The 55,375-nt window shown below is 73.5% G+C and carries 49 protein-coding genes, 1 tRNA gene, 3 pseudogenes and 1 riboswitch (1 of these 54 only partly in view); of the genes and pseudogenes, 25 read left to right on the forward strand and 28 right to left on the reverse strand.

The features are described 5' to 3' along the window. Positions 1-106: 106 nt before the first annotated feature. The 4 genes from ACLQ2W_RS19055 to ACLQ2W_RS19070 form a co-directional block, all read right to left on the reverse strand. Positions 107-1,192, reverse strand: coding sequence for a coiled-coil domain-containing protein (locus ACLQ2W_RS19055; RefSeq protein WP_425787591.1), 1,086 nt, complete (start codon positions 1,190-1,192; stop codon positions 107-109). A 5-nt stretch (positions 1,193-1,197) separates the two neighbouring features. Continuing rightward, positions 1,198-1,327, reverse strand: a riboswitch (cyclic di-AMP (ydaO/yuaA leader). 142 nt (positions 1,328-1,469) lie between these two features. Continuing rightward, on the reverse strand, positions 1,470-2,384 hold the full coding sequence (locus tag ACLQ2W_RS19060) for a cation diffusion facilitator family transporter (RefSeq protein WP_425787592.1): 915 nt from the start codon (positions 2,382-2,384) through the stop codon (positions 1,470-1,472). A gap of 77 nt (positions 2,385-2,461) precedes the next feature. Next, on the reverse strand, positions 2,462-4,579 hold the full coding sequence (locus ACLQ2W_RS19065) for a HelD family protein (protein WP_425787873.1): 2,118 nt from the start codon (positions 4,577-4,579) through the stop codon (positions 2,462-2,464). A gap of 115 nt (positions 4,580-4,694) precedes the next feature. Beyond that, positions 4,695-5,621, reverse strand: a complete 927-nt coding sequence (locus ACLQ2W_RS19070; RefSeq protein WP_425787593.1) for an alpha/beta fold hydrolase — start codon at positions 5,619-5,621, stop codon at positions 4,695-4,697. 152 nt (positions 5,622-5,773) lie between these two features. Here ACLQ2W_RS19070 and ACLQ2W_RS19075 point away from each other — a divergent pair, with 152 nt between their 5' ends. Continuing rightward, complete coding sequence (locus tag ACLQ2W_RS19075) at positions 5,774-6,409, forward strand: carbonic anhydrase (RefSeq protein WP_425787594.1); 636 nt, start codon at positions 5,774-5,776, stop codon at positions 6,407-6,409. Between the two features lie 39 nt (positions 6,410-6,448). On the opposite strand, the gene ACLQ2W_RS19080 is transcribed toward ACLQ2W_RS19075, so the two are convergent. Continuing rightward, complete coding sequence (locus ACLQ2W_RS19080; protein WP_281936990.1) at positions 6,449-6,778, reverse strand: hypothetical protein; 330 nt, start codon at positions 6,776-6,778, stop codon at positions 6,449-6,451. 328 nt (positions 6,779-7,106) lie between these two features. Between ACLQ2W_RS19080 and ACLQ2W_RS19085 the strand changes: the two genes are divergently transcribed. Continuing rightward, on the forward strand, positions 7,107-7,598 hold the full coding sequence (locus ACLQ2W_RS19085; RefSeq protein ID WP_425787595.1) for a DUF3145 domain-containing protein: 492 nt from the start codon (positions 7,107-7,109) through the stop codon (positions 7,596-7,598). A 33-nt stretch (positions 7,599-7,631) separates the two neighbouring features. Further along, the gene (locus ACLQ2W_RS19090) at positions 7,632-9,362 is read left to right on the forward strand and encodes a glycoside hydrolase family 3 protein (RefSeq protein WP_425787596.1); all 1,731 of its coding nucleotides are present in this window, start codon (positions 7,632-7,634) and stop codon (positions 9,360-9,362) included. Between the two features lie 90 nt (positions 9,363-9,452). Here ACLQ2W_RS19090 and fabF read toward each other — a convergent pair whose 3' ends face one another. The 5 genes from fabF to ACLQ2W_RS19115 all read right to left on the reverse strand — a co-directional run bounded on the left by fabF (position 9,453) and on the right by ACLQ2W_RS19115 (position 14,508). After that, positions 9,453-10,679, reverse strand: coding sequence for a beta-ketoacyl-ACP synthase II (gene fabF, locus ACLQ2W_RS19095; RefSeq protein ID WP_405090707.1), 1,227 nt, complete (start codon positions 10,677-10,679; stop codon positions 9,453-9,455). A 2-nt stretch (positions 10,680-10,681) separates the two neighbouring features. Beyond that, positions 10,682-10,921: an acyl carrier protein gene (locus ACLQ2W_RS19100; protein WP_013735281.1), complete on the reverse strand. Its 240-nt coding sequence runs from the start codon at positions 10,919-10,921 to the stop codon at positions 10,682-10,684. Between the two features lie 86 nt (positions 10,922-11,007). Next, complete coding sequence (locus ACLQ2W_RS19105) at positions 11,008-11,952, reverse strand: beta-ketoacyl-ACP synthase III (RefSeq protein ID WP_281936983.1); 945 nt, start codon at positions 11,950-11,952, stop codon at positions 11,008-11,010. Next, positions 11,953-13,125 carry an acyltransferase domain-containing protein gene (locus ACLQ2W_RS19110; RefSeq protein WP_425787597.1) on the reverse strand — a complete coding sequence of 391 codons (1,173 nt, stop codon included), beginning with the start codon at positions 13,123-13,125 and terminating at the stop codon, positions 11,953-11,955. A 78-nt stretch (positions 13,126-13,203) separates the two neighbouring features. Further along, positions 13,204-14,508, reverse strand: a complete 1,305-nt coding sequence (locus ACLQ2W_RS19115; protein ID WP_405090704.1) for a PucR family transcriptional regulator — start codon at positions 14,506-14,508, stop codon at positions 13,204-13,206. Positions 14,509-14,648: 140 nt separating this feature from the next. On the opposite strand from ACLQ2W_RS19115, the gene ACLQ2W_RS19120 reads away from it, so the two are divergent. After that, complete coding sequence (locus tag ACLQ2W_RS19120) at positions 14,649-14,960, forward strand: hypothetical protein (RefSeq protein ID WP_425787598.1); 312 nt, start codon at positions 14,649-14,651, stop codon at positions 14,958-14,960. A gap of 45 nt (positions 14,961-15,005) precedes the next feature. Beyond that, positions 15,006-15,923, forward strand: a complete 918-nt coding sequence (locus tag ACLQ2W_RS19125; RefSeq protein ID WP_425787599.1) for an NADP-dependent oxidoreductase — start codon at positions 15,006-15,008, stop codon at positions 15,921-15,923. A 7-nt stretch (positions 15,924-15,930) separates the two neighbouring features. Here ACLQ2W_RS19125 and ACLQ2W_RS19130 read toward each other — a convergent pair whose 3' ends face one another. Further along, positions 15,931-16,590 (reverse strand): hypothetical protein, encoded by a 660-nt coding sequence (locus ACLQ2W_RS19130; protein WP_425787600.1) that lies wholly within the window; start codon positions 16,588-16,590, stop codon positions 15,931-15,933. Positions 16,591-16,780: 190 nt separating this feature from the next. On the opposite strand from ACLQ2W_RS19130, the gene ACLQ2W_RS19135 reads away from it, so the two are divergent. Then, complete coding sequence (locus ACLQ2W_RS19135; protein WP_425787601.1) at positions 16,781-17,395, forward strand: copper resistance CopC family protein; 615 nt, start codon at positions 16,781-16,783, stop codon at positions 17,393-17,395. Positions 17,396-17,647: 252 nt separating this feature from the next. Here the strand turns inward: ACLQ2W_RS19135 and gltX are convergent, their stop codons facing one another. The 3 genes from gltX to ACLQ2W_RS19150 are packed head-to-tail and all read right to left on the reverse strand — an operon-like array spanning position 17,648 to position 21,694. Then, positions 17,648-19,057, reverse strand: coding sequence for a glutamate--tRNA ligase (gene gltX, locus ACLQ2W_RS19140; protein WP_425787602.1), 1,410 nt, complete (start codon positions 19,055-19,057; stop codon positions 17,648-17,650). A 49-nt stretch (positions 19,058-19,106) separates the two neighbouring features. Further along, a complete protein-coding gene (locus ACLQ2W_RS19145) occupies positions 19,107-20,384 on the reverse strand; it encodes an MFS transporter (RefSeq protein WP_405090698.1) in 1,278 nt (425 codons plus the stop codon). Next, complete coding sequence (locus ACLQ2W_RS19150) at positions 20,381-21,694, reverse strand: GH1 family beta-glucosidase (protein WP_425787874.1); 1,314 nt, start codon at positions 21,692-21,694, stop codon at positions 20,381-20,383. The genes ACLQ2W_RS19145 and ACLQ2W_RS19150 overlap by 4 nt, the downstream gene beginning before the upstream one ends. Positions 21,695-21,897: 203 nt before the next feature. Between ACLQ2W_RS19150 and ACLQ2W_RS19155 the strand changes: the two genes are divergently transcribed. Further along, positions 21,898-22,344, forward strand: a complete 447-nt coding sequence (locus ACLQ2W_RS19155; protein ID WP_425787603.1) for an SRPBCC family protein — start codon at positions 21,898-21,900, stop codon at positions 22,342-22,344. 142 nt (positions 22,345-22,486) lie between these two features. Here ACLQ2W_RS19155 and aceE read toward each other — a convergent pair whose 3' ends face one another. Next, positions 22,487-25,231 carry a pyruvate dehydrogenase (acetyl-transferring), homodimeric type gene (aceE, locus tag ACLQ2W_RS19160; protein WP_425787604.1) on the reverse strand — a complete coding sequence of 915 codons (2,745 nt, stop codon included), beginning with the start codon at positions 25,229-25,231 and terminating at the stop codon, positions 22,487-22,489. 186 nt (positions 25,232-25,417) lie between these two features. On the opposite strand from aceE, the gene ACLQ2W_RS19165 reads away from it, so the two are divergent. Continuing rightward, positions 25,418-25,822 (forward strand): YjbQ family protein, encoded by a 405-nt coding sequence (locus ACLQ2W_RS19165; RefSeq protein WP_425787605.1) that lies wholly within the window; start codon positions 25,418-25,420, stop codon positions 25,820-25,822. Between the two features lie 126 nt (positions 25,823-25,948). On the opposite strand, the gene ACLQ2W_RS19170 is transcribed toward ACLQ2W_RS19165, so the two are convergent. Both ACLQ2W_RS19170 and ACLQ2W_RS19175 read right to left on the reverse strand, forming a co-directional pair. Further along, on the reverse strand, positions 25,949-27,136 hold the full coding sequence (locus tag ACLQ2W_RS19170; RefSeq protein ID WP_425787606.1) for an alkaline phosphatase D family protein: 1,188 nt from the start codon (positions 27,134-27,136) through the stop codon (positions 25,949-25,951). A 160-nt stretch (positions 27,137-27,296) separates the two neighbouring features. Continuing rightward, a pseudogene (locus tag ACLQ2W_RS19175) lies at positions 27,297-27,494 on the reverse strand (hypothetical protein); the annotation flags it as partial. Here ACLQ2W_RS19175 and ACLQ2W_RS19180 point away from each other — a divergent pair. The 5 genes from ACLQ2W_RS19180 (at position 27,493) to ACLQ2W_RS19200 (ending at position 31,829) form a co-directional block, all read left to right on the forward strand. After that, positions 27,493-27,975, forward strand: a complete 483-nt coding sequence (locus ACLQ2W_RS19180; protein WP_425787607.1) for a MarR family winged helix-turn-helix transcriptional regulator — start codon at positions 27,493-27,495, stop codon at positions 27,973-27,975. The pseudogene ACLQ2W_RS19175 and the gene ACLQ2W_RS19180 overlap by 2 nt on opposite strands. Before the next feature lie 51 nt (positions 27,976-28,026). Next, positions 28,027-30,651, forward strand: coding sequence for a thiamine pyrophosphate-dependent enzyme (locus ACLQ2W_RS19185; RefSeq protein ID WP_425787608.1), 2,625 nt, complete (start codon positions 28,027-28,029; stop codon positions 30,649-30,651). Between the two features lie 111 nt (positions 30,652-30,762). After that, positions 30,763-31,200 carry a DUF3052 domain-containing protein gene (locus tag ACLQ2W_RS19190; RefSeq protein WP_425787609.1) on the forward strand — a complete coding sequence of 146 codons (438 nt, stop codon included), beginning with the start codon at positions 30,763-30,765 and terminating at the stop codon, positions 31,198-31,200. 8 nt (positions 31,201-31,208) lie between these two features. Continuing rightward, positions 31,209-31,676: a peroxiredoxin gene (locus ACLQ2W_RS19195; RefSeq protein ID WP_425787610.1), complete on the forward strand. Its 468-nt coding sequence runs from the start codon at positions 31,209-31,211 to the stop codon at positions 31,674-31,676. 78 nt (positions 31,677-31,754) lie between these two features. Beyond that, a tRNA-Val gene (locus tag ACLQ2W_RS19200) sits at positions 31,755-31,829 on the forward strand. Here the strand turns inward: ACLQ2W_RS19200 and ACLQ2W_RS19205 are convergent. Together ACLQ2W_RS19205 and ACLQ2W_RS19210 are read right to left on the reverse strand one after the other, a co-directional pair. Then, the gene (locus ACLQ2W_RS19205) at positions 31,786-32,268 is read right to left on the reverse strand and encodes an NUDIX domain-containing protein (RefSeq protein WP_425787875.1); all 483 of its coding nucleotides are present in this window, start codon (positions 32,266-32,268) and stop codon (positions 31,786-31,788) included. The two genes, ACLQ2W_RS19200 and ACLQ2W_RS19205, sit on opposite strands and share 44 nt — an antisense overlap. Before the next feature lie 93 nt (positions 32,269-32,361). Then, positions 32,362-32,772: a hypothetical protein gene (locus ACLQ2W_RS19210; RefSeq protein WP_405090691.1), complete on the reverse strand. Its 411-nt coding sequence runs from the start codon at positions 32,770-32,772 to the stop codon at positions 32,362-32,364. Positions 32,773-32,904: 132 nt separating this feature from the next. Between ACLQ2W_RS19210 and ACLQ2W_RS19215 the strand changes: the two genes are divergently transcribed. Continuing rightward, positions 32,905-33,240 (forward strand): glyoxalase superfamily protein, encoded by a 336-nt coding sequence (locus ACLQ2W_RS19215; RefSeq protein WP_425787611.1) that lies wholly within the window; start codon positions 32,905-32,907, stop codon positions 33,238-33,240. 6 nt (positions 33,241-33,246) lie between these two features. On the opposite strand, the gene ACLQ2W_RS19220 is transcribed toward ACLQ2W_RS19215, so the two are convergent. Beyond that, entirely contained in the window at positions 33,247-35,094 is a 1,848-nt protein-coding gene (locus ACLQ2W_RS19220) for a glycoside hydrolase family 15 protein (protein WP_425787612.1), read from the reverse strand. 54 nt (positions 35,095-35,148) lie between these two features. Next, entirely contained in the window at positions 35,149-36,129 is a 981-nt protein-coding gene (locus ACLQ2W_RS19225) for an NAD(P)/FAD-dependent oxidoreductase (RefSeq protein WP_425787613.1), read from the reverse strand. A 79-nt stretch (positions 36,130-36,208) separates the two neighbouring features. Between ACLQ2W_RS19225 and ACLQ2W_RS19230 the strand changes: the two genes are divergently transcribed. Together ACLQ2W_RS19230 and ACLQ2W_RS19235 are read left to right on the forward strand one after the other, a co-directional pair. Next, entirely contained in the window at positions 36,209-36,793 is a 585-nt protein-coding gene (locus ACLQ2W_RS19230) for a helix-turn-helix domain-containing protein (protein ID WP_405090687.1), read from the forward strand. Between the two features lie 63 nt (positions 36,794-36,856). After that, complete coding sequence (locus tag ACLQ2W_RS19235) at positions 36,857-37,654, forward strand: alpha/beta fold hydrolase (RefSeq protein ID WP_425787614.1); 798 nt, start codon at positions 36,857-36,859, stop codon at positions 37,652-37,654. Positions 37,655-37,712: 58 nt separating this feature from the next. On the opposite strand, the gene ACLQ2W_RS19240 is transcribed toward ACLQ2W_RS19235, so the two are convergent. Then, positions 37,713-38,921, reverse strand: a complete 1,209-nt coding sequence (locus ACLQ2W_RS19240; protein ID WP_425787615.1) for a DUF7507 domain-containing protein — start codon at positions 38,919-38,921, stop codon at positions 37,713-37,715. A gap of 255 nt (positions 38,922-39,176) precedes the next feature. On the opposite strand from ACLQ2W_RS19240, the gene ACLQ2W_RS19245 reads away from it, so the two are divergent. Then, complete coding sequence (locus ACLQ2W_RS19245) at positions 39,177-40,388, forward strand: ROK family transcriptional regulator (protein ID WP_425787616.1); 1,212 nt, start codon at positions 39,177-39,179, stop codon at positions 40,386-40,388. A gap of 125 nt (positions 40,389-40,513) precedes the next feature. On the opposite strand, the gene ACLQ2W_RS19250 is transcribed toward ACLQ2W_RS19245, so the two are convergent. Then, positions 40,514-41,452, reverse strand: coding sequence for an aminoglycoside phosphotransferase family protein (locus ACLQ2W_RS19250; RefSeq protein WP_425787617.1), 939 nt, complete (start codon positions 41,450-41,452; stop codon positions 40,514-40,516). Between the two features lie 119 nt (positions 41,453-41,571). Next, positions 41,572-42,168, reverse strand: coding sequence for a dihydrofolate reductase family protein (locus ACLQ2W_RS19255; protein WP_425787618.1), 597 nt, complete (start codon positions 42,166-42,168; stop codon positions 41,572-41,574). 65 nt (positions 42,169-42,233) lie between these two features. Here ACLQ2W_RS19255 and ACLQ2W_RS19260 point away from each other — a divergent pair, with 65 nt between their 5' ends. Beyond that, positions 42,234-42,818 (forward strand): TetR/AcrR family transcriptional regulator, encoded by a 585-nt coding sequence (locus tag ACLQ2W_RS19260; protein WP_425787619.1) that lies wholly within the window; start codon positions 42,234-42,236, stop codon positions 42,816-42,818. Here the strand turns inward: ACLQ2W_RS19260 and ACLQ2W_RS19265 are convergent. Then, positions 42,815-44,050 (reverse strand): hypothetical protein, encoded by a 1,236-nt coding sequence (locus tag ACLQ2W_RS19265; RefSeq protein ID WP_425787620.1) that lies wholly within the window; start codon positions 44,048-44,050, stop codon positions 42,815-42,817. The two genes, ACLQ2W_RS19260 and ACLQ2W_RS19265, sit on opposite strands and share 4 nt — an antisense overlap. A 198-nt stretch (positions 44,051-44,248) precedes the next feature. Here ACLQ2W_RS19265 and ACLQ2W_RS19270 point away from each other — a divergent pair, with 198 nt between their 5' ends. Then, a complete protein-coding gene (locus ACLQ2W_RS19270) occupies positions 44,249-45,394 on the forward strand; it encodes a polysaccharide pyruvyl transferase family protein (protein ID WP_425787621.1) in 1,146 nt (381 codons plus the stop codon). A gap of 10 nt (positions 45,395-45,404) precedes the next feature. Here ACLQ2W_RS19270 and ACLQ2W_RS19275 read toward each other — a convergent pair whose 3' ends face one another. After that, positions 45,405-45,611 carry a hypothetical protein gene (locus tag ACLQ2W_RS19275; RefSeq protein ID WP_107155856.1) on the reverse strand — a complete coding sequence of 69 codons (207 nt, stop codon included), beginning with the start codon at positions 45,609-45,611 and terminating at the stop codon, positions 45,405-45,407. An 83-nt stretch (positions 45,612-45,694) separates the two neighbouring features. On the opposite strand from ACLQ2W_RS19275, the gene ACLQ2W_RS19280 reads away from it, so the two are divergent. Continuing rightward, entirely contained in the window at positions 45,695-46,216 is a 522-nt protein-coding gene (locus ACLQ2W_RS19280) for a DinB family protein (RefSeq protein WP_425787622.1), read from the forward strand. A 104-nt stretch (positions 46,217-46,320) separates the two neighbouring features. On the opposite strand, the gene ACLQ2W_RS19285 is transcribed toward ACLQ2W_RS19280, so the two are convergent. Beyond that, entirely contained in the window at positions 46,321-47,184 is an 864-nt protein-coding gene (locus ACLQ2W_RS19285) for a carbohydrate kinase family protein (protein ID WP_425787623.1), read from the reverse strand. A 62-nt stretch (positions 47,185-47,246) separates the two neighbouring features. Between ACLQ2W_RS19285 and ACLQ2W_RS19290 the strand changes: the two are divergent. The 3 genes and pseudogenes from ACLQ2W_RS19290 to ACLQ2W_RS19300 form a co-directional block, all read left to right on the forward strand. Then, a pseudogene (locus ACLQ2W_RS19290) lies at positions 47,247-47,696 on the forward strand (ATP-dependent helicase); the annotation flags it as partial. Positions 47,697-47,807: 111 nt separating this feature from the next. Further along, a pseudogene (locus tag ACLQ2W_RS19295) lies at positions 47,808-50,357 on the forward strand (DEAD/DEAH box helicase); the annotation flags it as partial. Beyond that, complete coding sequence (locus ACLQ2W_RS19300) at positions 50,354-51,385, forward strand: SWIM zinc finger family protein (RefSeq protein ID WP_425787624.1); 1,032 nt, start codon at positions 50,354-50,356, stop codon at positions 51,383-51,385. The pseudogene ACLQ2W_RS19295 and the gene ACLQ2W_RS19300, both read left to right, overlap by 4 nt. 51 nt (positions 51,386-51,436) lie before the next feature. On the opposite strand, the gene ACLQ2W_RS19305 is transcribed toward ACLQ2W_RS19300, so the two are convergent. Further along, positions 51,437-51,694, reverse strand: a complete 258-nt coding sequence (locus ACLQ2W_RS19305; protein WP_425787625.1) for a DUF3040 domain-containing protein — start codon at positions 51,692-51,694, stop codon at positions 51,437-51,439. Between the two features lie 557 nt (positions 51,695-52,251). Here ACLQ2W_RS19305 and ACLQ2W_RS19310 point away from each other — a divergent pair. Beyond that, positions 52,252-54,330 carry a DUF1800 domain-containing protein gene (locus tag ACLQ2W_RS19310; RefSeq protein WP_425787626.1) on the forward strand — a complete coding sequence of 693 codons (2,079 nt, stop codon included), beginning with the start codon at positions 52,252-52,254 and terminating at the stop codon, positions 54,328-54,330. Positions 54,331-54,344: 14 nt separating this feature from the next. Further along, positions 54,345-55,375 carry the 5' portion of a DUF1501 domain-containing protein gene (locus ACLQ2W_RS19315; RefSeq protein ID WP_425787876.1) on the forward strand. It continues 343 nt past the right edge of the window, so only the first 1,031 of its 1,374 coding nucleotides appear in the window; it begins with the start codon at positions 54,345-54,347; the stop codon falls past the right edge of the window.

The raw sequence follows: 55,375 nt of genomic DNA on the forward strand, positions 1-55,375 counted from the left end.
GGATCTTGGTGGTTGGCTTCTTCTCGGTGCGGCTGACGCCGGCGTCGGGGACTGGGGCCGCCGGGGGCGCCCCCCGACACCCGGTGTACGTCGTGGGGCGTAGGGCTCAGTAGACCGACAGGTGCACGTGGTTGGTGTGGTCGCTGGACGGGTCGCCGTTGCCCCCGCTGTACGACTTCCAACCGCTGCTGGGCAGCCAGATCTGCTTGAACCAGATCACGTAGAGCACGGCGAGCGGGTCGGCGTTGCGCACGAAGTACGCGGCCAGGTTGTTGCCGTACGTCCGGTCGCCGCCGCTGGCCACGCCGCCGAAGCCGCTCTTCTGGGCCGCGAAGTCGCAGGCCCGGCCCTTCGGGTGCTCGCCGGAGCCGCTGGGTCGGTGGCAGGAGACGTACCGGGTGAAGCCGGCGGCCTTCGCCTGTTGCAGCGCGTGCAGCGTACGCGGGGTGATGCAGCCGCTGGCCGGCGTCGGATCGTTGACGCTGCACGACTCGGCCGGCCAGGAGCCGTCGGAGTTGCGCTTGGCCGGCTTCGCGTTCGCGGTGGAGGTGCCCCGGATCCCGCTGCCGCTGCTGCCGCCGCCGCTGCTGGCGGAGGGCCGGTTGTTGGCCTCCTCCAGCGCCTGCTCGGCCTGCTCCTTGCGCTTGGCCATCACCGTGACCTGCTTGCGTTGTTCCCGGACCTCGCCGTCGAGCGCGGTACGGGTGCGGATCGCCTCGTCGCGGGTGGTGATCAGCTCGCGCAGCGTCCGGTCCTCGTGCGCGGCGACCGTCTCCAGGGCGGCGGCCCGGTCCATGAAGCCTTCCGGGCTGGTGCTGCCGAGCAGCGCCGCGGCGGTGCCCATCCGGCCGGTGCGGTACGCCACCTCGGCGATCTCACCGACCTTGGCGTTGCGCTCGGTCAGTTCCGCGTCGATTGTCACGAGTCGTTCGTTGAGCTGCTTCTGCCGGGTCACCGACCGGTTCAGCGCGGCCTTGGCCTCCAGCCAGCCCTTGCTGGCGGCGTCGAGCTTGGCGCGCAGCGCCGGCGTGCCGCCCTCGTCGTCGTCGCCGGGCGCGGCGGCGAGCCGGCCGGTCGGGGGCGCCGCCGAGGCGGGGGAGACCGGTGCCGTCACGAGGCCGAGGGTCAGCATCGCGACGAGCAGGGCCGCCATCCGGGCGGCCGTCCGTCGTACAGGTGCCACTGGGGGCATTCACGTGTCCTTCCGTCAACCGCCGACCGGGTTAGCTGACGGGTTCGGGACGGAAGATCCCTACCGCTGACGCGGATGCACCCCACGTACGTGGTTCCCCGGCTCGCCCTGCGGGCGATTAGGCGACGGCCGCTCCGTCGGCGCCGGATGACGCCTGCGGGTCGGCCGCGACCGAGCCTACCGGCGTTGCCCGGAGCCGGCTCCGCCACCCGGAACCGGATACCGGGCATAACCGGCATAAGTTAACAATAACCACGTGGATTTAAGTCTGTCCTAATTACCAGCCGGACGGGCCGCAGGCGCCGGTGGACGCTCCGGGTTCGATCTGCAACGTCGCGTGATCGATCGAGAAGTCCTCGTGCAGCGCGGCCCGGGCGGCGGCCAGCACGGTGGCGACCTCGGCGCCCGGATCGGTGGTCAGGTGCGCCGAGGCCACCTCCATGCCGGAGGTGAGCGTCCAGACGTGCAGGTCGTGCACCTCGGCCACGCCGGGCACGGCGGTCAGCCGGTCGTGCACCGCGGTCACCTGGAGGTGTTCCGGCGCGGCCTGCACCAGGATGCGTACCGCGGCCCGGCCGAGCCGCCAGGTGCGCGGCAGGATGAACAGGCCGATCGCCACCGCGACCAGCGGGTCGGCCCACCACCAGTCGGTGACCGCGATGACCAGCGCGGCGCCGATCACGCCGAGCGAGCCGAGCAGGTCGCCCAGCACCTCCAGGTACGCGCCGCGCAGGTTGATGCTCTCCTGGGCGCCGGAGCGCAGCAGCGCGAACGCGGCGATGTTGGCGAGCAGGCCGAGCACGGCCACCACCAGCATCGGTCCGGCGAGCACCTCCGGCGGCTCGCCGAACCGGCGTACCGCCTCGATCAGGACGTAGACCGCGACGGCGCCGAGCAGCACCGCGTTGGCCAGCGCGGCGAGCACCTCCAGCCGGTAGAGCCCGAACGTGCGTTGCGGGTCGGTCCGGGCGCGCCGGGTGGCGGTGATCGCCGCGAGCGCCATGCCGATGCCGAGCACGTCGGTGAACATGTGGCCGGCGTCGGAGAGCAGCGCGAGCGAACCGGTCGTGACGGCGGCCACCGCCTCGACCACCATCAGCACGGCGAGCAGCACGAACGCCGCCCAGAGCCGGCCGGAGTGCCGGTGCGCCGCGTTGGCCACCGCGCCGCTGTGGTCATGACCTGCGCCCACGCACACACCCTCCCGCCCCGGGTCCCGGACGAGCCCAATCTATGCTCACATCGCTATGTGTGCAAGTGACTGTGGCGTCAGCCCACCGGATCGAGCGTGGTCAGGCGCTGGGTGGCCCGGGACAGCGCGACGTAGAGCGTGCGGACACCCGAACCCGGGTCGGCCCGGATCTCGCTCGGCGCGACCAACACCACCCCGTCGTACTCCATGCCCTTGGCCTGGAGGCTGGTGACCACCTGGAGCCGGCCGTCGCCGAGCCCGCCCAGCCAACCGGCCACCTCGTCCCGGCGCGGCACCGGCGTGATCACGCCGACCGTGCCCTCCACCTCGGCCAGCAGCGCCCGGACCGCCTCGACCGTGGCCGCCGGCAGCTCGGCCGCGGCCACCGTCCGCTCCACCGGCGGCACGCCGGTGGAGCGCACCGCGACGGGCAGCGCCAGATCCGGATAGCGCCGGCGGATCTCCGCCGCCGCCACCGCGAAGATCTCCGCCGAGTTGCGGTAGTTGGTGGTCAGCTCGAAGAAACGCCGGGGCCGCCGCCCCAGCGCCTGGTCACGCGCCCGGTCCAGTTCCTGCGGATCGCCGGTCCAGGCGGTCTGCGCCGGATCGCCGACCACGGTCCAGGACGCCAGCCGGCCGCGCCGCCCGACCATCCGCCACTGCATCGGCGAGACGTCCTGCGACTCGTCCACCACCACGTGGGCGAAGTCGCGGTAGTCCTCCGGGCGCTCCCGGGCGGCGGCCCGGGCCGCGCGCTGCCGATCGGCGTACGTGCTCAGCTCGCGCACGCCGCCGGCCAACTGGTACGGGTCCCGCTTCGGCTTCGCCCGCCGCACCGGCGTGCCGAGCAGCGCGTCCAGCTCGTCCAGCAGCGCGATGTCGGCGACGGTCAACCCGTCGGTGTCAAGCGTCCGGTACGCGTCGGTGAGCAGCCGGATCTCGGCCGTGGAGAGGACCCCGCCGGCGTACCGGCGCAGCCGCTCGGGCCGGGCCAGCCAGCCCAGCACGTGACGCGGATGCAGCCGGGGCCACCAGGCCCTGAGGAACTCGCGGAACTCCGGCCGCTCGATGATCTCGTCCTCGAACGCGGGCTGCTCCGGCAGCCGGCCCACCCGCAGCGTCCGGGCCTGCGCGTAGAGCGCGGCGAGCACGGCGTCGAACGCGGCCCGACGCACCTCGTTCCGGCGCGCGCCCCGGGTCAGCGTGCGGTCCCGCACCGCGTCCAGCGCCGGCCGGTCCAGCCGCAGCAGCTCACCGCGGTAGAGCAGGCGCAGCTCGGCCGGGGAGTCCGGCACCGCGTCCCGCGCGGCGCGCTCCAGCACCCGGCGCATCCGCAGCGAACCCTTCACGGCCGCCACCTCCGGCGGGTCGGTCCGGGTCGCCGACAGGCCCGGGAACAGCGAACCGAGCGAGTGCAGCGTGGCGGTCTCCTCGCCGAGCGAGGGCAGCACCGAGGCGATGTACTCGACGAACACGCCGGACGGGCCGACCACCAGGATGCCGCCGCCGGCGTACCGGGCCCGGTCGGAATAGAGCAGGTACGCGGCCCGGTGCAGCGCCACCGCCGTCTTGCCGGTGCCCGGGCCGCCGGAGACGATCGTGACGCCGCTGCCGGGGGACCGGATCGCCTCGTCCTGCTCCCGCTGGATGGTGGCGACGATGTCCCGCATCCCGCGACCGGTGGCCCGGGACAACGTGGCCAGCAGCGCGCCGTCGCCGACCACCGCCATGTCCGCCGGCGCGGCCTCCGGGTCCAGCAGGTCGTCCTCGATCCGGGTGACCCGCTCGGCGGCGGACTGGATCGTGCGCCGGCGCACCACGCCGCGCGGCTCGGCGGGCGTGGCCTGGTAGAACGCGGCGGCGGCGGGCGCCCGCCAGTCCACCACCAGCGTCTCCGCGTCGTCGGCGCGCACCCCGAGCCGGCCCACGTGCAGCACCTGCCCGGTGCGCAGGTCCAGCCGCCCGAAGACCAGCCCCTCGTGCTCGGCGTCCAGCACGTGCCGGCGTTGCGCGGCGTGGAAGACCATCGCGTCCCGCTCGACCAGCGCGCCGAACGTGCCGACCCGGGCCAGCCGGTAGCCCTCCCGCTCGGCGTCGGCCGCCGACCGGCGCAGTACGGCCAGCCGGGCGTACACCCGGTCGAGATGCCGCTGCTCGGCGGCGATCTCCCGGTCCAGCGTGGTCTGGTCGGTCAACGCGGTGCTCCTGTGGTCGGACGGCACGACGGGCTGAATGAGGGTACGGGCCGCCGGCAAGCCGCACGTCGGGGCCCGCCTCCGCGCCGGCCCGGACCGGCGCCGGGACCGTCCGTCAGGCCGCGGCCGGGCCCGGGACCGCGATGCCGGCCAGCACCCGGCGCAGCACCCCGGCCACGGCGGCGTTCACCACGTCGGGCCGTTCCATCATCAGCATGTGACCCGCGCCGGGGCAGACGGTCAGCTCCGTGGTGGGCAGCGCCGCCGCGATCGACTCGGCGCAGGGCGGCGGCGTGAGCCGGTCCCGGTCACCGACCAGCGCGGCGGCCGGCAACCCGCCCAACGCGGCCAACGTCTCCAGCCGGTGCTGGGCGCCGATCGAGGCGCGGAACCCACCGATCGAGCGCAGCGTGGCACGCGCCACCGCGGAGGTGACCAGCCGGATGTCCGCCGGGTCGCAGCGGTCGCCGAACAACATCCAGCGGATGCTCGGCCGCAGCGCGCGCAGCAACGCGTACGGCGGACGCCAGCCGCCGCAGCGGGCCAGCACCCCGGCGCCGGTGGTCTCGGCCAGCCGGATCAGCCGGGCGATCCGGGGCGAGAGCCCGTAGACGGTGTGCGTGTGCCCCTCGGCGGTGGTCGAGACGAAGACCAGACCGGCGGTGCGCTCGGCGAACCGGTCGGGGTGGCGGTGCGCGTACTCCATCACCGTCATGCCGCCCATCGAGTGCCCGACCAGCACCACCGGACCGGACGCGGCGAACTCGTCGACCACCGCGGCCAGGTCGTCCCCGAGCTGGGCCAGCGTCGCGTCGCGCAGCGTCAGGCAGCTCGACCGGCCGTGACCGCGCGCGTCGTAGGCGACCACCCGGACCCGGTCGCCGAAGCGGTCCCGCAGGTCGGCGAGTTGCCGGTGCCAGCTCCGCCCGTCCAGCGTCCAGCCGTGCAGCATGACCACGGTGACGTCGGCGTCGACCGGCCCCGTCACCGTGACGTGCAGGCGTACGTCGTCGGAAAGCCGCAGCTCCTGGTGCTCCGACATGGTCCACCTCCCCGGGCCGCCCGGTGTCCGGCCACCGGGGCGTTACCCGGTGGTGACACCGGCGTTACCCGTCATGACACCACGGCAACCGGGCCGGTGAGAAGATTCGCCGTCCGCTCCCGTGCGGTCCGATCGGTGACCAGGCTGGAGGCATGCCGTCCCCGCCCGCCGCCCGGAGCCCCCGGGCCGCCCTGGCCGAGCTGCTCACCGGCAACCGCCGCTTCGTCAGCGGCCAACCGCTGCACGGGCACGACGTGACCGCCGCCGCGGCGGTGGCCTCCGGCGACCAGCAGCCGTACGCGGTGGTGCTGGGCTGCATCGACTCCCGGGTGCCGCTGGAGGCGATCTTCGACCAGACGTTCGGCTCGATCTGCGTGATCCGCACCGGCGCGCACGTGCTCGACCGCGCGGTCTGCGGCTCGATCGAGTACGTGGTGGGCCAGCTCGGCGTACGCCTGGTGATGGTGCTCGGCCACGAGCGCTGCGGCGCGGTGGGCTCGACCGTCGACGCGGTGCGCACCGGGCGGCGGCCCGGCGGCGCGCTGGGATACGTGGTGGACCGGATCACCCCGGCGGTGCGGGAGGTCGGCGTGGCGGACCCGGCCGTCCACCCGCTGGCGATCCGCCGGCACGTGCGGCGCACGGTGGCCGTGCTGCGCGCCGACGACCTGCTCGCCGACCGGGTCGCCACCGGCGAACTGGCCGTGGTGGGCGCGCTCTACGACCTGGCCACCGGTGAGGTCACGTTGCTGCCGGCGGAGGAGACACGGAACCGCCCGCCGGGGTGATCCCCGACGGGCGGTCGCGGTGGTGCGGGTGAGGGCGGCTCAGCCCTCGAAGACACCGGCCTCGACGAGACGCTTCTCGGTCGCGTCCCAGCCGTGGTCCGGGTAGGACGCGGCCAGGCCGTTGATCTCGGCGCGGATCTTGGCGGCGTGGCCGGCGGCGGCCAGCGTCCGGATCTCCTCGACGAAGGCGTCGGAGTCGGTGCGCAGGTGCGCGGTCTTGCCGTTGGTCAGGTTGCGCACGTAGGCGTGCTTGCCGCCGTTGAGCGGGATCAGGTACTTGAACTCGCCCAGCACGCTGAGGGCGCCACCCTGGCCAGCCTGGCCGGCCCGGACTGACGCGCGCGCGGTCTTAGAGGTGTTGCTCGCCACGGAGGTACTCCTTGCAGACGTACGGTGGGGACGGGAACCGTCCGGGGGCTGTGCGAGTGACGCCCGGGTTTGAGCGCCGGCCCGCGAAGACGTGCGGCGGCACAGAACCGCCCAGAGAACTGTACACGAACGCGACGCCTGGCTGGTGGTCGCGCCGTCACCGGGACACAACCGGGTCGCCCACCCGGGTATTTCCGGCCGACCGACCGCGGCGAATTTTCCGATTCGCTGGCGCACCACCTGTCACAGCGGTCATCATGTGTGCCAGAGGCCACTCGGGTGACGAGGTCGTAGGGGAAGACGCACCTCGGCTCACCGGGAGGTCACCGTGCCAACGCGTGGCGTCGTATACGTCCACTCGACCCCGCTCGCCGTGTGCTCGCACGTCGAGTGGGCGATCGCGCGCGTCCTCGCCGCGCCGGTCAACCTGCAATGGACGGGGCAGCCCGTCGACCCCGGCGCGCGGCGCGCCGAGTGCGGCTGGACCGGCAGCCCGGGGACGGGCGCCGAGCTGGCCGCTGCCCTCCGGCAGTGGCCCATGATCCGTTTCGAGGTGACCGAGGAGCCCAGTCCCGGCGCCGACGGCGAGCGCTTCATGTACGTCCCCGGGCGGGGCCTGTTCCGGGCCACCGTCGGCGCGGCCGGCGACATCCAGCTCGGCGAGGACCGGCTGCGTACCCTGATGGCCGCCGCCCGCGCCCCGGAGGCGCTCGCACACGCCCTCGACAAGGCGCTCGGCACCGCCTGGGACGCCGAGCTGGAGCCCTACCGGTACGCCGGCGACGGCGCGCCGGTGACGCTGCTCACCCGGGTGGGGTGACGCCGGGCGAGTTGCCCCGATACGGTGGGTCCCGTGTCGATTCCCTCGCGGCGTTCCGCCGTCGCGCTCGCCGCACTGACCGCGCTGGTCCTCACCGGCTGCTCGGACGGGCCGGACCGGCCCCGGCCGACGCCGTCGACAGCGACGCCGTCGGCGGGCGCGAGCGCGTCGGGGTCCACCGACCCGGCCGCCGCCGATCCCGCCGCCCGGGCCGCCGCGCTCGTCGCCACGCTCTCCGACGAGGACCTGGTCGGCCAGGTGCTGATGCCGTACGCGTACGGCAGCTCGGCCACCCAGGTCTCCGCCGGCTCGGCCGCCGGCAACCGGGCGCTGGCCGGTGTCGACACCCCCGCCGAGATGGTGGCGAAGTACCGCCTCGGTGGCGTGATCCTGGTCGGCTTCAGCGCCGACGACCCGACCTCGGGCAACCAGGAGACCACAAACGTCGACAACCCGAAGCAGGTCCGCGCGCTGACCGACGGGCTGCGCGCCGCCGCCGGCAAGCTGCCCGCCGGCGCCGCGCCGTTCCTGGTCGGCACCGACCAGGAGTACGGCGTGGTCACCCGGATCACCGACGGGGTGACCCAACTGCCCAGCCCGCTCGCCGCCGGCGCGGCCGGCAACCCGGCGCTGACCGAGGCCGCCTGGCGGGCCGCCGGGGCCGAACTGGCCGCGATGGGGATCAACCTGGACTTCGCCCCGGTCGCCGACGTGCTGGCCACCCGCAGCACGGTGATCGGCTCCCGGTCCTTCGGCGCCACCCCGGCCACCGCGTCGCCCCAGGTGGCCGGCGCGGTCCGCGGCCTCCAGGCCGAGGGGGTCGGCGCGGCGGTCAAGCACTTCCCCGGGCACGGCCTGAGCGCCGCCGACTCGCACACCGAACTGCCGGTGGTCGGGCAGTCGCGGGCCGTGCTGGACCGCACCGCGTTCCCGCCGTTCCGCGCCGGGATCGACGCCGGCGCCATGGCGGTGATGTCCGCCCACCTGAACGTCACGGCGGTCGACCCGGGCACCCCGGCCACGTTCTCCCGCAAGCTGCTCACCGACGTGCTCCGCGGCCAGCTCGGCTTCCAGGGGGTGGTGATCACCGACGGGATGAACATGGCGCCGGTGAAGAAGTGGTCGCCCGGCGAGGCGGCGGTCCGCGCGCTCAACGCGGGCAACGACCTGATCCTGATGACGCCGAACGTCGGGCAGGCGTACGACGGGCTGCGCGCCGCGCTGACGGACGGCTCGCTGCCCCGCACCCGCCTGGTCGAGGCGGTCACCCGGGTGCTCACCATGAAGTTCCGGCTGGCCGGGCACCCGCAGCCGGCGCTGTCGACGCTGGACGGCCCCGAGCACCGCAAGGCCGCCGCCGACCTGGCCGCCGCCGCGGTGACCGTGCTGCGCGGCACGTGCGGCGGCGCGGTGACCGGACCGGTCCGGGTCACCTCCTCCGGTGGGCGGGACCGCACCCGGGCCCTGCTGACCGAGGCGCTCACCGCCGCCGGTGTCAAGGTGGTGTCCTCCGGCGGCACCGTCGTGCACCTCGTCGGGTACGGCGACGGCACGAAGGACCTGAACGCCGACGCGGCCGTGACGGTGGCGATGGACACGCCGTACGTGCTGGCCGGGGCGAAGTCGCCGACGGTGCTGGCGACCTACTCGTCCACCCGGGCCTCGATGACCGCGTTGGCCGCGGTGCTCGCCGGCAAGGCCCGCCCCACCGGCCGCGCCCCCGTCCCGGTCCCCGGCCTGCCCGCCACCACCTGCAAGGTGTAAGGAAGGGCCCCCGCTTAACGCCTCCGGTAGAGGAAGGGCCCCTCCTTAACACGTGAGTGTTAAGGAGGGGCCCTTCCTTGCAGACCTGGTTCAGGGGCGGGTGAAGACCAGCGCCACGTTGTGCCCGCCGAAGCCGAACGCGTTGTTCAGCGCGGCCGGGATCTCCAGGTGCCGGGCCTTGTGCGCGGCCACCTCCAGGCTGAGGCCGTCGTCCGGGTCGTCCAGGTTGACCGTGGGCGGCACGACCCCGTCCCGGATGGCCAGGATGGTGGCGATCGACTCCAACGCGCCGGCCGCGCCGAGCAGGTGCCCGGTCATCGACTTGGTGGCGGTGAGCAGCGGGTGGTCACCGATCGCCTCGCGCAGCGCGCCGATCTCCAGCATGTCGCCGACCGGCGTGGAGGTGGCGTGCGCGTTGACGTGCACGATGTCCCGTCCGGCCATGTCCGCGTCGGCGAGCGCCCGGGTGATGGCCCGGATCGCGCCCTCGCCCTCCGGGTGCGGCTGCACCATGTCGTACGCGTCGGAGGTGACCCCGGCGCCGGCCAGGCGCGCGTAGACGCGGGCGCCGCGGGCGGCGGCGTGGTCGGCGCGCTCCAGCACCAGCACGCCCGCGCCCTCGCCGAGCACGAAGCCGTCCCGGGCCTTGTCCCACGGTCGGGACGCCTTCTCCGGCTCGTCGTTGCGGGTCGACATGGCCCGCATCGAGGCGAAGCCGGCGATCGGCAGCGGGTGGATGACCGCCTCGGTGCCGCCGACCACCACCACGTCGGCGCGGCCGGCGCGGATGATGTCCAGCCCCAGCGAGATCGCCTCCGCGCCGGTCGCGCAGGCGCTGGCCACCGAGTGCACCCCGGCCTTGGCGCCCAGTTCCAACCCGACCCAGGCGGCCGGGCCGTTCGGCATCAGCATCGGCACCGTGTGCGGGGAGACCCGTCGCGGTCCGGACGCCTCCAGGATGTCGTCCTGGGCGAGCAGGGTGGTGGCGCCGCCGATGCCCGAGCCGACGCTCACGGCCAGCCGTTCCGGGTCCGGCCCGGCGTCGGCCAGCCCGGCGTCCGCCCAGGCCTCCCGCGCGGCGATGAGAGCGATCGCCTGGGAGCGGTCCAGCCGGCGCAGCTTCACGCGGTCCAGCACCTCGGCCGGGTCCACCGCCAGTTGGGCGGCGATCCGGACGGGCAGTTGCCCGGCCCACTCCTGGGTGAGCGCACTCACCCCGGAGCGGCCGGTCAGCATGGCGTCCCAGGTCGACGCGACGTCCCCGCCGAGCGGGGTCGTCGCGCCGAGCCCGGTGACGACGACGTCGGGGCGACTCATGATCAGGACTGCGCCTCGATGTAGCTGACCGCGTCCCCGACGGTCTTCAGGTTCTGCACCTCGTTGTCCGGGATCTTGACGCCGAACTTCTCCTCGGCCGCCACCACGACCTCCACCATGGAGAGCGAGTCGACGTCGAGGTCGTCGGTGAAGGACTTCCCCTCGGCCACGTCGTCCGGGCTCACCCCGGCAACCTCTTCGAGGATCTCGGCGAGGCCGGCGGTGATCTCGTCACGGGTCATTGCGGTTGGTTCCTCTCATCGGGGTTTCTCGGCGGCCGGCGACGCCGGCCACCGCACCTGGAGCGCGTTCGCGCCCGAGGGGGTCATCAGGGGCAGCGCACGACCTGACCGGCGTAGGTCAGGCCGCCACCGAAGCCGAACAGCAGCACCGGGGCGCCCGCGGGCACCTCGCGTCGCTCGACCATCTTCGACAGGGCCAGCGGAATGCTCGCCGCCGACGTGTTGCCGGACTCGACGATGTCCTTGGCGATGATCGCGTCCGGGATGTTCAGCCGCTTGGCGATGCCGTCGATGATCCGCGCGTTGGCCTGGTGCGGCACGAACGCGGCCAGCTCCGACGGGGCCACCCCGGCCCGCTCGCAGGCCTGGAGCGCCAGCGGGGCCAGCGCGGTGGTGGCCCAGCGGAACACCGACTGCCCCTCCTGCGCGATGTACGGACGCCAGCCCTCGATCCGCACCGCGTCGCCCTTCTCCGGCGCGGAGCCCCACACCACCGGCCCGATCCCGGTCGGCTCGTCGTCTGCGGTCGCGGTGACCACCGCCGCGCCGGCGCCGTCGCCGAAGATGATGCAGGTCGACCGGTCGGTCCAGTCGGTCACGTCGGAGAGCTTCTCCGCGCCGATCACCAGCGCGTTGCGCGCCGCGCCGGCCCGGATCGCGTGATCCACCGTGCCCAACGCGTACGCGAAACCGGAGCAGGCGGTGTTGAGGTCGTACGCCGCCGGCGCGTTGATGCCCAGCTTCGCGGCGACCCGGCAGGCCACGTTCGGGCTGCGGTCCACCGACGTGCAGGTCGCCACCACGACGAGGTCGATGTCGGCGGCGGTGAGGCCGGAGCTGGCCAGCGCCTTGCCGGCGGCGGCGGTGGCCATGTCGGCCACGGTCTCCTCGCCGGCGATCCGGCGGGTGGCGATGCCGACCCGGTCCCGGATCCATTCGTCGTTGGTGTCGACGAACTGCGCGAGCTCGTCGTTGGTGACCACGCGGGAGGGCTGGTAGTGCCCCATCGCGGCGATCCGGCTGCCGGCCATTTAGTGCGATCCTCCGATGCGGACGAGGGGCTGGCCCGGGGCGACCGGGTCGTCGTGGTGCGCGAGCCACTCGGTGAGCAGCCCGCTGTCGTGCGCGGTCACCTCGACCCGCCCCTGCCGGGCGGCGACGTGGCCGACGACCTGGCCGGCGTGCACACCGGCGCCCTCGGTCAGCTCGGCCACCGGCGTGAAGACACCGGCGGCGGGGGAGACCACCACCCGGAAACCGGACGCCGACGGGCGGGCGACGCCGCCACCGCCGTGCCGGGCGATCAGGCTCCGCGCGGCGGGCAGGTCGTCGGGCGTGTTCAGGGTGACGATCTCCGGTGCCCCGTCCCCCTTGAGCTCCCGCTTGACCAGACCGGCCAGCGTGCCGGCCGGCGGCAGCTCGACCACGCCGGTGACGCCGAGGTCGACCAGGGTGCGCATGCACAGGTCCCAGCGGACCGGGGCGGTCACCTGCCGGACCAGCCGCTGCACCGCCTCCCGGCCGTACCCGACCGGGGCGCCGTCGAGGTTGGACAGCAGGACGCGGGCCGGGTCGGCCACGGTGACGCCCCCGGCCACGCCGGCCAGCGCGGCCTCGGCCGGGGCCATGTACGGGGTGTGGAACGCGCCGGCCACCTTGAGCCGGATCACCCGCGCCCGGGTCGGCGGTTCGACGGCGAGCTTCTCCAGCCCGGCGATCGCGCCGGCGGCGACGATCTGGCCGGCGCCGTTGCGGTTGGCCGGGTGCAGGCCGTGCGTCTCCAGCGCGGCGAGCACCTCGTCCGGGTCGCCGCCGAGCACGGCGGCCATCCCGGTGGGCTCCAGCGCGCAGGCGGCGGCCATCTCCCGGCCGCGTACGCCGGCGAGCGTCACGGCCGCCTCGGCGGGCAGCACCCCGGCCAGCGCGGCGGCGCCCAGCTCGCCGACGCTGTGCCCGGCGACCACCCGGACGTCGTGCATCGGGAGGTGCTCGGCGGCGAGCAGCGCGGCGGCGACCAGCAGCGGCTGGGTGCGGGCGGTGTCCTTGATCTCGTCCGCGTCCGCCTCGGTGCCGAGGTGGATCAGGTCGACCCCGGCCAGCGCCGACCACCAGCGCAGGCGCGCCTCGGCGCCGGCGAGGTCGAGCCATGGGTTCAGGAAACCGGGCTTCTGTGAACCCTGTCCGGGGGAGAGTACGGCGAGCACGTGTACGACTCTGACGGATACTCGCGGGTCGCGCTGTAACGCACGGCACCAAACCGCACTAGAAGCTTTAGAGGAAACCTACAAAGATCGGCGCCGGTCGTCGCCGCTCTGGGCCACTTTCCGACCGGCTGGGCTCGCTGTCTGGTTCGGGACCGGCGTGACGGCCGGGACCACCGGGTCGAGCCGACCGACGGTCAACGCGACCTGGAGCGCGAAGGCGTCCCGCGGGGCGAGCGGCGAGAATCCGGTCACCTCGGCGATCCGCTTCAGCCGGTAACGCACCGTGTTCGGGTGCACGAACAGCGCCCGCGCCGCGCTCTCCAGCGTGCCGCCGGCGGCGAAGAACGCGTCGAGCGTCTCCAGCAGTTCGCCGCCGCCGGCGCGGGCCAGCGCCGCGTACACGTCGTGGCGCAGCCGGCGGCGCGCCTCGGTGTCGCCGGCCAGCGCCCGCTCGGGCAGCAGTTCGGCGGCGGCGACCGGGCACGGCGCGGTCGGCCAGGCCGGCGCGGCCCGGAACCCGGCGAGCGCCGCCCGCGCGGACTCGGTCGCCTCGTCGAGGCTGGGCACCGCCGGACCGACCACCACCGGCCCGTCGCCGAACGCGGTACGCAGCTTCCCGGCAGCCGCCAGCGGATCGGCCGCCCCGCCCAGCACGATCACCAGGCGGTCGCCGTGCACGCCGCCGATCACCTCGACACCGATCCGGCGGGCCTGCCGGTAGACGGTGTGCAGGACGGCCGACACCTCACCGCCGGGGGAGCGGCCCACCGCCACCGCCACCGGCGGCGCGTCGGACCAGCCCAGCGCGGCGGCGCGACTGGCCAGCACGTCCGGCGAGTCGCCGCGCAGCAGCGCGTCCACCAGCAACGCCTGCAACCGGGCGTCCCAGGAGCCGCGGGTCTCGGCGGCCCGGGCGTACACCCGGGCGGCGGCGAACGCGATCTCCCGGGAGAAGCGCAGCACCGCCTCCCGCAGCGACTGTTCCTCGCCCGGCACGGCCAGCTCGGACACCTGTTCCTCGACGACCTCGATGGTCACCTTGATCAGCGCCACGGTCTGCTGGAGGCTGATCGAGCGGGCGAGCGCCACCGGCGCGGCGGCGAAGACCTCGTCCGACACCTCCTGGGTGCGGTCGGTCGCGCCGCCGCCCTGGCGCAGCCACTGGACCAGGGACCGCACGCCGGCCTGGGCCACCAGCATCACCCAGGAACGCTGGTCGGCGGGCAGCTCGCGGAACCACAGCAGACTCTCGTCCATCCGGGCCACGCTGGCGGTGGCCAGGCTTCCCGCGGCCCGCTCGATGCGGCGAAGCGTGGCCGACGTCTCGGTACCGCCCGGTTCACTCACCGCACCAGCCTGACACGGCCTGACCAGCGGATCCACTCCGAGTCCGCGGCAGCGCCGCCGACGGGTGATCTCCACCGGTACGCGCTGACGATCTCGTCGGGCCGGGCCAGTACGGTGTCAGAGCGCGTCGGGGCGTTCCGTCCGACGGGCGAGGGCGAAGGGTGAGGGGGACCGGGATGGCGCACGGGGAGGCCGAACACGGCTGCGCCCAGCACGAGCACTGTCGGCCGGGCCACGACCAGCAGCGCCGGGCAGGGCTGACCCATCCGGGTGAGCCGGCCGCCGGGCGGTCGCCGGAGCGCGCCGACGACGAGCCGGCGGCGCCGCGTCAGCGGGTCGTCGAGCCGGCCGGTCCCACGGCCGACCCGGCGTCGATCCAGGGCTGCCGCAGCGACCAGGCCGGCTGGGCGGGTGGCCACCGGCACGGCGCGGTGCGCCCCGGCAACCGCACGAGCCGCCGGGAACGGCCGCCGCGCCGCTGGTGCTGACCACGCGGGGCCCGTCCGGCGGTTAGCGTGGGTGGGGTGAAGGCGATGGCGATCGACGAGTACGGCCCGGCCGACCTGCTCACCGCTCGTGAGCTGCCCACCCCGCCGGTCGGTCCGGACACGGTCCTGGTGCGGGTGCGGGCCGCCGGGGTCAACCCGGTCGACTGGAAGGTCCGGGCGGGGCACCTGGCCGGCGCGTTCCCGACCCACTTCCCGCTGGTGCCGGGGTGGGACGCCGCCGGCGTGGTGGAGGCGGTCGGTCCGGCGGTGTCCGGGTTCGCCGTCGGTGACGAGGTGATCGGCTACGTCCGCCGCGACGACGTGCAGCACGGCACGTACGCGGAACTGGTCCCGGCCCCGGAGCGGTGCCTGGCCGACAAGCCGGTGCGGGCGTCCTGGCCGGAGGCGGCCGGTCTGCCGCTGGCCGGGCTCACCGCCTACCAGGCGTTGCAACTCGCCCGCACCGGGGCCGGTGACACCGTGCTGGTGCACGGCGCGGCCGGCGGGGTGGGACACCTCGCGGTGCAGGTGGCCCGCGCGCTCGGCGCCGACCGGGTGATCGGCACGGCGAGCGAGGCGAACCACGACTTCGTCCGGTCGCTGGGCGCGGAGCCGGTCAGCTACGGCGACGGCCTGCCGGACCGGGTCCGCGCGGTCGCGCCGGACGGCGTCGACGTGGTGCTGGACCTGTTCGGGGGCGACGCGCTGGACGCCTCCGCCGAGCTGATCGGCCGGCCGGGGCGGCTGGTCTCCACCGCCGACCCGGAGCACGTGACCCGCCTCGGCGGCGCGTACGTCTTCGTCAAGCCGTCCTCGGCCGACCTGGGGGTGCTCGCCGGGCTGGTCGACGCCGGCCGGCTCACCGTGCACGTGGCCCGGACGTTCCCGCTCACCGGGGCCGCCGAGGCGCAGCGGCTGGTGGAGGCGGGGCACGTCCGAGGCAAGGTCGTGCTGACCCTCTGAGCCGGGCTCAGCGGGTGCGGCGGCGCACCAGGAGCGCGATGCCGGCCAGCCCGACGGTGATGACCAGCACCACGCCGATGTTGAGCAGCAGCAGCCGCTGCAACTCGCCGAGCGCGGTGTCGAGGCCCTCCGCCGGGTCGAGTGCCTCCTCCGGCAGGACGCGCTCGCCGCCGCCGATGCCGCCGGAGAGCGTGTCGAACCGGGGCGCCAGCGGCACCCCGACGGCGCGCAGCGTCTCGGACATGTTGAGGCGGCCGAGGAACCAGCCGGCCCGGGGGTGGCTCAGGTCGGGCTGCTTGGCCGGCCGGTAGACCCGGGGGCCGCCCTTGGCCAGCGGGAAGAGGTCGTAGGTGTGCTGCGGGCTGCCGGCGGCGAGCACCACCACCGTGTACTTCGGACCGAGGTCCTTGGCCGCCGGGCCGCGGAGCTGACCGGTCGTCCCCAGCCACTTGACCTGGTCGACGATCATGGTGACCTCGGCGGGTTTGGTGTCGGCCCGCAACTGCAACGGCTGGTCGAGCTGGTCGCCGGTGATGTCCACCCCGGCGGGGGCGAGCTTCGGCTTCGGCGCGGCCTGGGCCGCCGTCGTGCCGGTGAGGGCCAGTGTGCACGCCAGCACCGCCGCCCCGGCCACGACGGTCAGCAGCCGCCTCACCTTCCGGACCATCGCCGCCTCCTCGCCCCGTTCGATGGCTGGCTTCCGCTGCCGGTCACACTGGACCCGCCCACCCCAAAGACTCCGCAGAACGTCGCGTGGTTGCAGTAGGTGGAAGAGTATTTGGAACTATCTGCGAGCTGAGACCGACCAATGAACGGTCGAAGATCAGCGGCCGGATCTTACCCGGACGGAGGGGCTCATGGGGGGCAGGGTTGCCCGTACGACACGTACCTGGCTGGCGGTGCTCGGGCTGGCGGCGGGGGTGTCGCTGCTGTTGCCGGCCGCGCCGGCCGCCGCGCACAACTCGTTGACCGGCAGCGATCCGGCCAACGGGGCCCGGGTGGCCGCCGCGCCGAAGCGCATCGAGCTGCGGTTCCTGGCCACGCCGAAGGAGTCCGGCACGACGGTCACCGTCACCGGGCCGGACAACGTGGTCGCCGCGGGCGGACCGCCGGCCTTCTCCGGGAAGCGGGTGAGCGTGCCGTTCAAGCCCGCCGCGGCCGGGCTCTACATCGTGGCCTACCAGCTCGCGTCCGACGACGGGCATCCGATCAAGGGGGAGATCCGGTTCACGCTGACCACCGGCACCCCGGCCGAGACGCCGTCGACGTCCGCGAGCGCCCCACCGACCACCGTGACGCCGCCCACGAGCGCCGCGCCGTCGCCGGCGAGCCCGACGCCCGCGGCCGCCGGCGGGGACGACGACGGGGACGACGACGGGGGTACGGGTTGGCTCTGGGCGGCCGGCACGGTCGTGCTGCTGGCCGCGTTGGGCGGTGGCCTGCTGCTGCGTCGCCGCGCTGCCCGCCGCTGACCGGGCCGGGCACTCAACGGCTGACCGGGCCGGGCACTCAACGGCAGGCCGGGCCGGGCACTCGACGGCAGGCCGGATCCGCGGCGGGCGCCCGCTCGCCCGGTCACCGTGCGTGACGGGACGGGAGAGACCTCTACCGCGTCTCGTCATGCCTCCTGGTCATAAATATGACCAGGAGGCATGACGCCCGATAGGGCAACGTTTCCGGCGCGCGACACGCCCGGACGACACGCCGGGGCGTCACCCGCGGGCTCAGACCAGGCGTACCCGGGCGGCGCGCAGCCGGGTCAGCGTACGGTCGCGGCCGAGCACCTCGAGCGACTCGAACAGCGGCAGCCCGACGGTGCGGCCGGTGACCGCCACCCGGACCGGCGCCTGCGCCTTGCCCAGCTTCAGCCCGCGCTCCGCGCCGACCGCCTCCAGCGTGGCCTTCAGCGACTCGGCATCCCAGCTCTCCAGCGTGTCGAACGCGGCGATCGCGGCGTCCAGCAGCTCGGCGGCGCCCTCCTTCATCGCCTTCGCCCAGGCCGCCTCGTCGATCAGCGGGTCGGCCAGGAAGAGGAAGTCGACGTTCGGCACGATCTCGCTCAGCACCGCGATCCGGGTCTGCGCCAGCGGGGCCACCGCGGCGAACGCGGCCGGGTCGAACTCGGCCGGCTGCCACGGCGGCGGGGCGATCGTGTCGGTGCCGGTGAGCCACGGCTGGCACGCGGCGGCGAACTCCTCCACCGGCAGGGCCCGGATGTACTCCCCGTTGAAGGCGCGCAGCTTCTTCTCGTCGAAGAAGGCGGGGGAGAGGTTGACCTCGTCGAGCCGGAACTCGTCCTCGATCACCGACCAGGGCACGATCTCCCGGTCACCCGACGGCGCCCAGCCGAGCAGCATCAGGTAGTTACGCATCGCGTCGGCGAGGTAGCCCTCGTCCCGGTACGCCTCCAGGGCGACCTTGTCCCGCCGCTTGGACAGCTTCTGCCGCTTCTCGTTGACCACCACCGGCACGTGCGCCCAGACCGGCGGCTTGACGCCGAGCGCGTCCCAGAGCAGCTGCTGCTTCGGGGTGTTCGGCAGGTGCTCCTCGGCCCGGATCACGTGGGTGATCCCCATGGTCATGTCGTCGACCACGTTGGCCAGCAGGAAGACCGGCGAGCCGTCGCCCCGGGCGATGACGAAGTCCTCGATCAGCTTGTTCTCGAACGTCGGCTCGCCCCGGATCAGGTCGACCACCACGGTCTCGCCCTCGTCCGGGGTGCGGAAGCGCAGCGCCCGGCCCTCGCCGGCGGACAGGCCCCTGTCGCGGCAGAAGCCGTCGTAGCCCCGGTGCTGCGAGCCGGTACGCGCCTGCACGTCGTCGCGGGTGCAGTCGCAGTAGTACGCCCGGCCGGCCTCGTACAGCCGCTGCGCGGCGGCGCGGTGCTCGCCCGCGTACGAGGACTGGAAGTAGGGGCCCTCGTAGCTGCCGCGGGTGATGCCGATCCAGTCGAGCGCGGAGAGGATGCCCTCGGTCCACTCGGGCCGGTTGCGGGCCGCGTCGGTGTCCTCGACGCGGAGCACGAACACCCCGCCCTGCTGCTTGGCGAAGATCCAGTTCTGCAACGCCGAGCGGGCGCCGCCGACGTGGAACATTCCGGTCGGGGAGGGGGCGAAGCGTACACGTACCGTCACGTCCCCCAGCCTACGGCGGGCCGCGACCGCTTTCCGGCAGGGGGCCCGGTCAGGGCACCGCCCTGATCTTCACGACGAGCGCGCTGCCGAGCAGCGTGACGGCCGCGGTCACCGCGTAGAGCGCCGGGTAACCGCCCAGGTGCACCACGATCGGGGCGGAGAGCGCCGGCCCCAGCACCTGCGGCGCGGAGTTGGCGATGTTGATCACCCCGAGGTCCTTGGCCCGGTCGGTGGCGGCCGGCAGCACCTGGGTGATCAACGCGGCGTCCACCGCCAGGTAGACGCCGTAACCGGCGCCGAGTAGCAGCGCGGCGACGATCGCCATCGACCAGACCGGCGCCACCGCGAGCAGCGTCGCCGCCACCGCCATGATCAGCCCGGACACGATCACGAAGACCTTGCGCCGGCCGGAGCGGTCGGAGAGCCGCCCGGCCACCACGGCGGTGAGCATCATGCCCACCGTGTAGAGCAGGATCAGCACCAGCAGCGAGCCCTCGGGGTCGGCCACCCGCACCCCGTCGGTGAGGAAGTAGAGCAGATAGAGCGTGCCGAGCGCGTTGCCCAACTGCACCAGGAACCGGGTGAACCAGGCCCAGGCGAAGTCGGGGTGGCGACGCGGGCTGATCCACATCGAGGCGAGCAGGGCGCGCGCCCGCAACGGCGACCGGTGCTCCCGGGGCAGCGGGTCGTCCTGGGTGAGCAGCGCGAACGGCAGCGACAGCAGCAGCACGGCGAGCGCGATCGCGGCGTACCCGGCGGCGTTGCCGGTGACCACGGCGGTGACCAGCACCGCGCCGAGCACCAGGCCCAGCGCCTGCGGGATGCCCACCCAGCCGGAGACGCCGCCGCGCTGCGCCACCGGCACCCGGTCCGGGATCGCGGCGGTGAGGCTGGCCAGCATGGCGTTGAAGCAGACCTGCGCGGCCACCCAGGCCACCGCCACGCCGGCGATGCTGTCCTGCCGGGCCAGCAGCACCAGCGCGAACGCGCCGACCACCGCGCCGGTCGCGGTCCAGACGTGCCGGCGGCCGAAGTGCCGGTTGGCCAGCCGCAGCGAGGTCCGGTCGGACAGGGCCCCGGCCAGCGGGTTCGCCAGCACCGCGGCGAGCGCGCCGAGGCCGGTGACCACCGCCAGCATGGCCTCCTTGTCGCCCGGCGCGATGCGTTCCACCTGCTGCGGCAGCAGCACCTGGATCGGCGTGAAGAACGCCATCCAGACGCCCAGGTTGGCGGCGAAGATCAGCGCGATCCAGCTCCGCCGGACCGGCACGGTCGGCTCGGCGAGCGCCGCCGGCAGCGAGGCCGGCGTCGGGTTGACGGTGGTCATCGCCGGACCAGGTCCCGGAACCAGGCGTACGACGACTTCGGGGTACGCCGCTGCGTGGGGTAGTCGACGTGCACCAGCCCGAACCGCTTGGTGAACCCCTCGGCCCACTCCCAGTTGTCCAGCAGCGACCAGACGAAGTACCCGGTCACCGGCACCCCCGCGGTGATCGCCTCGTGCACCGCGCGCACGTGCCCGTCCAGGTACGCGATCCGTTCCGGGTCGTCCACCCGGCCCTGCGCGTCCGGCACGTCGTCGTACGCGCAGCCGCTCTCGGTGACCTGGATCGGCGGCAGCGCGTCGCCGTACCGGTCGTGGAGCTGGAGCAGCAGCTCGCGCAGCCCGTCCGGGGCCACCGGCCAGTCGAACGCGGTGCGCGGGTACCCGTCCAGCGGCACCATCTCGAACGGCAGCGGCGAGCCCTCCTCGGGGGCCCGGATGCCGGTCGGGTTGTAGTAGTTCACGCCGAGCACGTCGATCGGGGCGGCCAGCACGTCCAGGTCGCCGTCGTGGATCACGGCCGGGTCGAGGCCGGGCGCGTCGGGGTAGCCGCGGCCGAGCAGCGGGTCGGTGAAGAGCCGGTTGTGCAGCGCGTCGTACGCCTGCGCGGCGGCCCGGTCGGCGTCGGTGTCCCCGACCTGCCGCACCGGCGAGTAGTTGTTGGCGATCGCCACCGGGCTCGCGGTGCGGGCGCGCAGCGCGGCCACCGCCAGGCCGTGCCCGAGGAGCTGGTGGTGGGCCACCGGGAAGGCGTCGAAGAGCAGCATCCGGCCGGGCGCGTGGGTGCCGATGCCGTGCCCGAGGCTCATGTGGATGAACGGCTCGTTGAGCGTGATCCAGAGTTTCACCCGGTCGCCGAGGCGGGCCGCGGTCAGGTCGGCGTACTCGGCGAAGCGGGCGGCGGTGTCCCGGTTCAGCCAGCCGCCGGCGTCCTCCAGCGCCTGCGGCAGGTCCCAGTGGAAGAGCGTGGCGACCGGGTCGACGCCGGCGGCGAGCAGGCCGTCCACCAGCCGGTCGTAGAAGTCCAGCCCGGCCGCGTGCGCCGGGCCGGCGCCGGTGGGCTGGACGCGGGGCCAGGCGATCGAGAACCGGTACGCGGACACGCCCAGCCCGGCCAGCAGCGCGGTGTCCTCGGCGTGCCGGTGGTAGTGGTCGCACGCCTCGTCGCCGGTGCTGCCGTCGACGATCCGGCCCGGCTCCCGGGCGAACGTGTCCCAGATGGACGGTCCCCGGCCGTCGACCGTGGTCGCGCCCTCGATCTGGTACGCGGAGGTGGACACCCCCCAGCGGAAGCCGGCGGGGAAGTCGGGCATCGGCACGGTCGTCAATTCGCCCTCCCAATACGTGAAGCGTGTTCGCGACTCTAGGGCTCGGGCGAACGCCACGCCATAGGCCGGGACGGCGGGTGACACCAGGGCGTTTCGGCGTGTCTTCGACGATCCCGTCCACTTAAGTCCGATTTACACATAGAGTGCCGAATATCGCGGATGTAGTTTTAAGTGGGGGAAAGACGCTCATGATCCTCGTGGAACGCAGCGCACACGTGGTGGCGCCGGTGGAAGTGGTCTGGGACGTCGTGCAGCGCGCCGAGCAACTGCCGGCCTGGCTGGCGGGGGTCCGTGCGGCCGAGGTCCTCTCCGGGGAGGGGTTCGGTCGGCGGCAGCTCGTCCAGGCCGGGCGCGGCGCCGCGCACGAGGCCGAAGTGATCGCCTATCAGGAGCCGACGCTGATCGGCTGGCGCGAACGGGCCAAGGGCGCCGGCGCCCGGGCCGAGGCGCGTACCGAGATCTACGTCCAGCTCACCGCGGACGAGGACGCCGGCGGCACCGTGGTCCGGCTGATCGTCGTCCGGTGGCCCGCCGGGCCGGTCAAGGCCGCAATGCTGCGGCTCGGCCTGCGCCGGGTGGGCGCCGACCTGGAGGACTCGCTGGCCCGGCTGACCGACCTGGCCGCCGTCGGCTGACCGGGTCCAGTCCCGGCGTCGCCCGCAACGACGATGGTCCGGCATCCCAACCAGGGACGCCGGACCATCGTCGTGTCCGTCGGTGTTAAGCGGGGGCCCCTCCTCTACCGCAGGCGTTAAGCAGGGGCCCTTCCTTGCACGTCTAGCTGTCGCCGCCGGTCTCGCCGACCGGGGCGGCGTTCACGTCGTCCAGCGCGTACTTGCGGGCGGCGTCGGCCGGCACGTGCGCCGGAACCGCGCCGCGCAGCGCGAGCTGCCGCAGCGTGGCGACCGCGACCGACTCGGCGTCCACGTGGAAGTGGCGACGCAACGCGTGCCGGGTGTCCGACATGCCGAAGCCGTCGGTGCCGAGCGAGGTGTAGTCGCCCGGTACCCAGCGCGCGATCAGGTCCGGTACCGCGCGCATCCAGTCGCTGACCGCGACCTTCGGGCCCTCGGCGTCGGCCAGCTTGCGCTGGATGTACGGCACCCGCTGCTCCTCACCCGGGTTGAGCAGGTTGTGCTCCTCGCACTCGACCGCGTCGCGGCGCAGCTCGGTCCAGGACGTCACCGACCACACGTCGGCGGCCACGCCCCAGTCCTCGGCGAGCAGTTGCTGGGCCTTGAGCGCCCACTGCATGCCGGTGCCGGAGGCGAGGACGTTCGCCTTCGGCGCGTCCGGGCCCACCTTCGCCGCCGGCGAGTAGCGGTAGATGCCCTTGACGATGCCCTCGGTGTCCACGCCCTCCGGCTCGGCCGGCTGGAAGATCGGCTCGTTGTAGACGGTGAGGTAGTAGAAGACGTTCTCCTGCGCCTCGCCGTACATCCGGTGCAGGCCGTTCTCCAGGATGTGCGCCAGCTCGAACGCGAACGCCGCGTCGTACGCGACCACCGCCGGGTTGGTGGCGGCGAGCAGCAGCGAGTGCCCGTCCTCGTGCTGGAGACCCTCGCCGTTGAGCGTGGTCCGGCCGGCGGTCGCGCCGAGCACGAAGCCCCGGGCCATCTGGTCGGCCGCCGCCCAGAACCCGTCGCCGGTGCGCTGGAAGCCGAACATCGAGTAGAAGATGTACATCGGGATCATCGGCTCGCCGTGCGTGGCGTACGACGTGCCGGCGGCGGTGAACGAGGCGACCGAACCGGCCTCGTTGATCCCCTCGTGCAGGATCTGCCCGGTCGTCGACTCCTTGTACGACAGGAACAGCTCCCGGTCGACCGAGGTGTAGCGCTGGCCGTGCGGCGAGTAGATCTTCTGGGTCGGGAAGAGCGAGTCCATGCCGAACGTGCGGGCCTCGTCCGGGATGATCGGCACCCAGCGCTTGCCGAACTCCTTGTCCTTCATCACGTCCTTGAGCAGGCGGACGAAGGCCATCGTGGTGGCCACCTTCTGCTTGCCCGACCCGCGCTTGACGTCGGCGAACCGCTCGCTGCCCGGGATCGCCAGCGTCCTGCGCTCGGTGGTACGCGACGGGAGGAAGCCGCCGAGTTGGCGACGCCGCTCCCGCAGGTACTCCATCTCGTCCGACTTCTCGTCCGGCGTGTAGTACGGCGGGAGGTAGGGGTTCTCCTCCAGCTGCTTGTCCGGAATGTCGAGGTAGAGCCGGTCGCGGAACAGCTTCAGGTCGTCGAGCGTCAGCTTCTTCATCTGGTGCGTGGCGTTGCGGCCCTCGAAGTGCGAGCCCAGCGTCCAGCCCTTGATGGTCTTGGCGAGGATCACCGTCGGCTGACCGGTGTGCTCCATCGCCGCCTTGTAGGCCGCGTAGAGCTTGCGGTAGTCGTGGCCACCCCGCTTGAGGTTCCAGATCTCGTCGTCGCTCAGGTGCTCGACCATCTTGCGGGTCCGCGCGTCGCGGCCGAAGAAGTGCTCCCGGACGTACGCCCCGGACTCCGCCTTGTAGGTCTGGTAGTCACCGTCGGGCGTGGTGTTCATCAGGTTGACCAGCGCGCCGTCGGTGTCCGCCGCGAGCAGCGGGTCCCACTCCCGGCCCCAGACCACCTTGATCACGTTCCAGCCGGCGCCCCGGAAGAACGCCTCCAGCTCCTGCATGACCTTGCCGTTGCCGCGGACCGGACCGTCCAGGCGCTGGAGGTTGCAGTTGATCACGAAGGTGAGGTTGTCCAACTCCTCGCGCGCGGCCACGCCGATCGCGCCGAGCGACTCGACCTCGTCCATCTCGCCGTCGCCCAGGAACGCCCAGACGTGCTGCTGGGAGGTGTCCTTGATGCCCCGGTGCTGGAGGTAGCGGTTGAACCGCGCCTGGTAGATGGCGTTCAGCGGGCCGAGACCCATGGAGACGGTGGGGAACTCCCAGAAGTCCGGCATCAACCGCGGGTGCGGGTACGAGGGCAGTGAGCCGGCGCGGTGCGACAACTCCTGCCGGAAGCCGTCGAGCTGGTCGGCGCTCAGCCGGCCCTCCAGGAACGCCCGCGCGTACATGCCGGGGGAGGCGTGACCCTGGTAGTAGATCTGGTCGCCGCCGCCCGGGTGCTCCTTGCCGCGGAAGAAGTGGTTGAAGCCCACCTCGTAGAGCGACGCCGAGCTGGCGAACGTGGAGATGTGACCGCCCACGCCGATCTCCGGGCGCTGGGCCCGGTGCACCAGCATGGCGGCGTTCCACCTGATGTACGCCCGCAGCCGTCGCTCGATGTGCTCGTCACCGGGGAACCACGGTTCCCGCTCCGGTGGGATGGTGTTGATGTAGTCGGTGGTGGTCAGCGACGGCACCCCGACCTGGCGCTCGCGGGCCCGCTCCAGCAGGCGCAGCATGACGTACCGGGCGCGCTTGGTTCCGCGCTCGTCGATGACACCGTCGAGTGACTCGACCCATTCGCTGGTCTCTTCAGGGTCGATGTCCGGAAGCTGGCTCGGCAGACCAGCGGTGATCACCGGGCGCTTGCGTTCCGTAGCCACAGGCGTTCCCTCGGTTCTGTGTGGGATAGGTCTCTAGCGCCATCCTGCCCCCTCGTGGCGCTCGTCGTCACCTCCGGCTCCCCCAGACGCGATGCTGAACACAGGTACCCGCCGGTAACTTTGTGCGATCACGGACGTGCCGGCCGGCCGGGCGGAGAGCTGACGCGCTGCGGCAGAATGCGCCGTATGCGTAGTGAGGTGATCAGCGTCCGGACCGGGTCCCGGCCGACCGTCCGGGACATCACGGCCGAGGCCGAACGGTTCGTCGCCGGGTCCGGCGACGGGCTGCTGCACGTCTTCGTGCCGCACGCCACCGCCGGGTTGGCGATCATCGAGACCGGCGCCGGGTCGGACGACGATCTGCTCCGCGCGCTCGACGACCTGCTGCCCACCGACGACCGGTGGCGGCACCGGCACGGCTCGCCCGGACACGGCCGCGATCACGTGCTGCCGGCGTTCGTGCCGCCGTACGCGACGGTGCCGGTGCTCGGCGGGCGGCTCCAGCTCGGCACCTGGCAGTCGATCTGCCTGGTCGACCCGAACGGCGACAACCCGGACCGCCGGATCCGCTTCTCCTTCCTCCCCGCCTGACCCCACCCCAAGCGGGCCCCAGATTCACGGAAAGAGTGGCTATTCCGCGTCGGATAGCCACTCTTTCCGTGAATCAGCGCCCAGGAGGGGCGGGGGGAGGGGGGAGGGGACGGGGGAGGGGGGAGGTTAGGGGCGGGTGGTTTCCGTCTCTATGGTCTGGCGGCCCTGGTCCGTCTCGGGGGCGGTGGTTCGTGCGGGGGTGGGCGGGCGGTCGTACGTCTGGTTCAGGCCGGGCACCCGGTCCTCGATCACGAACGTGGCGCGGGTGTACGCCGGCGCGTCCGGCCGGCTCATGTACGGCAGCACGTCGAAGTTCGCGGTCAGCTCCGTCGGTGTGATGGTGGTGCGCACGTAGCCGCGCAGGTTGTTCTGGAAGCGCAGGTGCGGGTTGAACGCCAGCCACGGGTGCGACCCGGTGGGCGAGTCCGCGCCGTCCCCGGTCGAGGTGATCGAGGAGCAGACCAGCTCACTGCCGACCGTGCGCGACGTCGGGTCGGCGTAGTCCAGCTTCAGGTCGCTGGCCCAGTGCGCGTGCACGTCGCCGGTGAGCACGACCGGGTTGCGCACCCCGGCGGCCACCCAGCCCCGGGTGATCCGGTCCCGCGAGGCGACGTACCCGTCCCAGGCGTCCATGCTGGTGACCGTGAGCGGCCCGGCGTTGTTGTCGCGTTGGGCGAAGAAGACCTGCTGGCCGAGGAGGTCCCAGCGGGCCGCCGAGCGGCGGAAGCCGTCCAGCAGCCACGCCTCCTGCGCGGCGCCGGTGATCGACCGGGCCGGGTCGGACGCGTCCGCGCAGTCCCGGTAGCCGTCACCGCACGCCTGGTCGTCCCGGTACTGCCGGGTGTCGAGCAGGTGGAACGTGGCCAGCCGGCCCCAGCGCACCCGCCGGTAGAGCTGCATGTCGATGCCGCGCGGGATCGAGGTGCGGCGCAGCGGCATGTTCTCGTAGTACGCCTGGAACGCCGCCGCCCGCCGGGCGAGGAAGTCCGGGTCCGGGGCCTCGGGCACCTCGTCGGCCCAGTTGTTCTCCACCTCGTGGTCGTCGAAGACCACCACCCAGGGCGCGACCGCGTGCGCCGCCTGGAGGTCGGTGTCGGTCTTGTACTGGGCGTGCCGCTGCCGGTAGTTGGCGAGCGTCCGGGTCTCCGGGCCCTCGTGGTCGCGCGGGTTGCCGCCCGGCACCGTGTACGTGTCCTTGGCGTACTCGTACTGGTAGTCGCCGAGATGCAGGATCAGCTCCGGCTCGGTCTCGGCCAGCCGCCGGTAGGCGGTGAAGTAGCCGTGCTCGTACTGCGAGCAGGAGAAGAAGCCCATGGCCAGCGCGGAGGGCAGCAGCCAGGGCGGCGGCGCGGTGCGGGTGCGGCCGACCGGCGAGAGCCAGCGCTCGGCCCGGAACCGGTAGAAGTACTCCCGGCCGGGGGGGCAGACCGTCCAGTTCGACGTGCACGCTGTGCGCCGACTCCGGCCGGGCCAGCCGTACCCCTCGGCGCACCACGTGCCTGAACCGTTCGTCGGCGGCCACCTCCCAGGACACCGGCACCGCCCGGGACGGCATGCCGCCCAGGCCGTCCTCGACAGCGGTCGGCGGATGAAAGGTGGTGACGTCAGCCGAGCAGTCGGCGCAATAGTGGAGGAAGTCAATTGTTGATCTGTCACGTATGATTGTCGGCATGGCGCACCGCCCGGTCCCCCGCACGCCGTCCCCGGCCGACGACCGGTTCGGGCTGGCCGGGGACACCGTGCGCCGGATCCAGCACGTCGCCGCCGCGCTGCGGCACCACCAGGATGAGGAGATCGCCGCGCTGGGTCTGACCCCGGCGGCGGCCCGGGCGCTGCACGAGCTGGACCCGGACCACCCGTCGCCGGCCCGCGACCTGGCCGTGCGACTCGGCTGCGACCGCTCCAACGTGACCGGGCTGGCCGACAAGCTGGAGCAGGCCGGGCTGGTCGAGCGCCGGGCCGACCCGACCGACCGGCGGCAGCGGGCGCTCGTCGTCACCGCGCGGGGCCGGCAGGTCCGGGAGCGGGTACGCCAGGTGATGTCGGACTCACGGCTGCTCGACGGGTTGAGCACGGCGGAGCTGGCCACGCTGCGTGACCTGGTCTGGAAGGTGTCCGACGGCGGCTGCCCGGAGGAGCGCGGCGAGGTCTGAGCCGCGCCGGGCGTAACGTGTCCGACTGGGCGAGGCGGCCCTGATTCGGTAATGCTGTCCGACGTGACCTCCCCGCACGATCTCGACGACCGGCTCCGAGCCGACCTGGCCGCGCTCGACGCGCCGGACCACCGGCGTGACCTGCGCGAACCGCTGCCCGACGGTGGGTCGCTCACCGGGGCGCAGGCGCTGGCCCTGTTCGACGCGCAGCTCACCAGCCGGCTGGTGGACCTGGCCGGGCGCTGGCTGCGCGGCTTCGGTGAGGGGTACTACACGATCGGTTCGGCCGGCCACGAGGGCAACGCGGCGGTGGCCGCCGCGCTGCGGCCGACCGACCCGGCGCTGCTGCACTACCGGTCCGGCGCGTTCTACTGCCTGCGCGCCGCCCAGGCGGCCGGCGAGTTCCCACCCGACGCGCCACCCGTGCCCGCCGGCCGGGAGCAGGATTCCGATCCGCGGGACTCGGACGGATCCTGGCCCGACAGCGCATGGGCGACCGCACCGAGCGAAGCGGAAGCGAGGGCCGGGAGCGCATGCCCGGCCGGCAGCGACCCCACCGGGGCCGTCTCCCACCAGGATCCCGCTCCGGGTGACCCCGCCAGCGGCGCGGCCGGGCCGGCGGACTCCGGCGACGTCGACGCGGTGCTGCTGCCGGACGGGGCCGGGGTGACCGTGGACGCGGTCGGCGACGCGACGGTCGGCGTACCCGGTCTGCCGTCGCCGTCGCTCGACGACGCGTTCGCGGGCGCGGCGCGGGACATGCTGCGCGGCATGGTCGCCTCCGCCGAGGAGCCGATCGCCGGCGGCCGGCACAAGGTCTTCGGCCGGGCCGACCTCGCGGTCGTGCCGACCACCTCGACCATCGCCTCGCACCTGCCCCGCGCGGTCGGCCTGGGGCTGGCCCTGGAACGGCTCCGGCGGGGCGGACGGCGCGTCGACGGCGACCCGGAGGTGGCGTCCTGGCCGCTGGACGCCGTGGTGGTCTGCTCCTTCGGGGACGCCTCGGTCAACCACGCCACGGCCACCGCCGCGTTCAACACCGCCGGCTGGTACGACCACACCGGCCTGCGGATCCCGGTGCTGTTCGTCTGCGAGGACAACGGGCTGGGCATCAGCGTGCGCTCGCCCGAGGGCTGGGTGGCCGCCATGCTGCGCTCCCGGCCCGGCATCCGCTACTTCGACGCCGACGGCACGGACGTGGTGGCGAGCCACCGGGCGGCGGCGGAGGCGACCGCCTGGGTGCGCCGGCACCGCCGGCCCGCCGTGCTGCACCTGCGCACGGTCCGGCTGATGGGGCACGCCGGCGCGGACGCGGAGACCGCGTACCGGAGCCCGGCGGAGATCGCCGCGGACGTGGCACGGGACCCGTTGCTGGTCACCGCGCGACGGCTGGTGGCGGGCGGCTACGCGAGCGGCGAGGAACTGCTCGCCCGGTACGACGAGCGGGGCTGGCAGCTCCGGCGGATCGCCGAGGAGGTGCTGGACGAGCCGAAACTGGCCACCCCGGTCGAGGTGGTGGCGGAGCTGGCGCCGCGCCGGCCGCTGCGGGTGTCCCGGGCGGTCGCCGACGCGGCGGCACACGCGGCCGGTCCGGGCGCCGGGGCGCGGGCGGAGGCGTTCGGCGGGAAGCCGCCGGAGCTGACCGGGCCGCTGACGCTGGCGCAGAGCATCAACGCGGCGCTGGCCGACGGCATGCTCGACCACCCGCAGATGGCCGTGTTCGGCGAGGACGTGGCCGCCAAGGGCGGGGTGTACGGGGTGACCAAGGGACTGCGGGACCGGTTCGGGGTGGCCCGGGTGTTCGACACGCTGCTCGACGAGACATCGATCCTCGGGCTCGGGCTCGGCGCCGGCCTGGCCGGCATGCTGCCGGTGCCGGAGATCCAGTACCTGGCGTACCTGCACAACGCCGAGGACCAGCTCCGCGGCGAGGCGGCCAGCATGCGGTTCTTCTCCCGGGGTGCGTTCCGGAACCCGATGGTGGTGCGGGTGGCCGGCCTGGCGTACCAGGAGGGCTTCGGTGGTCACTTCCACAACGACAACTCGGTGGCGGTGCTGCGGGACGTGCCGGGGCTGGTGATCGCCGTACCGGCCCGGCCGGACGACGCCGCGCCGATGCTGCGTACCTGCCTGGCGGCGGCCCGGGTGGACGGCGCCGTCTGCGTCTTCCTGGAGCCGATCGCGCTCTACCACACCCGCGACCTCCACGCGGACGGCGACGGCGAGTGGCTGGCCGAGTACGCCGAGCCGGGCGCCTGGGCGGACCGGCACGTGCCGATCGGCCGCGCCCGGGTGTACGGCATCGGCTCCGCCGACGATCTCACCATCATCACCTTCGGTAACGGGGTGCGGATGTCACTGCGGGCCGCGGCCACGCTGGCCGAGGAGGGCGTCGGCACCCGGGTGGTGGACCTGCGCTGGCTCGCCCCGCTGCCGGTGGCCGACATCATCCGGGAGGCGTCGGCGACCGGCCGAGTGCTGGTGGTGGACGAGACGCGGCGCTCCGGCGGGGTGGGCGAGGGAGTGTTGGCGACGCTTGTCGACACCGGTTACGTGGGCGCGGCGCGACGGGTGGCCGCTCTTGACTCGTTTGTACCATTAGGTCCGGCTGCTCATCAGGTTCTGGTGTCCGAGGAAGCCATTACCGAGGGTGCCCGTACGCTGCTGGCACGGTAAATTCCGTTCCACCCGGTGCGCCACTTGCGCAGCGAGCCGCAACTGTGTGGACTGGGCGCGGCGGTGTCGCACGACGCCGCCGGCAGGGATGAGATGAGGAGGCACGCGACAGTGAGCGCGACCGCTGGTCAGGCCGCCGACGGGGTACGCAGCCTGGCGGACCGGTTCGGGATCGAGCCGGGCATGGTCGTCATGGAGATGGGCTACGACGAAGACGTCGACTCCGATCTCCGGGACGCCCTGACCGACCGCTGTGGAGAACTGGTCGACGAGGACACCGACGAGGTGGTCGACGCGGTTCTGGTCTGGCACCGGGACGGCGACGGTGACCTCTTCGAGCTCCTCGTCGACGCCCTCGGCCCGCTGGCGGACAACGGCGTGGTGTGGCTCCTGACCCCCAAGGCCGGCCGGGACGGCCACGTCGAGCCGAGCGAGGTCGCGGAGAGCGCCCAGACCGCCGGCCTCCAGCAGACCTCCACCATCAACGCGGGCCGCGACTGGAGCGGCGCCCGCCTCGTGCTCCGGCGCGGGTCCAAGAGCAAGAAGTAGGAGCACACATGCCCATCGAGGTTGGCGCCGAGGCGCCGGATTTCCTGCTCAAGGACCAGAACAACCAGGAGATTCGACTCTCCGACCTGCGCGGTCGCAAGACCGTGCTGCTGGTCTTCTACCCGCTCGCCTTCACCGGCATCTGCCAGGGTGAGTTGTGCGAGGTGCGGGACAACCTCAACGAGTACGTCAACGACGACGTCCAGGTGCTGACCGTCAGCGTCGACTCGGTCTACGCCCACAAGATCTGGGCCGACCGGGAGGGCTACCAGTTCCCGCTGCTGGCCGACTTCTGGCCGCACGGCGCGGTGGCCCAGGCGTACGGCGTCTTCAACGAGGTCGCCGGCATCGCCAACCGGGGCACCTTCGTCATCGACAAGGCCGGCGTGGTCCGCTTCGCCGAGATGAACATGCCCGGCGAGGCGCGCGACCAGCAGGGTTGGCGCAAGGCGCTGGCCGAGGCCGTCGCCGCCTGAGCCACCCCGAGCACGTCGTTCGACCGGGCCGGAGGCGGCAGGTAAGCTTGCCGCTCCGGCCCGCCGTACGGGCGTTCCGGGCGCGTAGCTCAGTGGGAGAGCACTCGCCTTACAAGCGAGGGGTCGCAGGTTCGAAACCTGCCGCGCCCACCACTTTCCGGACCAGCCCCACCACGCCGCCGTGCACGAGGGGTAGGTCGCCCAGTTCGCCTGTCGCAACCCAGGCGATGTCGTCGTGCTCGTCGGGCGCACAGTTGGTCGGAGCGCCGACCCAGGCCCCGACGTGCCAGACGGCCACGTGAACGGCGTCCTCGCCGCTGCCGAGGTGCAGGTCGCCCACGCGTGACGAGGACTCCGCCACGATGTGGACACCGATCTCCTCGTGGATCTCCCGCGCGAGGGCCTGTCGCTCCGACTCACCCGCCTCGACATGCCCGCCGGGGAGATCCCAGAGATCCGGGTAGGCCCGGCGGGTCGGACTGCGGTGCACCAGCAGGACCGCGCCGTTCTCCACGAGCGCCCCGATGACGACGACATGCATGATTGGGATTGGAACACGGGAGCGGGGAAAGGCATTACCTGAGCACGACATGACTCCTCGTCATATTTATGACTCAGGGGTATGACGCCGACAAGCAGATGCTCCTTGCCGGACATGACGCGGAGTAACCGCATGCCACCCTCGTCAGGGGAGTGGGTTGGTGATGCGGACGCCGTGGGAGCGCAGCAACGCCTCCACCCGCTCGCGGGTCGCCAGGTCCGGCTGGCGTAGCCGCCAGACGCGCCCGACCACGACCGCGCTGTTCGGCCCGGGCACGTCCCACGGGCCGCCCTCGGGATAGACGGCGAGCGCGAGCCGGCCGAAACCGGGACGGGTCACCCCCGCCTCCCGGATCTCCGACCAGCGGTAACTACGGGTGACGCGGCCCCGGTGCCGGACCAGCAGCCCGGTGTCGTCGGCGAGCAACGCGCCGTCGCGTTGGATCCACGCCGCGACGACGGTGGCGACGAGAAGCGCGGCCGGCCCGTAGGGGAAGGAGGACAGCAGCAGGCCGACGACGACTGCGGCGGCGAGCACACCGGCTGGGGCGAGCACCGCCGGCCACCACCGCGACGCGAACAACACAGTCGGTTCCGAGCCGGGTCCCCGTTCCTCAGCCATCTCTCGTTGCTGCCCGGATCGGCGGCGGTCGAACCGCGTGTCGTAGGCGTCGGTCACAATCGCGGCATGACCGAACGACTGGCACCCGTCCTGCGGGTTCGTGACGCCGACGCCGCCGTGGCCTGGTACGCCCGCCTCGGGTTCGCCCGGCAGTGGGAGCACCGGTTCGCGCCCGACCTGCCACGCTACGTCAGCATCGCCCGACCCGGCATGGAGATCCACCTGTCCGAGCACGCCGGCGACGCCCGGCCCGGGACGTTGGTCTACCTCTACGTCGACGACGTGGACGCGCTGGCGGCGGCGTGCGGCGGGGTCGAGGTCGGCAGCCAGGACTGGGGGCGGGACTTCGTGGTCACCGACCCGGACGGCAACCGGATCCGGGTCGGCACCGTGCCGGCGTGAGTCCTCCTACTGGCGGCGTCGGGCTTCCGCCTCGGCGTCGAGCAGATCGTTCAGCGCCAGCGCCGAGTTGATCAGGGAGAGGTGGCTGAACGCCTGCGGGTAGTTGCCGATCTGCTCGCCGGTCGCGGCGATCTCCTCGGCGTACAGGCCGAGGTGGTTGCTGAACGTGAACATCTTCTCGAACGTGAGCCTCGCGTCGTCCAGCCGGCCGGTGCGGGCCAGCGCCTCGACGTACCAGAACGTGCACATGTTGAACGTGCCCTCGTGGCCGGGGAGGCCGTCGGGGGAGTGCTCCGGGTCGTACCGGTGGACCAGGCTGTCGGAGACCAGGTCCCGTTCGATGGAGGCCAGCGTGGACTTCCAGAGCGGGTCACTCGGCGTGATGAAGCCGACCGCCGGCATCGCCAGCAGCGCGGCGTCCAGCACGTTCTCGTCGTACGCCTGCACGAAGCTGCCGCGTTCCCGGTGGTAACCGCGCGCCATGACCTGGTTGTAGATCCGGTTGCGCTGCTCGGTCCAGCAGGACATGTCCCCGGGACGGCCGGTGCGGGTGGCCAGCCGGATGGCCCGGTCCAGCGCCACCCAGGACATCACCCGCCCGAACGTGTAGTTGCGGGGGTGGTGGCGGCTCTCCCAGATGCCGGCGTCGCGCTGGTCCCAGTTGTGGCAGAGCCAGTCGACGAGCCGGACGGTGCTCTTCCACACCTGGTGCGACACCCGGATGCCCTGCTCGTCGGCGAGGTGCATGGCGTAGAGCGCCTCGCCGTGGATGTCGAGCTGGAGCTGGTCGGCGGCGCCGTTGCCGATCCGCACCGGCCGGGAACCGCGATAGCCCTCCAGGTGGTCGAGGACCTCCTCGTGCAGGTCGGAGGAGCCGTCCACCCGATACATGATCTTCAGCGGATCCTGGTGGTCGCCGGCCTCGCGGATCCGCTCGTCCAGCCAGTCCATGTAGCGGCTGACCTCCTCGGTGAACCCGAGGCCGAGCAGCGCGTGCACGGAGAACGACGTGTCGCGTACCCAGGTGTAGCGGTAGTCCCAGTTGCGGGTGCCGCCGACCAGCTCGGGCAGCGCGGCGGTGGGCGCGGCGATCATCGCGCCGGTCGGCGCGTACGTCATGAGCTTCAGCGTGATGGCGGACCGTTCGACCATCTCCCGCCAGCGGCCGGTGTAGCGGGACCGCTCGACCCAGCGCCGCCAGTAGTCGCGGGTCCACTCGAACATGCCCTGGACCTCTTCCGGCGGGATGACCCGGGGCTCGGCTCCCTCCGTCTCCAGGACCACCCCGCCGGTGTCGCCCTCGTTGAGCGTGCCGTGGGCGATCAGGTCACCGTCCTCCAGTCGGACGTCACCGCCCTGGGCGAGGAGCTGCCGCACCGGGTCGACCGGGTTGAACGTGAGCGTCGCCGACCGGCTGCGGAACACGTACCCGTTCTGGTGCCGCTCCAGGGTGTGCGGCTGGCGCGCGTAGTCGAACCGGGGGCGGCACTCCACCCGGAAGCGCATGCTGCCCCGGACCATGTTGACCATGCGGACCAGGCGGTGCGTGTCGGTCGCCCGCTCACCGGTGACCGGCATGAAGTCCATCACCTCGGCGACGCCGTCCGCGCTGATGAACCGCGTGATCAGGATCGGTGTGCCGGGTAGGTAGAGCTGCTTGGTGACGTACCGGACGTCGTGCGGGGCGATCCGGAAGTAGCCGCCCTTCTCCCGGTCCAGCAGCGCGGCGAAGATGCTCGGCGAGTCGAAGCGCGGCGCGCAGAACCAGTCGATCGTCCCGTCGCAGGTCACCAGCGCGGCGGTCTGCAGGTCGCCGATGAGCCCGTGATCCTCGATCGCCGGATAGCTCTCCACGTCGCCCCCCGGTGTCGACTGCCTCCTGCGCATTCCAACCTAGGGGAAGAATTGTCAGGTTAGGGCCGTTTCGCGGTCCGCCGCCCGCCGACGCGCCTCGACCGCCGCGCGCGTCTCCGCGGCCACCAGATCCGCGTTGATCATCGCGGCTGTCCGGGCACCGACCGCCGCCGCGGCTCCGACCTGCGCGGACAGGTCGGTCACGTTCCCCGCCACCCACACCCCGGGAACCTCGGTACGCCCCGCCGGGTCGGCCGGCACGTACTCGCCCGAACCGCTCTCGTGCGGCGCCACGCGCAGCCCCAGCGTCGCCAGGAACCCGGCCCGCGCCACCATCCGCGGCGCGACGGTCAGCACCTCCCGGCTGACCGTGCGGCCGTCGCGCAGGCGTACCCCGGTCAACCGGTCCCCGACCACCTCGACGGCCGCGACCTCGCCCTCGACCACCGGCACGCCGCGCGCGGCGAGCTGCTCCGCCTGCTCGTCGGTGAGCGGCGGCGCGGTGTGGCGGAGATAGACCACGTCGTCGCTCCACTGCCGGAACAGCAGCACCTGGTGCACCGACAGCGGACCGCTGCCGATCACCCCGATCGGCCGGTCGCGTACCTCCCACCCGTGGCAGTACGGGCAGTGCACCAGGTCCCGGCCCCAGCGCTCGCGCAACCCGGTCACCGCCGGCAGCTCGTCGACCAGGCCGGTGGCCACCAGCACCTGGCCGGCCCGCACCCGACGGCCGTCGGCCAGCGCCACGTCGAATCCCTCGCCGTCGCGGCTCACCGCCTCGACCTCGCCGGTGAGCAGGTGACCGCCGTAGCGGCGGACCTCGTCGCGCCCGCGTGCCAGCAGCTCGGCCGGCGGCACGCCGTCGAGACCCAGCAGCGCGTGCACCCCGTCGGCCGGCGCGTTGCGCGGGCTGCCCCCGTCGACCACCAGCACCGACCGGCGCGCCCGGGCCAACATCAGCGCGCCGCTCAGACCGGCCGCTCCGCCGCCGATCACCAACACCTCGTAGCCGTCCTGTCGTACCTCGGTCATCGTGACCACCTCCGCGCCCAGCGTGCGACGACCCCGGGCGCGGAAGCAAACCTTGTTGCCACCGTGGCAAACTGGCGGGATGGATGACGACCTCGACCAGGCGCTCGACGCGGTCGGCCCCCGCCTGCGCGCGCTGCGCCGCGAGCGGGAGACCACGCTCGCCGACCTCTCCGCCACGACCGGCATCTCGGTGAGCACGCTGTCCCGGCTGGAGTCCGGCGGCCGGCGGCCCACGCTGGAGCTGCTGCTTCCACTGGCCAAGGCGTACGGCGTCGCCCTGGACGAACTGGTCGGCGCGCCACCCACCGGCGACCCGCGGATCCACCTGCGGCCGGTCGCCGCGCACGGGATGACCATGCTGCCGCTCACCCGGCGGCCCGGCGGCATCCAGGCGTACAAGCTGATCATCCCGGCCGGCGGCCGGGCCGAGCCCGACCCCAAGACCCACGAGGGGTACGAGTGGGTCTACGTGCTCAACGGGCGGCTGCGCCTGGTGCTCGGCGAGCACGACCTGGTGCTCGTCCCCGGCGAGGCGGCCGAGTTCGACACCCGCGTCCCGCACTGGTTCGGCCGCGCCGACGCCGACGGCGTGGAGTTCCTCAGCCTCTTCGGCAGCCAGGGCGAGCGGGCCCACCTGCGGGCCCGCCCGCGCGCTCGGGAGTGAGCCCGGCCTGATCATCACCGCGTGCGGCACCCGTCGAGCCGTCGGCGGCGCGACGATCGGACGGTGAGCTATGCGGACGTGCGCGGGCTGCGGATCTGGTACGAGGTGCAGGGCGCCGGCAGGCCGCTGGTACTGCTGCACGGCGGATACGGGTCGACCGGGACGTTCGCCCCGGTCCGGTCCGCCCTGGCGGCGCGTCGGCGGCTGATCGCGGTCGACCTGCGGGGCCACGGCCGCACCGCCGGCGTGGACCGGCCACTGCGGTACGAGTCGATGGCCGACGACGTGGCCGAGCTGCTGCGGCACCTCGACCTGCCCGAGGTCGACCTGCTCGGCTACTCGCTCGGCGGCGGCGTGGCCCTGCGTACCGCGATCCAGCATCCCGCGTTGGTCCGCCGCCTGGTCCTGGTCTCCACGCCGTTCCGGCGCGGCGGCTGGCACCCGCGGGTGCTGGCCGCGATGTCCACGCACGACGAACGCGCCGCCGAGCGGATGCGGGGCACCCCGCCGTACGAGCGGTACGCGGAGGTCGCGCCCCGGCCGCAGGACTGGCCGACGCTCTGGGCGCGCAGCGGTGAGCTGCTGCGCCGCGACTACGACTGGTCGGCCGAGGTGGCCGCGCTGCCGATGCCGGTGCTGCTGGTCTTCGCGGACGCCGACGCGATCCCGATGAGCCACGTGACCGAGTTCTTCGGCCTGCTCGGCGGCGGCCACCGGGACCCGGGCGACGACGGATCGGGCCGTCCCGCGTCCCGGCTGGCCGTGCTGCCCGGCCTGACCCACGACGAGGTGGTGGCGTCGCCCGCGCTGCCGGCGGCGGTGCTGCCGTTCCTCACCCACACCGTACGCGCCCCCGGCTGAGCGACCGGCTCTGCCAGGGCCGGGCCTCGGGCGGCAGGCGCCCGCGAGGTTCCCGGGATCACCTGCGGGCGAGTCGGCGCAGCAGCAGACCGGCCACCAGGAGGGCCAGGGCCAGGCCGCCGGCGAGCGTGACCGGGAAACCGGTCACCGGTAGATGGTGACCGCCGCCGCCGGTCCTCGTCGGCCAGGGCGCCGGCCCGTACGTCGGGCTGCTGGACGGCGTGACCGTCGGGCTGCCCGTCGGCGTCGGCGTCACGGTGGGCGTGGGTGTCGGCGTGACGGTCGGCGTGGGTGTCGGCGTCGGCGTGATGGTCGGGCTGGGCGTCGGTGTCGGGCTCGGGGGCTGCGGCGGTGACACGACGGTGTCGACACAGGACCGGTTGTTGTCCGGGTCGGGCTCTCGGGTGCCGGTGTAGACGGTGGCGCAGTTGGTGATCACCGTGTCGATCGGGACGCCGGCGTTGACCGCCACGGTGACCGTGAACGTCTCGGTCTGGCCGGGGGAGAGCGTGCCGAGCGGGCACGTGATGGTCAGGCCGCCGCCCGGACATTCGGCGGGGCGGTCGACGATCGTGGTCAGGTTGCCGTCGGTGGGGTCCTGGACGGTGACGTCCACCGCGTCCGACGGGCCGAGGTTCGTGACCGCGAAACTCCAGGTGATCGTCCCGTCCGGGTGGACCGTGGCCGGCCCGTCCTTGGTGATTGTCACGTCGGCGAGCGTCTGGGCCTGCGTGATCAGCTGAGTGGACCCGCCGGTGCCTGTCGAACTGGTGGCCTCCGCGCGGTTCACCACGTTGTAGCCGTCCGACAGGCTCGGGTCCACGGTGAACGGGACCTCGACGGTGGTCGACCCGCCCGGTGGGAGCGTCCCGGCGCCGCAGGTGACGATCTGTCCGGACGCGGAGCAGCCGGGCGGCAGCGCGCCGACGGTCACCCCCGGGTCCAGCGTGTCGCTGAGCGTCACGTCCGCCGCCGGCTCGTCGCCGGTGTTGGTGATCACCACGGTGTACGTCCCGGTGCCGCCCACGGTCAGCGGGTTGGGCGTGACGGTCTTGCTGACCGTGAGCGCCGCCGCGAGTGCGCCGACCGGGCCGTCCGGAGTGGTCGCCGTGTCGCTCGCGACAGGTGCCGCCGCGTTCACCGCCACGGGTGCCGCCGCCGGTGCCGGTCGGGTCGGCGGTCGGGCCACCGCGCCGGCGTCCTGGGTGGCCGCCACCACCAGAAGAAGTGCCGCCGCTCCGGCGCCGATCCCGTGCACCCGTCTCATCTGCCAAACCCTTCAAAGCGGACAAAATATGTTGACTCACCCTAGCGGTCGATGTTCTCCGAGGAGCGGGAACGGCGGTGGACGACTCGGTGGGCGGCCACGCCACCCGCCGCCGGTGCCGGTACGTCCGCGTCGGACCGCTCCGCAACAGGGCCTCGGCGAGGCGGTGGCCCCCGGTCGGAGCGAACGCCGACCGGCCGATGGTTGAGGTCTATCCTCGGAGGACAGGCCGTGTGTCAGCTGACGGGGTGGTCGATGCTGAAGGATCTGGCTGCGGATCGGCATGCGCAGGTGGACACCCGTCGCCGTAACCTGGGTGCGCTGCTCCGCCGGGTCCACCTGGGGGGCGCGGTCTCCCGCGTCGAGCTGGCCGACTGGCTGGGCGTCAACCGCAGCACGGTGATGGCGCTCACGGCGGATCTCGCGGCGGCCGGCCTGGTCCGGGAGGTGCCCGCCACGACGAGCGGACGGGCGGGCCGCCCGTCCTTCGTGGTCCGCCCGGAATCGGAAGCCGTTCACGTCCTCGCCTTCGACATCGCGGTGGACCGGCTCGTGGCCGCCCGCGTCGACCTGGGCGGGACGGTCTCGGCCCGGCTCGAGGCGACCCGGCCCCGGGCCGGGGCCGACCTCGACGCGGTGGTGTCCGTGCTCGCCGACTTCGGGCGGGCGCTGCACCACGACGCGTCGCCGACATCGGTCTGCGTGGGCATCGGCGCGTCCTACTGCGGGATGATCCGGCCCGGGGACGGGATGGTGCGGTTCGGGCCGGACCTGGGTTGGGTGGACCAGGCGTTCGGCGCGGAACTGGCCCGGCGGTTGGATCTCGGCCTGCCGGTGCTGGTCGGTAACGAGGCCCACCTGGGCGCGATGGCCGAGCACCAACGCGGTGCCGGCGTCGGCGAGCAGAACCTGATCTACCTGCACGGTGACGTCGGCGTGGGTGGCGGGATCATCGTCGGCGGGGACCTGCTCGACGGCGACGGCGGGTACGGCTCCGAGGTCGGGCACATGCTGGTCAACCCGTACCAGGGGCGGCCCTGTGGCTGCGGCTCGCGCGGGTGCCTGGAGGCCGAGGTGGGTGAGCGGGCGCTGCTCGACGAGGCCGGCCGCCCGGCCGACCACCGGGGGCGCGAGGCGGTGCGGGCCGTGGTCGCCGCCGCCGAGCAGGGGGATGCCGCCGCGCGCGAGGCGCTGCGGCGCATCGGTGACTGGCTGGGCATCGGCGTGGCGAACCTGATCAATCTGTTCAACCCCGGCGTGGTGATCTTCGGCGGGACGCTGCGCGAGGTGTTCCCGGGCATCGCGGCCCAGCAGGTCCGCAACCGGATCGCCGCCAACGTGCTCCCCGTCTCGCGCGACAAGGCCGAGCTGCGCGTCTCCGCGCTGGGCTATGACGCCACCCTGATCGGCGCCGCCGAACTCGCCTTCACCCCGTTACTGACCAACCCCCTGGCCCTCCGCCCCTAACCCACCCCACCCTCCTCGTTGATCTTGCAGAAGTGGCCCGGGCAGAAGTGGCGTATCGGGCCTTCGAGGGGCCGCAACTGCAAGATCAACGAGGAGGGTGGGGAGGGAAGGACGGGAGGGGGAGGTCAGGGGTTCAGTCGGTGGGTCAGCCAGGGGAGCAGGGCGTCGGCCTGGAGTCGCTGGAACGCCCGCACGGTCGGGATGCCGGGCGGCGGCGGTTGACGGGCGCCGTCGAGGAAGAAGCCGGTGAGACCGGCCAGCACCCCGGTCAGATCGGCCGGGTCGACGTGCGCGGTGAGCGGCCGGGAGGCCAGCAGGGCGTCCGGGTCGTGGCCGCCGTACACCTGCACGTTGATGACGGTGAGCAAGGTGTCCAGCCAGGCCGGCCCGCGACAGGCCCAGGGCCAGTCGACCACGGTGACCCGGCCGTCCGGGCCGAGCAGCAGGTTGTCGGCGCGGATGTCGAGGTGGCAGAGCGTGTCGCCGGCCAGCGCGGCGAGGCCGCGGTCGGCGGCGGCGCACAGCTCGGGCAGGTGGTCGCGGGCCCACGGGTCGAGATCGGCGGGCGGATCGTCGGCGAGGCGTCGCCAGCCGGCGAAGTCGTGCACGAGCGCATCGGTCGCGGTGGTGGTCGCGACCCCGGGGGCCGGGGTGAGCGTCGCGGCCATCGTCTCCAGCGTGGACAGCACGGCGGCCAGTTCGCCGGCGTCCCACGGGGTGACCGGGTGCCGGCCCTCGACGTCGGCGTAGACCAGCGCGATCCACTCACCGTCGTCGTGGCTGCCGAGCAGCCGGGGCGTCGGCGCGGTCGGCGGCAGGGCGGCGGCGATCCGGGCCTCCGCGCGGTGCATGGCCGGCGTGTGCTGGTTCTGCGCGGGGCTGACCGCCTTGACGAAGGCCCGCCCGCCGCGCGTGGTGCGGACCCGGTCGGCGGTGCCGGGGGAGAAGCCGCCCGGCTGCGACTTCGCCGACACCACCCGGTCGTCGAGGATGGCCTCGGCCGCGGTACGGACGTGGGCGGGCAGGTCGCGCCAGGTGATGCGGGTCTTCGTCGGGCTGCTCACCGTCCCACCGTGCGCGATGTCTTCCCCTTGGGCAATCGAGTTAGCCGGGCCCCCGCTTGACGCCGCGGTGTTAAGCGGGGCCCCCGCCTATGCAGAAAGCGTTAACAGGGGCCCTTCCTTCACCGCGCGTAGCGCAGCACCACGACGCCGCTGTCGAACGGGCGGGTGGCGGTGAGCGTGAACCGCCTCGGGTCGAAGCCGCGGTCGACCAGCGGGATGCCGCTGCCGGCCACCACCGGGTTGAGCTTGACCACCAGCTCGTCGATCTCGTCGAGGAGTTGGCCGGCGAGGTTGCCGCCGCCGCAGAGCCAGATGTCGCCGCCGGGGCGCGTCTTCAGCTCGCGGACGAACGCCCCCGGCTCGCCGGTCACCACCGAGACGTCCGGGTGGTCGGCCGGGTCCAGGGAACGGCTGAAGACGTACTGCTCCAGGTGGGCGTAGGGGCTGGTGACGCCGACCGTCAGGGCCGGCTCGTAGGTGGCGCGACCCATCAGCACGGCGTCGAAGCGGCCGGTGGGTGGCGACGGGACGCCGAGCTGGGCGTGGGCGAACGTGGGCAGCGTCTGCGGCCAGTCGGACACCAGGTAGGGGGCCACGTCCGGCTCCAGCGGGAGGAAGTCGAACGACCCGTCGGGGGCGGCGATGAAGCCGTCGAGCGTGCTGGCGACGAAGTAGACGAGCGTGCGCAAACCAACTCCGATGTCCGGGGTAACCACGACGGCCGTCGTGGTTCGGCGACGAATGTACAACACCTGTTGTGGTTGTTGCTAGGGTGTCCGGCGTGGCCAGGAACCCGGAACGCCGTACCCTGCTCGCCGACGCCGGCCTGCGGATCCTCGCCGCCGCCGGCGCGCGGGGGCTGACCCACCGGGCGGTCGACGCCGAGGCGGGCGTGCCCACCGGCACGACCTCCAACTACTTCCCGTCCCGGTCGGCGCTGCTCGCCGGCCTGGCCGAGCGGATCTTCGACCGGATAGCGCCCGACCCGGCGGTGGTGGCCGACCTGGGCCGCCGGGAGCCGTCACTCGCGCTGTTCACCGACTACCTGCGCGACATCGTCGCCCGCACCACCCGCGAGCCCGACCTCACCCGGGCGCTGTGGGAGCTGCGGCTGGAGGCCGGCCGCCGTCCCGAACTGCGGGCCGCGCTCGGCGACGTGCTCCGCCGGGGGTACGCCGACGACGTCGCCTTCCACGTCGCCGCCGGCCTGCCCGGCGGGGCGTACGAGATCGCGCTGCTGCACTACGCGGTCGACGGGCTCCTGCTCGACCTGCTCACCACCTCGATCGACGCCGGGTTCGACCCCGATCAGGTGGTCTCCACCCTGGTCTCCCGTCTGGTCGGCGCCGCCGGCGACCGTGCCTAACCGACCGTGGCGGGCCGGGAGAGCCGGCGGAAGAAGTCGTCGTCCCGACGGAGCAGCGCGCCCAGAGCCCGCAGGCACATGTAGAGCGGCATGGACGCCGCGACCGCCACATCCTCGGGTAGGCAGTCGAGCGAGTCCGGCTCACGGCGGAGCAGCTCCAGGTCCAGCGGACAGTCGTGGGTCAGGCCCTGCACGTACGGCGTCTCCACCAGCTGTACTTCGGTACCGACCAGATCGTCGGAGGAGACGGCGAGTTCGGTCAGGCCGACGTACTCCGGCTTGCCGCCCCGGTTGAGCCACCGGAAGTAGCCCAGCACGCGGGTGTTGCCCAGTTGGTGCGGGGCGAGATGGCTCTCCTCCATCAGCTCCCGGCGCATGGCCGAGCGGATGAAATCGGTGAAGCGCGCGCCCGGTGGCCGATCGTGTATGTCGATCAGGTCAACCGAGCCCGAACCGGCCGGCGCAGCCAGCCCGCCTGTCGCCGCCTCGGCCTCCGGCTGCTGCCACCCCAGGACCAGCCGTCGATCGGTCGTCAACGCCAGCGTGGACACCCCGATCACGTTCGCCAGCCGACTCTGCGACAACGGCAGCAGCCGGCCGTCCTCCGCGAACGGCAGCCGGCTGCCGTCCAGGTGCGTCGCACCGGTCGCCCGGTCCAGCACCCGCCAACCGAACAGGTAGTTGCTGCAGAGAAGCGTGTAGTAGTCGGTGCGACTGAGCCGCACCTCCCCGTGCCGGAGCAGGCTCGGCGTCAGGTCGTCGTCCTGGCGAACGAGCCGTCCGTTGAACGTCCGCCGTCGGTGTACGCGGGCGGTGAGGATCGGCCCGGCGTGGGCGGCCAGCCGTCGGGGCAACTCGTGCCGCTTGTTCGACCAGCCGTAGGTCGCCCCGGCCTGCGGCAGCGCCTCGTCGACGTCGGGTCGACACCACGCCACCTCGCGGTGGTCCGTGGGAAGCCGCACCAGACGTTCCGGTGCGGTCAGGGGAGGTGTCGGCACGCCTCGGCGACGCACCAGCCGGACACGGCCCCGACGCAACGCCCACCATTCCGGTGCCAGCAGGATCACCGAGAGCAGGACTCCGGCCACGCCGGACAGCAGGGCCGGGAGCGATCCGATCGGAGTCGAGGCCAGGCCCAGCACACCCAGCAGAAAGCCCGCGACGGCGGCATACCAGGTCCAGCGGTGGCGGGCGAGTGCCAGGCGGAGCTGCCACCACCCACGAACACCCACCAACAGCAACCAGAGGCGCCCATGCCGTATCCCGCCGGCCGACATCCCCGTCATGTCACCCCGCCCTCGATCTTCGCCAGGCCGCACACGGTAGCGGAGAACTTCTCGACCGGCTGTCTGGTTCGGTCACCTCGCCCGTAGGTATGTGTCCCAGAGCCGGGGGAAAGCACGTCCGGACGCCACGGAAAGGAGCATCGGATGACCGGAGGCGCCGGACTGACCATCGGCGTGCTCGGCTCGTACGGCGGCCGCAACCTCGGCGACGAGGCGATCCTCACGGGTCTCCTGGCCGACCTGCGCCAGCACGAGCCGAACGCGCGGATCATCGTGTTCTCCCGAAACCCGGCGCACACCGCGCTGGCCCACCCCGAGGTCGAGGCGGTGCCGTGGGAGGGCGTCAGCCGGGTCGACTCGTCCCAGGTGCTCAACCAGCTCGACCTGCTCATCCTGGGCGGCGGTGGGATCCTCTACGACAAGGAGGCCCGGCGCTACCTGCGGGTGGTCCGGGTCGCCCAGGAGCGGGGCCTGCCGCTGCTCACGTACGCGGTCGGCGTCGGTCCGCTCAGCGACGGGGTGGACACCGGCATGGTCCGTGAGACGCTGGCGCAGGCCGTCGAGGTGACCGTCCGGGACCAGGAGTCGCGGATGGTGCTGGAGGAGGCCGGCCTGGTCAACCCGATCACCGTCACCGGTGACCCGGCGTTCCTGCTCACGCCCGAGGAGTTCCCCGCGCAGTGGCTGCGCGAGGAGGGCGTGCCGGCCGGCTCGCGACTGGTCGGGCTGAGCGTGCGTGAGCCGGGCCGGGCCGCGGAACGCCTCGACGTGGACGGCTACCACCGGCTGCTCGCCCAGATCGGCGACTTCCTGGTGCACCGGATCGACGCGCACGTGCTCTTCGTCCCGATGGAACGCGACGACATCCGGCACTCGCACGGCGTGCTGTCGCACATGATCGCCGCGGATCGGGGCCGGATCCTGCACGGCGACTACCGGCCGACGCAGATCCTCGGCCTGATGCGCCACTTCGACCTGGCGGTCGGCATGCGGCTGCACTTCCTGATCTTCGCCGCCATGATGAACACGCCGTTCCTGCCGCTGCCGTACGCCGGCAAGGTCTTCGACCTGGCCCAGCGGCTCGGTGTGCCGGCGCTGCGCGGCATGGAGCGGGAGGTGGAGGGCCCGCTGCTGGCCGAGGTGGACCGGTTGTGGGACGAGCGGGCGGCCCGCGCCGACGAGACCGCCCGCCGGGTGGCCGAGGTCTGCGAGCAGGCGCGCGGCACCTCGCAGGTGACCCGTAGCGTGCTGGACAGCATCCGGGCCCGCGCGCTGGCCCCGGTGGCCTGAGCCGGCGCGCTCAGACCGCCGGGCCGCGCCAGGTGTAGACCCATTCGTGCTCCGGCCGGTCGTCCGACTCCAGCTCGTAGATCTGCGCCTCCGCCAGCCCACCCGCCCCGAGGTGGTGGTGGGTCAGTGGCGGACGGCCGTTGCTGTCCAGCTCGACCGTGACCGTCTCGCCGTCGGCCGCGCCGCCGACCAGGGGAATGTGCACCGTGGAAGCCATGCGCCCATCCTGCCCCGGCCGGCGGGCACGCGCAGCGGATAGCGGGGCAGCGGGCGGCCGGTCCGGCGACTAGCGTCCTCAGGATGGCGACCCCGACGATCGACCCGACACTCGGTCCGGTCCTCGCCCGCACGGGCGACGAACGGGCGATCCTCGACGCGTTCCTCGACTTCCACCGCGCCACCGTGCTGCGCAAGGCGCGCGGCCTCGCCGACGCCGACGCCGGTCGACGGCTGGTGCCCTCGGCGACCACGCTGGCCGGGCTGCTCAAGCACCTCGCCCTGGTCGAGGGAAACTGGTTCGTCCGGCTGTTCGCGCCGGAGCCGGGCGACGTCTACCGCACCTCCCAGGCCGACGCCGACGCCAGCTTCACGCTCGGCCCCGACGACACGGTCGAGGCGCTCGCCGCTGCCTACGAGGCGGCCTGCGCCCGGTCCCGCGCCGTCGCCGCCCGCTTCGACCTCGACCACGTGGTGCCGCATCCCCAGCTCGGCGAGGTGTCGCTGCGCTGGGTGCTGGTGCACCTGATCGAGGAGACCGCCCGACACGCCGGGCACGCCGACATCCTGCGCGAGCTGACCGACGGCGAGACCGGCGCGATCTGAGCGGCGGCGAGACCGGCGCGATCTGAGCGTCGGAGCGGCCTCGTCCCGGCCGGTGGGCACGCTCCGGGCGCGGCGGCACCCGTCGAGCCGCCGGCCCGCGGGCGTCACCCGCGGGGCAGCAGCCCGTCCGGATACTCCATCCCGTCGTGGGTGCACGCGGCGGCGGCCACCCGGGCGGCGTAGCGGGCCGCGTCGAGCGGGTCGGCACCCCGCAGCCGGGCCGCGATCAGGCCGGCGGCGAAGGCGTCCCCGGCGCCGTTGGTGTCCACCACCGGCGCCGGTGGGGTGGCGGCGGGCACGTGCGCCGGCGGCGCGTCCGGGGTGTGCAGCGTCGCGCCGGCCGCCCCGCCGGTGACCAGCACCGTGCGCGGCGCCAGCCCGGCCGCCGCCTTGCCGGCCCGATCGCCCAGCTTCACGTCGCTGACGAACACCAGCCCGGCGGCCTCGGCGAACGGCCGGTGGTAGTCGTTCTCGCCGTCCCAGTCGTGCAGATCGGTGGAGAGGGACGCGGCACCACGCAGCGTCGGCAGCGCGTCCCGCGCCCAATCCATGATCGACACGTGGGTGTGGGCGGCCCCGGCGACCAGCGCGGCCAGCTCCGCCTCGGCGAACGGCGCCGCCGGGCCGGACCACGGGCGCGGGTCGTACAACGACATCCGCCGGCCGGCCGGGTCGACCAGGTTCACCGACCGGCGGGTGCCGGCCGGCGCGTCCACCAGCACGGTCCGCACCGAGGTACGCGCCAGCGCCGCCCGCACCACGTCGCCGGTCGGATCGGCGCCCAGCACGTCGACGAGCGTCACCCGCAGGCCGAGCGCGTGCGCGGCCAGCGCCACCCCGGCCCCGGTGTTGCCGATCCGTAGCTCGACCGGGGGCACGGTCAGCGAGTCGGCGGCGGGCAGCGGCAGCGCGGGCACCCGGGCGCGTACGTCCACGCCCAGCCCGCCGATCACGAGGAGGTCGGCCATGGCGCCGACGATATCCGCGCCGAGCCGCCTATCCTGGCCCCGGACGTCGCGAGGGGGAGAGCGTGCTGGTCATCCACGGGCTGTGGCTGCCCGGCGCGGGGCTCGCCCTCTGGGCCGAGAACGGAACGCTGCCGGCCGCCGCGCCGCGCCGGCCCGGCCGTGCGCCCCGGGAACGGCCGCACCCGTTCGCCGCCGACCACGCCACGCTGGCCGCCGCGCTCGATCCGCTGCCGGGTGAGCCGATCTCCGTGCTGCTCGGCCTGCCCACCCGCGCCGGCTCGCCGGTGGACTCGCCGGAGCTGGTCCGGGCCGCCGTCGGGGATCCGGTCCGTGGCCCGGTCACCCGCGCCGGTTGGCGGGTCCCCGCGCTGGCGTACGCCCCGGACGACGCGTACGCGCTGCTGCGCGCGCCCCGGCCGGACCCGGTCGGGGCCAGCCTGCGACACCTGGCCGAGCTGGCCGACTTCGCCGCCGACCTGGTCACCCGTGGCCGCCTGCTCCCCGGCGTGCTCGCCCTCAAGGAGGGGCCCCCGCTTAACGCCTCCGGTAGAGATGGGGCCCCCTCTCACCACCCGGCGCGAGCCCGGCGCCGGCTCCGGGCGGTGGCGGAGGCCGACGTGGTGACCGCGCTGGCGCTCTGGCGGCCACTGCTCACCGGCACGGACGCGGGCTGGGCCCGCGACCTTGCGCTGGCCCTGCCTCCGGCGGCCCGCGCCGCCCACGAGGGCGTGGGGCCGGGCGAGCTGGTGGCGGATGCGCTGGACGCGCTCGTCGACGCCGCCGCCCGGGCGGTGGCCGACACCCGACTGCACCGGGGCATGCGACCCGGCGGTCCGGTGCCGCGCTGGCTGGCCGCGCTCACCGGCCCGGAGCGCGCCTTCACCACCGAGCCGGACGCGTTGGCGACGCTGCGGCGCGAGCTGGACGCCTGGCAGCACGACGCCGCCGGCGGCGCGGTACGGGCCACGTTCCGCCTGGTCGAGCCGGCCGTCGACCCGGTCGCCGAACTGGTCGAGGGCGGCGCGTGGCGGGTGGAGTTCGGTCTGCACCCGACCGACGAGCCGGGGCTGGTGGTCGACGCCGGGCACATCTGGCAGCGGCCCGTGCCCGCGCTCGCCGCCCGCGGCATCGACCCGCAGGAGACGCTGCTGGCGGAGCTGGGCCGGGCCAGCCGGCTCTGGCCGGAGGTGGACGCGGCGCTGCGTACCGCCGCGCCGGAGGGGATGGAGCTGGACGCCGAGGGCGCGCACCGGTTCCTGCGCGAGGGAGCGCCGGTGCTGCACGCGGCCGGGTTCGGGGTGCTGCTGCCGTCCTGGTGGCGGCGTTCCTCGTCCCGTCTCGGCGCCCGGCTGCGGGCGCGCAGCCGCACCGCGCCGGGCGCGGTCGCCACCGCCGCCGGCACACTGGGGATGGACGCGCTCGTCGACTACCGCTGGGAGGTGGCGCTCGGCGACCAGCCGCTGACCGCCGAGGAGTTGGCCTCGCTGGCCGACCTGAAGTCGCCGCTGGTCCGGCTGCGGGGTCGCTGGGTCGAGCTGGACCCGCAGCGGCTGGAGGCCGGGCTGCGCCTGCTGCGCTCCTCCGGCGAGCTGACCGTGGCGGACCTGCTGCGGATGGGTCTCTCCGGCGAGGAGGGCGGCGGCGAGCTGCCGGTGCTGGACGTGGTCGCCGACGGGGCGCTCGGCGAGCTGCTGGCCGGCGAGGCGGAGCGGCGGCTCACCCCGGCCGACCCGCCACCGGGCTTCGTCGGGACGCTGCGGCCGTACCAGCGGCGCGGCCTGGCCTGGCTGACCTTCCTCCAGTCGCTGGGGCTGGGCGGGATCCTCGCCGACGACATGGGGCTGGGCAAGACGGTGCAGCTGCTCGCGTTGCTCGCCGGCGACCCGCCGCAGGCCGGGCCCACGCTGCTGGTGTGCCCGATGTCGCTGGTCGGCAACTGGCAGCGGGAGGCCGCGACGTTCGCGCCCGACCTGCGCGTGCACGTGCACCATGGCGCGGAGCGGACCCGGGGCGAGGAGTTCGGCGCCGCCGTGCGGGAGGCGGACCTGGTGCTCACCACCTACTCGGTGGCCGCCCGGGACGCCGTCGACCTGGCCGGCGTGGACTGGCACCGGGTGGTGGTGGACGAGGCACAGGCGATCAAGAACGCCGCGACCCGGCAGGCCGAGGCGGTCCGCGCGCTGCCCGCGCGGCACCGGGTCGCAGTCACCGGTACGCCTGTCGAGAACCGGCTTGCCGACCTCTGGTCGATCATGCAGTTCGCCAATCCGGGGCTGCTCGGCCCGGCCGCGACGTTCCGGAAGCGGTTCGCCGAGCCGATCGAGCGGCACGGCGACGCCGAGGTGGCCGAGCGGCTGCGCCGCGTCACCGGCCCGTTCGTGCTGCGGCGGCTCAAGACCGATCCGTCGATCATCACCGACCTGCCGGAGAAGCTGGAGATGGAGGTGCTCTGCAACCTCACCGCCGAGCAGGCCGCGCTCTACCGGGCCGTGGTCGACGACATGATGGCGAAGATCGAGTCCAGTGACGGGATCGAGCGCCGGGGGCTGGTGCTGGCCACCATGACCCGGCTCAAGCAGGTCTGCAACCATCCCGCCCAGTTGCTGCACGACGGCTCCGCGCTGGCCGGCCGCTCCGGCAAGCTGGAACGGCTCGACGAGATCGTCGACGAGGTGCTCGCGGCGGACGAGCGGGCGCTGCTCTTCACCCAGTACGCCGAGTTCGGCGGGATGCTGCGCGGGCACCTGTCGGCGCGTACCGGCCGGGAGGTGCTGTTCCTGCACGGCGGCGTCGGCAAGGCCGAGCGGGACGCCATGGTCACCCGGTTCCAGTCGCCGGACGGCCCACCGCTGTTCGTGCTCTCGCTCAAGGCCGGCGGCACCGGGCTCACGTTGACCGCCGCCAACCACGTGGTGCACGTGGACCGCTGGTGGAACCCGGCGGTCGAGGACCAGGCCACCGACCGGGCGTTCCGCATCGGCCAGCGTCGTCGCGTGCAGGTACGCAAGTTCGTCTGCGCCGGCACGGTGGAGGAGAAGGTGGCCGCGATGATCGCCGACAAGCGGAACCTGGCCCGGTCGGTGGTGGGCAGCGGCGAGCAGTGGGTCACCGAGTTGTCCACCGAGACGCTGCGGGAGCTGTTCACGCTGGAGGCCGGGGCGGTGGTCGAGTGAGCACGGGTCCCCGCTTCGACGAGTACGGGCCGCCGCTGCGGGTCGAGGGTGGGCTGCGGGCGCGCAGCACCCGGGGTGCGATCGGGCGTTCCTGGTGGTCGCGGCGGTTCCTGGAGGTGCTGGAGTCGTTCGCGCTCGGCTCCCGGCTCACCCGGGGCCGGGCGTACGCGCGCCGGGGGCAGGTGCTCCGGCTGGACGTCGCGCCCGGACTCGTCACCGCCGAGGTGCAGGGGTCGCGGCCGACTCCGTACCCGGTGCGGATCGGTTTGTCCGCGTACCCGGAAGAGGTCTGGCGTCGGATCGAGGCGGAGCTGGCCGGGCAGGCGTTCTTCAGCGCCCGGCTGCTCGCCGGTGATCTGCCGGCGGAGCTGGAGGAGCTGTTCGCCGCGGCGGGCGCGCCGCTGTTCCCGGCCGAGGTGGGCGAGCTGGCGCAGCGCTGTGGCTGCCCCGACTTCGCGGTGCCGTGCAAGCACCTGGCGGCCACGTTCTACCTGCTCGCCGAGGCGTTCGACGCGGACCCGTTCCGGCTGCTGCACTGGCGCGGCCGGTCCCGGGCCGACCTGCTGGACCGGCTGCGGACGCTACGCGGAGTCCGGCCCGACGGGTCGGCGGCGTCGTCGGCCGGTTCAGCGGACCCGCCGGTCGGGACGGCAGCGGCGTCGTCGGCCGGGTCAGCGGACCCGTCGGTCGGGACGGCAGCGGCGTCGTCGGCCGGGCCGGTGGACGAACCGGCCGGGGCGGCAGCGGTGTCGTCGGCCGGGTCGGTGGACCAGCCGGCCGGGGCGGCGGCGGTGTCGCTGACCGGCGCCGGGCGGGTGCTGGCCGGGCTGACGCCGATCGAGCCGGCGGCGGAGCTGGACCGGTTCTGGCTCTCACCGGTGGCGCTGCCCGACCGTCCGCCCACCCTGGACACCGGCCCGGAGCTGCTGCTGCGGCAGCTCGGCCCACCCGGCGCCGAGATCGGGGGGCCGGGCCTGGTCGAGCGGCTGCGCCGCGCGTACCGGGAGTTCCGCGGACCGACCGGTTAAGCGGGGGCCCCGTCTCTACCGGAGGCGTTAAGCGGGGGCCCTTCCTTGCGCTCACCGCAGGCGGTGGCGGAAGCGCCACATCAGGGCCGCGTTGGCGACCAGCACCGTGGCGCAGATCGCCCCGGCCAACCGTCCGGCCAGCACGGTCATCGCCGGCAGCGAGGCCCACAGCGTGATCGTCAACAGCATCAGGTACCGGCCCCGGCGACCCCTGATCCGATTGTCCAACCGGGCGAAGAACCGCGGATCGCTCTCCCGCAGCTGACGGGTGATCTTTTCGAACCTGCGCTGATCCTCTTGGCTGAGCATGGCGATGCCTTCCCCTCACGGCTTCAGCGGTTCGGCGGCTTACCCGGATTCCCCGCCCGTCACGCCCCCCTGCCCCTGCTCGTTTCCCTCCGCCCCCGACAACGAGCGCCCGGTTTCACGGAAAGAGTGGCCATCCGAGGCGGAATGGCCACTCTTTCCGTGAATCTGCGCGGCGGGCGGGTGAGGGAGGGTGAGGGGAGGCGCGGGGGAGGCGGGGTGGGGGAGAGGGGTAGGGGAGGCTTAGCGGTGTCTTAAGTTTGCCTGTGGGGGTGAACGGGGGGTTGGGGCCCGATGGCGGGCGAAACCTCGCGTCGAGGTGGTCGCCGGGTGAGTCGGCCCTGCTCCGGGGGGTGCCGGGGAGAGGGGGCGACGTCGAGGGCCCCGCGCTGGGTCTGAGCACCGTCTTAAGTGTGCTCAGGAGCCGCTCCGGGCCGCCTTGAGCAGCCGGTCCGGCCTGGCTACTTTCCCGTAGCAACTCTCCGGCAACCGTCGCCGCCCCTCCCACCCAACCCCCGGGTGGCAGTCGTGCCGGCGCTCGAAGAAAACGGGATAGCTACATGGCCGACCTGAACGTGCCACCGCGTCGACCTCGGGACGACCGCGGCTGGGACGGATACCAGCACCCCCATCCGGACGGGTACCGCGACCTGGGCGCCACCGCCCCGTACGCCGGCGGTCACCCCGCCCCGGCGCCGCAGCCCGCCCCGGGCCCCCAGTGGGTCGGACCGAACGGCTTCGCCCCGGCCGGCCACGCGCCCGGCGCGGGTCACCCCCAGCCGCACCCCGGCTACGCCCAGCCCGCCGGTGGGTACCCGCCGCCGGCCGGCCCGGGACTGCCCAACCTGGACGACGACTCCGACGACGCCCCGAGTCGTGGCCGGCGTCGTGCCCTCGCCACGCTCGGCGGCGCGGCGGTGGTCGCCGGCGGCGCGGCCTTCGCGCTCTCCCCGCAGCTTCGCGGCCTGTTCTCGGACGACGTGGCGGCCGGTGACGCCACCGGCACGGTGACCACCGACGGCACCCAGGCGCGGCCCAGCGGCCAGCAGCCCAGCACGGTGCGGACCTACACCGAGCAGAACGAGAGCTACATGGGCTCCCGGGCGGGCGCGGCGCTCAAGCGCAACGCCCCGACCGGCGGCCGGATCTTCGGCAGCCCGGCGGCTGCCGCGGCGGCGACCGAGGTGACCGTGAAGACGGTGCTCGCCAAGGACCCGATCCGCCACCTGGCCAGCCGGACCACGTTCGGCCCGACGCCCAAGGTGATCGCCGACATCAAGAAGCTCGGCATCGACAACTGGCTGCGCCAGCAGTTGGAGCCGGAGAAGATCGCCCCGACCAAGGCCGAGCTGAAGCTGGCCGAGCTGCCCTCGCTGAAGCTCAGCCCGACCCAGCTCCGCGACCAGCGCGACCAGCTCAACGAGCGCGGCGTCGACCCGGCCCGGGAGACGGTGGACGCCACCATCGCCCGGCAGATCTGGTCCGACCGCCAGCTCTTCGAGGTGATGGTCGACTTCTGGAACGACTTCCTGCACGTCGCCGCCGACTTCGACGGCGGCGAGACGTACCGCAACTCGTTCGACAAGGACGTCATCCGCAAGCACGCGCTGGGCAGCTACCCGGAGATGCTGGTCGCCGCGAACAAGCACCCGGCGCTGCTGCTCTACCTGAACCAGGTCGACTCGCGCAAGGACGCGATCAACGAGAACCTGGCCCGGGAGAACCTGGAGCTGTACTCGGTCGGCGTCGACGGCGGCTACACCGAGAAGGACGTGCGGCAGGCCGCCATGCTCCAGACCGGGCGGGGCGTCGCGGACGGCAAGTACATGTTCTTCGGCGACCGGCACTACGTCGGCAAGGTGAAGATCCTCGGGTTCAGCCACGCCAACAACTCGAACGACCCGAAGGTCGCCGACAAGGTGATCGACTCGTACATCAGGTACATCGCGCTGCACCCCTCGACCGCGAAGTACGTGGCCCAGAACCTGGCCACCCGGTTCGTCTCCGACACGCCGCCGAAGTCGATCGTGGACCGGCTGGCGAAGGCGTACACCACCAACAAGGGCCAGATCCGGCCGGTGCTGGCGACGCTGTTCAGCTCCTCGGAGTTCTGGGCCGCCGTCGGCCAGAAGGTCCGCCGCCCGATGGAGTACCTGGTCGCCACGTACCGGTCGCTGGGCGTGGGCCCGGACGCGACCGCCGGCTTCGAGGGCGACCAGCGGCGTACGCCGTTCGCGCAGGGCCTGCGGCAGATCCAGGACAAGATGCGCGAGCTGGGCCAGTACCCGATGGGCAAGCCCACCCCGGACGGCTACGCCGACGTCTACCTCGCCTGGACCTCGGCCGGCACCATGGTCGACGGCTGGAACGAGGCCGGCGACCTGCTCGGCGGCTGGCGCAAGCAGTTCACCTACGTGAAGCCGGAGAAGCTGGTGGCGAAGCCGCCGACGACCGCCGGGGCGTACGTGGACGCGTTGGCGCAGAAGCTCGTGCACCAGAAGCTGAGCGCCAAGGAGAAGAAGCTCGTGCTCGCCGTGGCCGGGGTGTCCGAGGGCGCCAAGGTCGACGCCACCTTCAACGGGGCCATCGCCGCGGTCGCGCGGACGATCCTCGCGTCCCCCCAGCACCACCTCCGGTGAGGCATTCGATGGAGATGACCGTGAACCCGTACCCCCTGCACCCCGAATGCCCCGACGTGCGGCGACTGGCCGACAACCCGGCCGAGGCGCTGCTGCGCGCGGAGGCGGACATCGTCGCGGCCGAGAACGCGGCCGAGGCCGACCGGTACCGCCGCCTGGAGGAGGTCGAGGAGGCCCAGCAGGACGGCCGGGGCGTCACCCGGCGTACCTTCGTGGCCGGCGCGGCGGCCACCGCGACCGCGCTGGCGACCGCGCAGTTCGTGACCACCTCGGCGTCGTTCGCGGCGACCAAGACCGGCACGCTGATCCACGTCTTCCTCTACGGCGGGCTGGACGGTCTGAGCCTGGTCGCCCCGGCGAACGACCCGGTGCTCGGCAAGTCCCGCCCCGACCTGCTGCTCGGCAACGACTCGCTGGCCCTGGCCCGCGGCTTCAAGCTGACCAGCGCGTTCGCTCCGCTGGAGAAGTGGCTCAAGGCCGGCCAGCTCGGCTTCGTGCCGGCCGTGTCGGACCCGCGGCTGTCCCGCAGCCACTTCCAGGCCGCCGACGCCTGCAACCTGGGTGGCCTGCCCGGCGAGACCGGCGGCCGGGGCTGGCTGGACAGCCTGGTCGACACGCTCGGCAAGGGCACCGCGTTCCGCAGCGTCGGGATCGGCAGCACGCTGCCCCGCTCGCTTGTCGGCGTGAACGGCGCGATCTCCCTCAACAACGTCGGTGAGCTGCGGCTCAACGGCGACGACAAGTACCGCGCGGCCACCGAGAAGGCGATCCGCGGCCTGTTCACCGGCATCAACCACCCGGTGGAGGAGGCGGTCATCGAGGGCATGGGCGCGCTGTCCACCGCCCAGAAGCTCGCCGCCAAGCCGTACGCCGCCGCGGCCGGCGTCAAGTACGAGGGCGTCGGGAACGCGTTCCAGCAGCTCGCCCAGCTCATCAAGGGCGGGGCGAACGTGCGGGTGGCGACCGTCGGCATGGGCGGCTACGACACCCACGAGAACCAGGGCACCAGCGAGGGCGGCCAGCTCTGGCGGCGACTCAACGAGCT

The sequence above is a fragment of the Micromonospora sp. DT227 genome, assembly GCF_049841835.1.
Lineage (GTDB): Bacteria > Actinomycetota > Actinomycetes > Mycobacteriales > Micromonosporaceae > Micromonospora.

Excerpts from the sequence above, each read along its gene's own strand:
- ACLQ2W_RS19310 (WP_425787626.1), top strand. The coding sequence starts at position 52,252 with ATGGCCGACCTGAACGTGCCACCGCGTCGACCTCGGGACGACCGCGGC.
- ACLQ2W_RS19205 (WP_425787875.1), bottom strand. The coding sequence starts at position 32,268 with ATGTCGTGCTCAGGTAATGCCTTTCCCCGCTCCCGTGTTCCAATCCCA.
- ACLQ2W_RS19155 (WP_425787603.1), top strand. The coding sequence starts at position 21,898 with ATGATCCTCGTGGAACGCAGCGCACACGTGGTGGCGCCGGTGGAAGTG.
- ACLQ2W_RS19100 (WP_013735281.1), bottom strand. The coding sequence starts at position 10,921 with ATGACCCGTGACGAGATCACCGCCGGCCTCGCCGAGATCCTCGAAGAG.
- ACLQ2W_RS19240 (WP_425787615.1), bottom strand. The coding sequence starts at position 38,921 with ATGAGACGGGTGCACGGGATCGGCGCCGGAGCGGCGGCACTTCTTCTG.
- ACLQ2W_RS19225 (WP_425787613.1), bottom strand. The coding sequence starts at position 36,129 with ATGACCGAGGTACGACAGGACGGCTACGAGGTGTTGGTGATCGGCGGC.
- fabF (WP_405090707.1), bottom strand. The coding sequence starts at position 10,679 with ATGAGTCGCCCCGACGTCGTCGTCACCGGGCTCGGCGCGACGACCCCG.
- ACLQ2W_RS19150 (WP_425787874.1), bottom strand. The coding sequence starts at position 21,694 with ATGCCCGACTTCCCCGCCGGCTTCCGCTGGGGGGTGTCCACCTCCGCG.
- ACLQ2W_RS19170 (WP_425787606.1), bottom strand. The coding sequence starts at position 27,136 with ATGGGCTTCTTCTCCTGCTCGCAGTACGAGCACGGCTACTTCACCGCC.
- ACLQ2W_RS19180 (WP_425787607.1), top strand. The coding sequence starts at position 27,493 with ATGGCGCACCGCCCGGTCCCCCGCACGCCGTCCCCGGCCGACGACCGG.
- ACLQ2W_RS19280 (WP_425787622.1), top strand. The coding sequence starts at position 45,695 with ATGGCGACCCCGACGATCGACCCGACACTCGGTCCGGTCCTCGCCCGC.
- ACLQ2W_RS19230 (WP_405090687.1), top strand. The coding sequence starts at position 36,209 with ATGGATGACGACCTCGACCAGGCGCTCGACGCGGTCGGCCCCCGCCTG.
- ACLQ2W_RS19195 (WP_425787610.1), top strand. The coding sequence starts at position 31,209 with ATGCCCATCGAGGTTGGCGCCGAGGCGCCGGATTTCCTGCTCAAGGAC.
- ACLQ2W_RS19215 (WP_425787611.1), top strand. The coding sequence starts at position 32,905 with ATGACCGAACGACTGGCACCCGTCCTGCGGGTTCGTGACGCCGACGCC.
- ACLQ2W_RS19270 (WP_425787621.1), top strand. The coding sequence starts at position 44,249 with ATGACCGGAGGCGCCGGACTGACCATCGGCGTGCTCGGCTCGTACGGC.
- ACLQ2W_RS19075 (WP_425787594.1), top strand. The coding sequence starts at position 5,774 with ATGCCGTCCCCGCCCGCCGCCCGGAGCCCCCGGGCCGCCCTGGCCGAG.
- ACLQ2W_RS19120 (WP_425787598.1), top strand. The coding sequence starts at position 14,649 with ATGGCGCACGGGGAGGCCGAACACGGCTGCGCCCAGCACGAGCACTGT.
- ACLQ2W_RS19145 (WP_405090698.1), bottom strand. The coding sequence starts at position 20,384 with ATGACCACCGTCAACCCGACGCCGGCCTCGCTGCCGGCGGCGCTCGCC.
- ACLQ2W_RS19305 (WP_425787625.1), bottom strand. The coding sequence starts at position 51,694 with ATGCTCAGCCAAGAGGATCAGCGCAGGTTCGAAAAGATCACCCGTCAG.
- ACLQ2W_RS19285 (WP_425787623.1), bottom strand. The coding sequence starts at position 47,184 with ATGGCCGACCTCCTCGTGATCGGCGGGCTGGGCGTGGACGTACGCGCC.
- ACLQ2W_RS19055 (WP_425787591.1), bottom strand. The coding sequence starts at position 1,192 with ATGCCCCCAGTGGCACCTGTACGACGGACGGCCGCCCGGATGGCGGCC.
- ACLQ2W_RS19185 (WP_425787608.1), top strand. The coding sequence starts at position 28,027 with ATGCTGTCCGACGTGACCTCCCCGCACGATCTCGACGACCGGCTCCGA.
- ACLQ2W_RS19070 (WP_425787593.1), bottom strand. The coding sequence starts at position 5,621 with ATGTCGGAGCACCAGGAGCTGCGGCTTTCCGACGACGTACGCCTGCAC.
- ACLQ2W_RS19245 (WP_425787616.1), top strand. The coding sequence starts at position 39,177 with ATGCTGAAGGATCTGGCTGCGGATCGGCATGCGCAGGTGGACACCCGT.
- ACLQ2W_RS19125 (WP_425787599.1), top strand. The coding sequence starts at position 15,006 with ATGGCGATCGACGAGTACGGCCCGGCCGACCTGCTCACCGCTCGTGAG.
- ACLQ2W_RS19135 (WP_425787601.1), top strand. The coding sequence starts at position 16,781 with ATGGGGGGCAGGGTTGCCCGTACGACACGTACCTGGCTGGCGGTGCTC.
- ACLQ2W_RS19165 (WP_425787605.1), top strand. The coding sequence starts at position 25,418 with ATGCGTAGTGAGGTGATCAGCGTCCGGACCGGGTCCCGGCCGACCGTC.
- ACLQ2W_RS19130 (WP_425787600.1), bottom strand. The coding sequence starts at position 16,590 with ATGGTCCGGAAGGTGAGGCGGCTGCTGACCGTCGTGGCCGGGGCGGCG.
- ACLQ2W_RS19275 (WP_107155856.1), bottom strand. The coding sequence starts at position 45,611 with ATGGCTTCCACGGTGCACATTCCCCTGGTCGGCGGCGCGGCCGACGGC.
- ACLQ2W_RS19105 (WP_281936983.1), bottom strand. The coding sequence starts at position 11,952 with ATGGCCGGCAGCCGGATCGCCGCGATGGGGCACTACCAGCCCTCCCGC.